Origin of the sequence: Fastidiosipila sp., assembly GCA_012511175.1 — a bacterium.
GTDB lineage: Bacteria > Bacillota > Clostridia > Saccharofermentanales > DTU023 > UBA4923.
This window is the reverse complement of sequence record JAAZGO010000033.1, coordinates 1-57,671: the sequence shown is the minus strand read 5'-3', so window position 1 is coordinate 57,671 and position 57,671 is coordinate 1. Positions and strand designations below refer to the sequence as shown.

Annotated in this window: 53 protein-coding genes and 5 tRNA genes (1 of these 58 running past the window's edge); 43 read left to right on the top strand and 15 right to left on the bottom strand. The window is 57.1% G+C overall.

Annotation, left to right across the window (positions count from 1 at the left end; translation table 11 throughout):
* The 6 genes from GX839_07305 to GX839_07280 all read right to left on the bottom strand — a co-directional run.
* Positions 1-1,399, bottom strand: partial view of a penicillin-binding protein gene (locus tag GX839_07305; GenBank protein NLB05261.1) — the 5' portion only. 1,067 nt of this gene lie to the left of the window's left edge; 1,399 of the gene's 2,466 nt are visible here — the first part of the coding sequence; its start codon is at positions 1,397-1,399; the stop codon falls past the left edge of the window.
* 59 nt (positions 1,400-1,458) lie between these two features.
* The gene (locus GX839_07300; protein NLB05260.1) at positions 1,459-2,982 is read right to left on the bottom strand and encodes an FMN-binding glutamate synthase family protein; all 1,524 of its coding nucleotides are present in this window, start codon (positions 2,980-2,982) and stop codon (positions 1,459-1,461) included.
* 89 nt (positions 2,983-3,071) lie between these two features.
* Positions 3,072-3,572: a DUF2752 domain-containing protein gene (locus GX839_07295; GenBank protein ID NLB05259.1), complete on the bottom strand. Its 501-nt coding sequence runs from the start codon at positions 3,570-3,572 to the stop codon at positions 3,072-3,074.
* On the bottom strand, positions 3,569-5,353 hold the full coding sequence (locus tag GX839_07290) for an ABC transporter ATP-binding protein (protein NLB05258.1): 1,785 nt from the start codon (positions 5,351-5,353) through the stop codon (positions 3,569-3,571). Before GX839_07290 ends, GX839_07295 begins: the two co-directional genes overlap by 4 nt.
* Positions 5,353-7,287 carry an ABC transporter ATP-binding protein gene (locus tag GX839_07285; protein NLB05257.1) on the bottom strand — a complete coding sequence of 645 codons (1,935 nt, stop codon included), beginning with the start codon at positions 7,285-7,287 and terminating at the stop codon, positions 5,353-5,355. Before GX839_07285 ends, GX839_07290 begins: the two co-directional genes overlap by 1 nt.
* A 68-nt stretch (positions 7,288-7,355) precedes the next feature.
* Positions 7,356-8,231 carry a hypothetical protein gene (locus GX839_07280; protein NLB05256.1) on the bottom strand — a complete coding sequence of 292 codons (876 nt, stop codon included), beginning with the start codon at positions 8,229-8,231 and terminating at the stop codon, positions 7,356-7,358.
* A 153-nt stretch (positions 8,232-8,384) separates the two neighbouring features.
* On the opposite strand from GX839_07280, the gene GX839_07275 reads away from it, so the two are divergent.
* From GX839_07275 to hisE, 26 genes are all read left to right on the top strand, one after another.
* Positions 8,385-9,599 carry a 1-acyl-sn-glycerol-3-phosphate acyltransferase gene (locus GX839_07275; GenBank protein NLB05255.1) on the top strand — a complete coding sequence of 405 codons (1,215 nt, stop codon included), beginning with the start codon at positions 8,385-8,387 and terminating at the stop codon, positions 9,597-9,599.
* Positions 9,600-9,752: 153 nt separating this feature from the next.
* Complete coding sequence (locus GX839_07270) at positions 9,753-10,073, top strand: hypothetical protein (protein ID NLB05254.1); 321 nt, start codon at positions 9,753-9,755, stop codon at positions 10,071-10,073.
* 1 nt (position 10,074) lies between these two features.
* Entirely contained in the window at positions 10,075-12,066 is a 1,992-nt protein-coding gene (locus GX839_07265) for a V-type ATP synthase subunit I (GenBank protein ID NLB05253.1), read from the top strand.
* A 63-nt stretch (positions 12,067-12,129) separates the two neighbouring features.
* Positions 12,130-12,606, top strand: a complete 477-nt coding sequence (locus GX839_07260) for a V-type ATP synthase subunit K (GenBank protein ID NLB05252.1) — start codon at positions 12,130-12,132, stop codon at positions 12,604-12,606.
* 37 nt (positions 12,607-12,643) lie between these two features.
* Positions 12,644-13,240: a hypothetical protein gene (locus GX839_07255; protein ID NLB05251.1), complete on the top strand. Its 597-nt coding sequence runs from the start codon at positions 12,644-12,646 to the stop codon at positions 13,238-13,240.
* Positions 13,233-14,273, top strand: a complete 1,041-nt coding sequence (locus tag GX839_07250; protein NLB05250.1) for a V-type ATPase subunit — start codon at positions 13,233-13,235, stop codon at positions 14,271-14,273. The genes GX839_07255 and GX839_07250 overlap by 8 nt, the downstream gene beginning before the upstream one ends.
* Before the next feature lie 11 nt (positions 14,274-14,284).
* The gene (locus GX839_07245; protein NLB05249.1) at positions 14,285-14,650 is read left to right on the top strand and encodes a V-type ATP synthase subunit F; all 366 of its coding nucleotides are present in this window, start codon (positions 14,285-14,287) and stop codon (positions 14,648-14,650) included.
* Positions 14,651-14,663: 13 nt separating this feature from the next.
* Positions 14,664-16,436: a V-type ATP synthase subunit A gene (locus tag GX839_07240; GenBank protein ID NLB05248.1), complete on the top strand. Its 1,773-nt coding sequence runs from the start codon at positions 14,664-14,666 to the stop codon at positions 16,434-16,436.
* Between the two features lie 15 nt (positions 16,437-16,451).
* Positions 16,452-17,840 (top strand): V-type ATP synthase subunit B, encoded by a 1,389-nt coding sequence (locus GX839_07235; protein ID NLB05247.1) that lies wholly within the window; start codon positions 16,452-16,454, stop codon positions 17,838-17,840.
* On the top strand, positions 17,840-18,532 hold the full coding sequence (locus GX839_07230) for a V-type ATP synthase subunit D (GenBank protein ID NLB05246.1): 693 nt from the start codon (positions 17,840-17,842) through the stop codon (positions 18,530-18,532). The genes GX839_07235 and GX839_07230 overlap by 1 nt, the downstream gene beginning before the upstream one ends.
* Positions 18,533-18,771: 239 nt before the next feature.
* Positions 18,772-19,992 carry an arginine deiminase gene (locus GX839_07225; GenBank protein NLB05245.1) on the top strand — a complete coding sequence of 407 codons (1,221 nt, stop codon included), beginning with the start codon at positions 18,772-18,774 and terminating at the stop codon, positions 19,990-19,992.
* A 230-nt stretch (positions 19,993-20,222) separates the two neighbouring features.
* The gene (locus tag GX839_07220; GenBank protein NLB05244.1) at positions 20,223-21,413 is read left to right on the top strand and encodes an ABC transporter substrate-binding protein; all 1,191 of its coding nucleotides are present in this window, start codon (positions 20,223-20,225) and stop codon (positions 21,411-21,413) included.
* A 117-nt stretch (positions 21,414-21,530) separates the two neighbouring features.
* On the top strand, positions 21,531-22,406 hold the full coding sequence (locus GX839_07215; protein NLB05243.1) for a branched-chain amino acid ABC transporter permease: 876 nt from the start codon (positions 21,531-21,533) through the stop codon (positions 22,404-22,406).
* 10 nt (positions 22,407-22,416) lie between these two features.
* Positions 22,417-23,310: a branched-chain amino acid ABC transporter permease gene (locus tag GX839_07210; protein ID NLB05242.1), complete on the top strand. Its 894-nt coding sequence runs from the start codon at positions 22,417-22,419 to the stop codon at positions 23,308-23,310.
* On the top strand, positions 23,307-24,095 hold the full coding sequence (locus GX839_07205; protein NLB05241.1) for an ABC transporter ATP-binding protein: 789 nt from the start codon (positions 23,307-23,309) through the stop codon (positions 24,093-24,095). Before GX839_07210 ends, GX839_07205 begins: the two co-directional genes overlap by 4 nt.
* The gene (locus GX839_07200; protein ID NLB05240.1) at positions 24,082-24,798 is read left to right on the top strand and encodes an ABC transporter ATP-binding protein; all 717 of its coding nucleotides are present in this window, start codon (positions 24,082-24,084) and stop codon (positions 24,796-24,798) included. The genes GX839_07205 and GX839_07200 overlap by 14 nt, the downstream gene beginning before the upstream one ends.
* Before the next feature lie 86 nt (positions 24,799-24,884).
* The gene (gene argF / locus GX839_07195; protein NLB05239.1) at positions 24,885-25,880 is read left to right on the top strand and encodes an ornithine carbamoyltransferase; all 996 of its coding nucleotides are present in this window, start codon (positions 24,885-24,887) and stop codon (positions 25,878-25,880) included.
* 45 nt (positions 25,881-25,925) lie between these two features.
* Positions 25,926-26,849, top strand: coding sequence for a carbamate kinase (arcC, locus tag GX839_07190; protein NLB05238.1), 924 nt, complete (start codon positions 25,926-25,928; stop codon positions 26,847-26,849).
* A gap of 50 nt (positions 26,850-26,899) precedes the next feature.
* Positions 26,900-28,267 carry an NADP-binding protein gene (locus GX839_07185; protein ID NLB05237.1) on the top strand — a complete coding sequence of 456 codons (1,368 nt, stop codon included), beginning with the start codon at positions 26,900-26,902 and terminating at the stop codon, positions 28,265-28,267.
* Positions 28,264-29,661: a PLP-dependent lyase/thiolase gene (locus GX839_07180; protein ID NLB05236.1), complete on the top strand. Its 1,398-nt coding sequence runs from the start codon at positions 28,264-28,266 to the stop codon at positions 29,659-29,661. Before GX839_07185 ends, GX839_07180 begins: the two co-directional genes overlap by 4 nt.
* A gap of 21 nt (positions 29,662-29,682) precedes the next feature.
* Positions 29,683-30,051 carry an ornithine aminomutase gene (locus tag GX839_07175; protein NLB05235.1) on the top strand — a complete coding sequence of 123 codons (369 nt, stop codon included), beginning with the start codon at positions 29,683-29,685 and terminating at the stop codon, positions 30,049-30,051.
* A gap of 47 nt (positions 30,052-30,098) precedes the next feature.
* Positions 30,099-32,303, top strand: a complete 2,205-nt coding sequence (locus GX839_07170; GenBank protein NLB05234.1) for a LuxR family transcriptional regulator — start codon at positions 30,099-30,101, stop codon at positions 32,301-32,303.
* A gap of 3 nt (positions 32,304-32,306) precedes the next feature.
* The gene (locus GX839_07165) at positions 32,307-33,659 is read left to right on the top strand and encodes a DNA mismatch repair protein MutL (GenBank protein NLB05233.1); all 1,353 of its coding nucleotides are present in this window, start codon (positions 32,307-32,309) and stop codon (positions 33,657-33,659) included.
* Positions 33,660-33,674: 15 nt separating this feature from the next.
* Entirely contained in the window at positions 33,675-34,736 is a 1,062-nt protein-coding gene (locus GX839_07160) for an alanine/ornithine racemase family PLP-dependent enzyme (protein NLB05232.1), read from the top strand.
* A gap of 18 nt (positions 34,737-34,754) precedes the next feature.
* A complete protein-coding gene (gene alr, locus GX839_07155; protein NLB05231.1) occupies positions 34,755-35,918 on the top strand; it encodes an alanine racemase in 1,164 nt (387 codons plus the stop codon).
* Positions 35,919-36,174: 256 nt separating this feature from the next.
* Positions 36,175-36,492: a phosphoribosyl-ATP diphosphatase gene (hisE, locus tag GX839_07150; GenBank protein ID NLB05230.1), complete on the top strand. Its 318-nt coding sequence runs from the start codon at positions 36,175-36,177 to the stop codon at positions 36,490-36,492.
* Here the strand turns inward: hisE and GX839_07145 are convergent.
* Positions 36,489-38,486 (bottom strand): heavy metal translocating P-type ATPase, encoded by a 1,998-nt coding sequence (locus GX839_07145; protein NLB05229.1) that lies wholly within the window; start codon positions 38,484-38,486, stop codon positions 36,489-36,491. The genes hisE and GX839_07145 overlap by 4 nt on opposite strands.
* Positions 38,486-38,872 carry a helix-turn-helix transcriptional regulator gene (locus GX839_07140; GenBank protein NLB05228.1) on the bottom strand — a complete coding sequence of 129 codons (387 nt, stop codon included), beginning with the start codon at positions 38,870-38,872 and terminating at the stop codon, positions 38,486-38,488. Before GX839_07140 ends, GX839_07145 begins: the two co-directional genes overlap by 1 nt.
* 241 nt (positions 38,873-39,113) lie before the next feature.
* Between GX839_07140 and GX839_07135 the strand changes: the two genes are divergently transcribed.
* On the top strand, positions 39,114-39,311 hold the full coding sequence (locus GX839_07135; GenBank protein NLB05227.1) for a 50S ribosomal protein L28: 198 nt from the start codon (positions 39,114-39,116) through the stop codon (positions 39,309-39,311).
* 96 nt (positions 39,312-39,407) lie between these two features.
* Here GX839_07135 and GX839_07130 read toward each other — a convergent pair whose 3' ends face one another.
* The 7 genes from GX839_07130 to rsxC all read right to left on the bottom strand — a co-directional run bounded on the left by GX839_07130 (position 39,408) and on the right by rsxC (position 45,975).
* On the bottom strand, positions 39,408-40,685 hold the full coding sequence (locus GX839_07130) for a DUF1576 domain-containing protein (GenBank protein NLB05226.1): 1,278 nt from the start codon (positions 40,683-40,685) through the stop codon (positions 39,408-39,410).
* Positions 40,686-40,773: 88 nt separating this feature from the next.
* Positions 40,774-41,616, bottom strand: coding sequence for an RnfABCDGE type electron transport complex subunit B (locus GX839_07125; GenBank protein ID NLB05225.1), 843 nt, complete (start codon positions 41,614-41,616; stop codon positions 40,774-40,776).
* Positions 41,617-41,640: 24 nt separating this feature from the next.
* Positions 41,641-42,231, bottom strand: coding sequence for an RnfABCDGE type electron transport complex subunit A (locus tag GX839_07120; GenBank protein NLB05224.1), 591 nt, complete (start codon positions 42,229-42,231; stop codon positions 41,641-41,643).
* A complete protein-coding gene (locus GX839_07115; protein NLB05223.1) occupies positions 42,228-43,058 on the bottom strand; it encodes an electron transport complex subunit E in 831 nt (276 codons plus the stop codon). Before GX839_07115 ends, GX839_07120 begins: the two co-directional genes overlap by 4 nt.
* 1 nt (position 43,059) lies before the next feature.
* The gene (locus GX839_07110; protein NLB05222.1) at positions 43,060-43,698 is read right to left on the bottom strand and encodes an FMN-binding protein; all 639 of its coding nucleotides are present in this window, start codon (positions 43,696-43,698) and stop codon (positions 43,060-43,062) included.
* Entirely contained in the window at positions 43,682-44,620 is a 939-nt protein-coding gene (locus tag GX839_07105) for an RnfABCDGE type electron transport complex subunit D (protein ID NLB05221.1), read from the bottom strand. The genes GX839_07110 and GX839_07105 overlap by 17 nt, the downstream gene beginning before the upstream one ends.
* Positions 44,620-45,975: an electron transport complex subunit RsxC gene (gene rsxC, locus GX839_07100; protein ID NLB05220.1), complete on the bottom strand. Its 1,356-nt coding sequence runs from the start codon at positions 45,973-45,975 to the stop codon at positions 44,620-44,622. The genes GX839_07105 and rsxC overlap by 1 nt, the downstream gene beginning before the upstream one ends.
* 210 nt (positions 45,976-46,185) lie before the next feature.
* Between rsxC and GX839_07095 the strand changes: the two genes are divergently transcribed.
* The 16 genes from GX839_07095 (at position 46,186) to GX839_07020 (ending at position 57,547) form a co-directional block, all read left to right on the top strand.
* Positions 46,186-47,556 (top strand): MATE family efflux transporter, encoded by a 1,371-nt coding sequence (locus GX839_07095; protein NLB05219.1) that lies wholly within the window; start codon positions 46,186-46,188, stop codon positions 47,554-47,556.
* A gap of 76 nt (positions 47,557-47,632) precedes the next feature.
* Complete coding sequence (gene secG, locus GX839_07090) at positions 47,633-47,890, top strand: preprotein translocase subunit SecG (protein ID NLB05218.1); 258 nt, start codon at positions 47,633-47,635, stop codon at positions 47,888-47,890.
* A gap of 91 nt (positions 47,891-47,981) precedes the next feature.
* Positions 47,982-49,295: a tRNA (N(6)-L-threonylcarbamoyladenosine(37)-C(2))-methylthiotransferase MtaB gene (gene mtaB / locus GX839_07085; protein NLB05217.1), complete on the top strand. Its 1,314-nt coding sequence runs from the start codon at positions 47,982-47,984 to the stop codon at positions 49,293-49,295.
* Positions 49,296-49,341: 46 nt separating this feature from the next.
* The gene (locus GX839_07080; protein NLB05216.1) at positions 49,342-49,593 is read left to right on the top strand and encodes an IreB family regulatory phosphoprotein; all 252 of its coding nucleotides are present in this window, start codon (positions 49,342-49,344) and stop codon (positions 49,591-49,593) included.
* Positions 49,594-49,597: 4 nt separating this feature from the next.
* Positions 49,598-50,053, top strand: coding sequence for a Holliday junction resolvase RuvX (gene ruvX / locus GX839_07075; GenBank protein NLB05215.1), 456 nt, complete (start codon positions 49,598-49,600; stop codon positions 50,051-50,053).
* Between the two features lie 79 nt (positions 50,054-50,132).
* On the top strand, positions 50,133-50,495 hold the full coding sequence (locus GX839_07070) for a DUF1292 domain-containing protein (GenBank protein NLB05214.1): 363 nt from the start codon (positions 50,133-50,135) through the stop codon (positions 50,493-50,495).
* Complete coding sequence (locus GX839_07065) at positions 50,470-50,820, top strand: DUF1292 domain-containing protein (GenBank protein NLB05213.1); 351 nt, start codon at positions 50,470-50,472, stop codon at positions 50,818-50,820. The genes GX839_07070 and GX839_07065 overlap by 26 nt, the downstream gene beginning before the upstream one ends.
* A gap of 47 nt (positions 50,821-50,867) precedes the next feature.
* Positions 50,868-51,815 (top strand): CPBP family intramembrane metalloprotease, encoded by a 948-nt coding sequence (locus GX839_07060; GenBank protein ID NLB05212.1) that lies wholly within the window; start codon positions 50,868-50,870, stop codon positions 51,813-51,815.
* A gap of 49 nt (positions 51,816-51,864) precedes the next feature.
* Entirely contained in the window at positions 51,865-55,008 is a 3,144-nt protein-coding gene (locus tag GX839_07055; GenBank protein ID NLB05211.1) for a hypothetical protein, read from the top strand.
* A gap of 1 nt (position 55,009) precedes the next feature.
* Positions 55,010-55,918 (top strand): undecaprenyl-diphosphate phosphatase, encoded by a 909-nt coding sequence (locus tag GX839_07050; GenBank protein NLB05210.1) that lies wholly within the window; start codon positions 55,010-55,012, stop codon positions 55,916-55,918.
* Between the two features lie 6 nt (positions 55,919-55,924).
* A complete protein-coding gene (locus tag GX839_07045; protein ID NLB05209.1) occupies positions 55,925-56,968 on the top strand; it encodes a nicotinate-nucleotide--dimethylbenzimidazole phosphoribosyltransferase in 1,044 nt (347 codons plus the stop codon).
* Positions 56,969-57,036: 68 nt separating this feature from the next.
* Positions 57,037-57,113, top strand: a tRNA-Met gene (locus tag GX839_07040).
* Positions 57,114-57,117: 4 nt separating this feature from the next.
* Positions 57,118-57,192: transfer RNA gene (locus tag GX839_07035), tRNA-Glu, on the top strand.
* Positions 57,193-57,195: 3 nt separating this feature from the next.
* A tRNA-Val gene (locus tag GX839_07030) sits at positions 57,196-57,271 on the top strand.
* Positions 57,272-57,360: 89 nt separating this feature from the next.
* Positions 57,361-57,435, top strand: a tRNA-Gly gene (locus tag GX839_07025).
* A 37-nt stretch (positions 57,436-57,472) separates the two neighbouring features.
* Positions 57,473-57,547, top strand: a tRNA-Cys gene (locus GX839_07020).
* The last annotated feature ends 124 nt before the right edge of the window (positions 57,548-57,671 follow it).

Sequence of the window (57,671 nt, the reverse complement as noted above, 5' to 3'; positions counted from 1 at the left end):
CACCAAAGCCCCCGACCATGGCGACAATCTGGCCGAAAGATTCAGGCTGGTTGGAGATGACCGTGATGGCTGCCTGGGGGATCTGGGGGCTTTCAGGGAGGGCATCGTAATTGGTTGAAAACAGCTCTTTTTTCTGGAAACTGACCTCAGCCATCCGCTGAATCTCCGGGTCCAGGGTGGTCTCGATGGTCAGGCCGTGCTGGAAAACGGCAAGGTTGGCCAGCTGACGTGAATAGCCGCGCTGAGACATCAATTGCTCGATCACTTCATTGATCACCGCATCGATAAAATAGGAGTTGACGGTGCCGGAGCCTGTCTGCTGTTCCGTTTTCTTGAAAACAAGCTCGCGGTCGAGTGCCTTCTGGTATTCCTCCTCAGTAATCTTCCCGATTTCCAGCATCTTGCCCAGGGTGATCCGCATCCGCCGCAGGGCATTTCGCTTGCCATACTCAGTCGCAGGATTGTATATGGAGGGGAGGTTGGGAATGCCTGCCAAAAAAGCGCATTCCGCAAGATCAAGCTGGGAGATATCCTTGCCGAAATAGGCTTTGGCCGCCGACTGGACTCCCACGTACTGGCCGCCCATGGGCACCATGTTGACGAAGAGTTCCATGATCCGGTCCTTGGACAGCTTCTTTTCCAGATCAATGGCCCGCTCCCATTCCTGAATTTTTCTTTGAGCGGAGCGGTCATCCGCTCCCGACATCATTTTGACCACCTGCTGCGTGATGGTGGAGGCCCCGTGGGTGTCGGTCCCGAAACTTAAAAACACATTGCCAACCGAGTTGGCGATGCGTTTGGGGTCAATCCCCTTGTGGGTTTCAAAACGTTCGTCCTCGATGGCGATGAAGGCATCATCGATGTAGGTTCGCTTGATGACGGAGATGGGGACGTATTCACGCAGGATATTCTGCGAACCGGTCAGCACAGCCGCCTGCTGGCCGTTCTTGTCGTAGATGAAGGTCGCCTCATAGGTCTCCTTGATGTCCTTGATCTCCAGGGGGCGCGCAGTTGAAATGTAGCCTGAGAGCATGCCCAGCCCGCTGCCTCCGACGAAGGCCATGATGGCCAGAAAAATCACCGTGACAAGAAGGAGGGCTTTTTTGACGCCTGACCAAACGGCTGAGGGTACCGATGCGGCCGTCATGCTTCTTGTGGGGCGGCCGGACACACGTTTTCTGAGGACACGCTTGCTCTTTTTGTATTTTCGGCTTTGACGAATTTCCAAAGGCAGGGTGTGCATCGAAGAGGACGCCGTCCCTGCTTGACGAACCGGCGGACGCGGCTGCCTGCCGTTCCTGGCAGCGATGCCGGGCGCGCGCCGCGTCGCCTCGGCCATGAGGCGTTCATCACGGGGTCCGTCCCGCCTTTGTCCTTGTTTTTGATCCCTGTCCTTCATCTGCTAAAAACCTCTCGAAGTGCCACTATTTTAGCACAGCAGGCCAAGGGAAGGCCGCGTCATGCGCTGAACCACTGCCCTCGGAGCAGTTCCCTGGCTTCCAGCGTCAGGGGGATCAGATCGCTTCGATCCAGCCTGGCGATGTCAAATTTGCGGTTGAGGGCTGCCAGATGTTTCAAGCCGAAAGCAATTTTGTTGAGATAAGAGAAGACGCCGACAGCGCCCAGGGAGAAATGGTTGGCCTGGCGACCGTAAATGGAGCGCAAATCTGCCAGGTCAGCATAGATCTCGTCCACTGTCTGGCCGAAGGAACGGAAAAGTTTTGGAACCCGGCCGGCCCGGATCTCTTCCCCGATTGTTTTCCCCGTCATGGCCGCCGCCATGGCTGCTCGGCACAGTCCCACTGCAGTGACAGCACCGTCGCCCAGGGCCAGGGACTTAAATACCTGATCTTCAGAGCTGAACCCGCCGGTCATGGTGATGGCGGGGAGGGGGAGGTTTTCCTCTTTCATTTTTTTGACGATACCGGACAGGGCTTCCTGCATCAGGATAGCGGGCAGGCCCCATTCATTCATCATTTTGTTGGGGCTGTACCCTGTGCCGCCGCCGGCGCCGTCGAAAGTGATCATGTCGACCCCGGCTTCGCTTCCCAGCCTCAAAACCCTTTCAAGATCCCGCCGGTCATAGCCTGCCATTTTCAGATAGATATTGGTGACTCCCATCTCCCTGAGTTCCCGGATCCGGGGAATCAAATAGTCCTCGTCCCAGAGGGGCAGCCGTGCGTAGGAAAAAAAGGAGGGGCAGCTGCCTTCCTCATCTTTTTGGATGATGCCGGGATCCATGGGATCCGGAAAGACCAGCATGCCGGCCCTTTGTTTCTCCAGCGCCTCCTCCCGGTCCTTCAATTTACGGGCAGGCTGGGTGCCCTTGGCGCTCTGGCCAAACTTAAACTCGATGGCGTCGGCCCGGAACTTTTCAACCGCGTATTCGGGAACCCCCAACAGATCATCTTCCACATTGCACTGGAGGACAATCTGGCCATAGCCCCGGTCATAGCGGCGGAAGGCATCCAGCATGGCCTCCAGGGCGGGGAAATGGGTTACCCGGCCCTTCTCGATTTTGAGATGGGGATCCTTGTCCCTGGCCTCCTCCCCGATGACACAGGAGACACCCGCCATGGCAGCCCCTCCGAAATAGTCCTGCCAGTTGAGCTTGATCAGGGCAGGCAGAATGAGAGGCATGGTCAGCTCAACCGGTTTGAATTTCCCATAAGTCCTTTTCAGGTTGACCCGGTAGATGTTGGCCTCCTCATAGCTTTCACCGGCTCCCAGGGCCCCGAATACCCGGCCATTGATGTTGAAATGCGAAAAATCGATGGGATAGTCCTTTTCCGAGGCGACCTGATTATTGCCGGTGTTGGTCGGGTAAACGGTCTGTTTGCCCAGAACGGCTGCCAGGGCAATTTCACAGGTTCCGGGGCATTCCTGGGTACAAAAGGAGCACATGCCCGACAGCGGGGAAACATGTTTGCTTCTCAGGGTGGTGTCGTTGAAAGCAGATGATAGATGGGGTGAATAGGTCATGGTGAATCCTCCTTCTTAACCCGGCTAACTTAATCAGCATACTCCAGATGGCGGGGCCCGATCAATCAGGGGGAAAGGGAAAACCGCTGTCAGCGCCTCGTCAGGCTCCATAACAGGGCGATCAGATGTCCCCAGACAGAGTCAGGGTTGTAGCACATGGGCTCCGTGTGCGGGAAGTACAGGATCATTCTTATCAGGTAGACCAGGAGGTAAAGACCGATCAGGGAAAAGAAGATGGCTCGGACCGTCCGGGGCGGGAGGGGCAGATGGAAGGATTGTCCTTTCCGGATCGCGAGAAGCTTCATGATCATGAAAGTCAGGATGACAAGCAGGAGGGCCAAGCTGACCAGGATGAGCGGATGCATATGAAAGGCTTCCCGGAAGCGGCCTTGAACAAGCAGGGAAAAGGCCCGGCTGCTCCCGCAGCCTGCGCAGGGGATGCCAAAGACCCGGGCAAAAAGACAGGAGGAACCGAAGAGTTCAAGGGCCAAAAAGAAAAAGAGGCCGAGAAGCAGGGCCGTCATCCAGGGGCTGCGGCGCACGGACTTGTCAGTTTTCTTCTTTTTGTCAGAGTCTTTGCCGCAAGTCATGGCCACTCTCCCCCGGTCCGGCTCTGCCGGGTCTGCATGGCTGCCATATCGGCAAAGATCCCTCCCATTGCCATCAGCTCCTGGTGGCTGCCCGACTCGACAATCTGCCCCTGGCTTAAGACGTAGATCCGGCTGGCATGGCGGATGGTCGAAAGCCTATGGGCGATGATGAGCGTGGTGCGGCCCCGCGAAAGACGTTCGATGCCTTTTTGGATGATGTCCTCCGTTTCGGAGTCGATGTGGGAAGTCGCTTCGTCCAGGATCAGGACTGTGGGATTCTGGGCCAGAGCACGGGCGAAAGAAATCAGCTGACGTTCCCCAGCGGAGAACTCACTGCCGCGCTCCCTGACCTCCGTTTTAATGCCGTCGGCCAAGCGGGCGAGAAAGGCGCCGCCCCCGACTTCGATGAGTGCCGCAGAGGCATCCCCCGCTCCAAGGCCGGGACGGTTCAAGGTAATGTTGGATTCAATGGTGCCTGTAAAGAGGAAAGGTTCCTGGGTGACGATGGCCATATGCTTCCGCACCGATCGTTTGTTCAGGGATTTCAGGTCGAAGCCGTCGACCCTGATGCAGCCCTTTTCCGGCTCATAGAAGGAAAAGAGCAGGTTCATCAGGGTGGACTTGCCTGCGCCGGTCTGGCCAACGAAGGCGGCTGTCACGCCGCGGGGGATAAAGAAACTGACATCTTGAAGAACCGTTTCATCCGGCTTATAGGCGAAAGTGACTTCTTCAAAAGCCACGTCGCCTTCCAAGTGGTCGAGGATTTGACCGCCATCAGCGAGTGCCGGGCGGTTGAGGAGCTCAAAGATATGGTCGGCAGCGCCCCTTGCCCGCTCCAGGTTGCCCAGATGCTGCATGGCCTGGTTCATCTGTGCGAAAAACCGCAGCATGTAGTCGATGAACAGGTAAAGTGAACCGATGGGCACCGGGTTGGAGCCCGTGATATTGCCCAGTCCAAAGTAGAGGAGGGCCAGGGCGAACATCAGGTAATTGAGCGCATCCGTGGCATTCCAGCCGCTGTAAGAGTGCAGCCGGGTCATGCCCAGGCCGTTTTTGAAGACCTGGTCATTGATCCGTCCGTAGCCATCGTACATGTCGCGCTCCCGGTTGAAGGCCTGAATGACTTCAATCCCGTTGATGCACTCGTTCAGGTTGGCATTGAGCCGGCTGATGCCCTTGCGGTATTTTCTGCTGTAGCTCAGCGACTTTTTTTGAAAATCCCTGAAGAGGAAAAAGAGGATGGGAAAAGATACCGAGGCGACCAGGAAGAGCCGCCAATCCAGGCTGAGCAGGCTGACCAGAATGCCCAGGGCGAAGACCCCGGCCATAAGCAGACGGGACAGGACCGTCGTGAAGAAAACGCGGACGGCCTTGGTGTCGTTGGTGATGCGCGAAACAACGGTGCCGGCTGCCAGGGTGTCAAAATAGGCGACCGGCAGCTGCTGGACATGGCTGAAAATTTCCTGCTGCATGATGGCGGAAATGTGGTTGGCTGCTTTGTGGTTAAAGACACTCCCTCCGTAGCGGGTGACCAGCGAAAACAGGAGGGTCAGGCCATAGAACAGGATCATATAAATAAAAACCTGTGGATCCCGCATGCCTTGGCCGATGACAATTTCGTTGTCCAGCACACGCGAAATCAGATAGGGTCCAACCAGATCCAGGCCGACCGTCAGTACAGTCATGATAAAACCGGCTGCCAGGCTGGGGACAGCATATCGGGCATAGCGGGTCAGGCGCCAGAGACTGGATCGGGATTTGCCGGTATTATCTGCGTCCATCACATGGCCTCCTCTCTTGTTGATTTTCGCTCCTCCAGCTGCTGCAATTCGAATTGTTCAGCATACCAGCCGCCCTCTGCCATCAGCGACTCATGCCGGCCCCGGGCGGCGATGGCGCCGTCTTCCAGAACCAGGATCAGGTCAGCGTCCCGGACGGCAGACAGGCGGTGGGATGCCACCAGGGTCGTTTTGTCCGCCCGCTCTCTGGTCAGGGCCTGGAGCACATTTTTCTCCGTGATTGCGTCCACAGCCGAGAGACAGTCATCCAGGATCAGGACTTCAGGATCGCCCAGGAGAGCCCGGGCGATGGAAAGACGTTGTTTTTGCCCGCCTGAGAGGGCAATCCCCTGCTCACCTGTCAGGGTGTCAAGGCCCTCGGGCAGGGCCTCCAGGTCTTTGGCGAAGTCGGCGATTCGCAGGACCTCTTCAAAGGCTTGATCCGATACAGAGGACGGTTTCGGCGTTGCCGCTTCCCGCTCCTCAATTTCCCTGACGATACCGCGATAGGGTTTTTTCCAAAAAGCGATTTCCCGGTCGCGGTCCTCTTGGCCGGGCGGCCAGCCGTCCGTAGCTGAGCGGGCGCCCATCAGGATATTTTCGCGGACCGAAAGAGAGAAAAGGTTGCTCTCCTGCGGCACATAGCCGATGTGCCGTCTCAGGCTCCGCCTGTCAAAGAGGCGGATGGGCAGGCCGTTAATCCGCAAGCGTTCAGCTGGCGGGGGAAGCGAGGGGTCGATGTTCACGGAAGGCAGGTCAGCTTCCTGGGGGTAGAAACGCAGGATTTGCTTCAAAAGAGCTGTTTTTCCCGATCCGACCCGGCCGACAACGCCCACGGTCATACCCCGGCGGATGGTGAAGGACAGGTCTTTCAGGATGGGTTTGGTCTGGCCGGGCCAGCAAAAAGAAAAGCGGTCGAAGGTGATGTCGCCGATCGATTCACAAGGGATGGCATCGGGGGGGTCCGCTATTTCCTCCCGCCAGTCCCAGATCTCCTGAACCCGGTCCATGGAGGCCGTTGCCTGCTGGGAGATATTGATGAACTCCCCCATGGCGATCATGGGCCAGGCCAGCATGCCCAGGTAGAAGACATGGGACATGAGCTGGCCAATGGTGATGGTTCCCGTGCCGATCAGCCTGGCTCCCACCAGGAGCGCAATCATAAAGGAACTGCCCTGGATCAGCCGTGATGCCGGCATGAAGAGGGCGTCCAGCCTGGCCACTCTCATGTTCTGCCTGAAGAGATGACCCGTCCGCTCCGCGAAAAGCGCCTTCTCCTGATCTTCCATGACAAAAGCCCGGATGACCCGGATTCCCTGAATGTTTTCAAGGACATGGTCGTTGATGTCGTCAAAAGCCTGCTGGGCCAGGTCATATTCCGAATAAATCCGGTTGCCCACCTTGCTGGAGAAGAAGATGAGAAGCGGATAGGGCAGGAAGGTCAGCAGGGTCAGCTGCCAGGAGCCGTTGATGGCCATGATAGCAAGAATCACCAGCTGGTAAAGGGTTGAATCGAAAAGCATCATCATGCCGAATCCTGCCATCTCGGCGATGGAAGAGACGTCGTTGGTCGATTTTCCCATCAGGCTCCCTGTTGACTGGGCTAGAAAAAAAGGGGCGTTCTGGTTGAGCAGTTTTGAAAAAGTCCTTTGGCGCGCCATCAATTCTGTCACGTCGTAGGCCTTGATCAGGTAGTAGGACCAGAAATAGCCGGAAATGTAGGCAAGCAAAGTCACCGTCAGCATGAGGGCGACTTGGGCCAGGAGCCCTCCCAGGGTCAGGCTGGAACTAAAGATCTGGTCGGCGGCCCGGCCCGCGAACCAGGGGGGCAGTACGGAAACCAGGTAATTGATGGAGACGCAAGCGAAGGCGATCAGGTATTCGCGCCGGTATTTTTCAAGCAGCCATCGGTATTGTCTTTTTAGTTTTTTCAGCACGGCGAATCAAGTCCCCTCCACAATCAGCGCTCCCAATTATAGCAGTTTTGCAAGGAAGGGTTGACGGCCTAACGCACCAGTTTGAGCATCTGGACCATGCTGGTCACAGAGGAGAGGATGCCGGCGAAGATGATGATGGCCAGGTAGGACAGCTGCCAGCTTCTGTTTTCGTCGAGCCGGGTCAGGGAAGCGACTTGTCTGGCATGAACCATGACAGCGAAAACGAGTCCCATCAGAACCAGGACCAGGCCGTAGACGGATGCCCTGGTAAAAAGGGAGGGCAGGGCCAGGAGCAAAAACAAGGTCAGGTATTTCCATGAGACTCTTCCAGCCGCAAGCGTGTGAAGGAAGGGCAGACCGCCCTGCCTGTAAAGGAAGCGGGCGAGGAGCCAAAGGGTCAGGGTAAAAAGAATGAGAATCAGGGCCATGAATACCGATCCTGAGATCCAGGAAAGCAGGGCCTCCCCCAGGCTCAGCTTTGGACCTTCACCACTTAAAAGCGCCGTCAGGCTGCGGTTGAGAATCATGTAATGGAAACCCGACAGGGCGATGGTTGCGGTCAGCCAGATGGAGTGGGAACGGGTCCAATAGGGTGTCAGTTCGCGGGCCATGGTATCGGCCGGGGCCGCAAAAAAACTGAGAAAGGATTGCAGGCGGCGGATCCGGTCGGCAGGGTTGGAGCCATAAGTGGCCGATGGGCCGCCGGTCCGGCTCCTGGATTTCCTTTTCAGCGGTTCCGTCTCCTGCCGGTGCTGCCAGCTGCCGGAACGGAAGGTTTGCGACCGGTCTTCCCCGGTTCCTTCTCTCGCAGCAGAAGGAGGTGCCTGTTCCCTGTTTGGGGAAGAAGTATCCGGGTTCTTGTCTGACACACGCGGCCGCGTGCGGCAGTCACATTTTTCATTGTCTTCCAGTTGGCGGCCGCAGTAGAAACAGTATTTTGCCATGGGCAGTCCCCGAACCCTCTCCTACAGACCTTTCCGGCTCAAGGCCGGATCCTGCCCCAACTCTAGCGCGAAGATGTTAAAATAATGTGGCATAAATGAAAAGGGGGCGCCATATTGGCAAGAGATGAGGAAAAGGAAAGAAATAGCCGCCGGATGATTCAATCGCCCCGGCCTATGACCTATGGTTTTTTCCTGCTCCTGGTCCGTTTCCTGTTCAAGCTGCTTTACAGGGTTCGCTACGATCGGGACCCCCGGCTTGCCGCTTCCGGCGGCCCCTATTTTATTGTAGGCAATCACGTTGCCTATTTTGATCCAGCCGTCTGCGCCGCGGCCCTTCCTGACCAGCGCATCCGTTTTGTTGCCGGCCAGGAGATCGCCAACTGGAAGGTTCTCGGCCCGCTGTTCAGGAAACTAGGCATTATTGAGATCAAGCCTTTCCGTGTCAACTTCTCAACAACCAAGGAGATCATCCTCTCAATCGCCAATCATTGTTCCGTGGCCCTCTACCCCGAAACTCAGCGGTCGGTCGCGGGCAACATGACCCCTTTCGGACTGGCGACGGCCAAGCTGATCAAGCATCTGAAGGCGCCGGTTGCCGCTGTAATTTGCCGGGGCGGCTACCTGGGCTGGCCGCGATGGGCCAAATGGCCGCGTCCCGGGAAAATGGAGGTCAAGACCCGGTTGTTGTTGACGGCTGAGGAAGCAGTATCGCTTCCGGTGGATGAGATCCAGGGCAGGCTGGTCAGTGTCCTCAACGTGGACGACTACAGCTGGCAATTGGAGCGCAAGCGCCCTGCCAGGTTTTGTTCCCGCCGGCGGGCCGAAAAGCTGTCCTACGCTTGTCACTGGTGCCCGTCATGCGATCGGCCCCTGGTCATGCGGAGCGAAAAAAGAAAGCTTTTCTGTTCAGTCTGTGAGCTGAGCCTGCGTGTTGATGCAGCCGGTTTTTTCAGCGCTTCGCCGGGATCTCCGGCTCCTTTTGATCATCCCCTCGAGTTCGCTGTCTGGCAGCGAAAGCGGATGGAAGAAAAACTGGGTGAAAATGACTGCTTTGAAAGCCGTTGCCGGCTGACCTTTCTTGAAAATATCGGTCAGGCAGACGATCCGCAGGAACATGAGCGTTTCGGGAATCTGGTCCTGTCCTCAAAGGGCCTTTCCTTTTTTGATGACCGGGGCGGCCCGCCGTTTTCTTTTGAGATCGAAACGACCCCTTCCCTCTACTGCGATCCGGGGCATTTTGTCAACCTGCCGGACGGGGAGATCATCTGGCGCGCCTACCCGCAGGAAGAGGGATTCGTTGCCCTGCTCACGGATTACAGCCGCTATGTCTGGTCAAGGGATAACCGGTTTGACCGCTTTCTTTCCTGATCCTGACCGGGCCGCAGGCCTCTTTATTTCTTTTGTTTTGAAGCTTTATATGCTACCCTTGTCTTGTTTACGGGCCGGCCGGCGCCCCTTTTTGTGTCGCTCCCGGCCGGGCAGCGGAAGAGAAGAACAGGGCCCCCCTTGAGGAGGAGAATCGTGGCGGATCGCGACTTTTTGGAGGAAATCAAGGAAACCGAAGCCAGGGCTGTTTTGCTGGTCGAAAAGGCACGTGAGGAAGCGCAATTGAAACGCCAGGCCGCCCGCCAGCAGGCAAGTGACCGGGTTGCTGGGGCCTACCAGCTGGCGGCAAGCCGCCGGCAGGAAAAGATGGAAGAAGCGCAAGCCCGCTACCGGGACCTGGTTGAGGGTAAGTCCGCTGCTCAAATTTCAGGATCTCCTGAGTTTCCCCAAAGTCTTCTGGACCAGGCAGCAGCTGCCCTTGCAGAAAGGATTATTGACCTCCTTGAGCATCGTTAAAATGAGTAAAATGACGATCTTGGGAGTGCGGGCGGATCGTGACCAAATCATCGACGCACTGATGCGCTCGGGGGTGGCGGAGATCGACGAGAGCGGGAAGCATGACGTCCGGCCCTCGCAAGGAGGGGCCTATGCTGACAATCTCGATATGCGGGCCCGGCTTTCCCGCACCATTGCGGGTTTGCAGGCGCGGTTTCCAGCTGCGAAAAAGCTGTCGCTAAACAAATTGACAGTCACCGAGGATGAGTTCGCCTTCACCGAAGAGGAGGAGTCGGAACTCCGTCAGCTTGTGTCGGATTATGAGTCACTTACTGCTGAGGAAGAATCCATGCGTCACCGGATCAGCCTGCTCGAAAAACAGATCGACCAGCTCATGCCCTGGCGCAGCGTCCCTCTCGACCTGACTGAAAAGGCAACCTCCAGGACAGCGATCATTTACGGAAGCTTCGTGGATGCTGCTTCCTTTGACGCCTTTCGATCCGATGTGCTGCGGGATTTCCCGCTGACGGCGGTCTACTCCCTGGAAGAGGCAGGTGTTTTCCCGGCCAAGACCGCCATCGTTACCATGAATGAACAGCTCCCGCGTGTGCGGGCCCGGCTTGCTTCCTGCGCTTTCCACGATATCCCCTCGCTGCCCTTTACTGGGACGGCCCGGGCGACCCTTGATGCGCTTGAGCGCCAGATCGAAGAAGCGGAAGCTGCCTGTGAAAGCCTGGATGGGGAGCTGGAGGCGATCGCCGGGCGATGCGGCCGCCTGATGACCCTGCATGACTATCTGCTGGTCCGCTACGACCGGGCCGGAGCCGGGGAAAAAACCCAGGCTACCTCTTATACCTTCTTTCTTCATGTCTGGGTTCCTTCGGACCAGGCGGAAAAAATCGGCAGCGATCTGGCCGGGCAATTTGACCTGGCCTGGACCAGCAGGCCGCCGGAAGAAGGCGAGGAAACCCCCGTCAAGCTGAAAAACAATCCCCTGGTGCGGGCTTTCGAGGTGGTTCTCGAGATGTATGGAGCGCCAAGCAGCCATGAAACGGATCCCATGCCGGTCATGGCGCCCTTTTACATGATTCTCTTCGGCATGATGCTGAGTGATGTGGGTTATGGGGCCATGTTGATGGCCGGTACCGCCTACATGCTCTTTAAGAAGAAGGTTGAAGGCGGCATGCGGCAGATGAGCATGATGCTCTTCATCTCCGGTATCTCTTCTGTGCTCTGGGGTTTTGTCTTTGGCGGGTTTTTCGGCGACATGGTCACTGCCCTGAGCGGTGGTAAAGCGTCGTTTCCCATGCTCTGGTTCAACCCCATGGATTCCCCGGTTCAGCTCCTGATTTTCAGCATGATTTTCGGGGTCATCCACCTCTTTTTCGGCTTGGGGATTCACATCCGCAACGAAAAAATCAAGGGCAACCTGATCGGGGGTCTGGCCGATTCCGTGACCTGGTACCTGATCATCCCCGGCCTGGGATTGATGCTGGGGGCGGGCAGCCTGTCAGGACAGCCCGGGACGGTCGAAACCCTGAAGAGCGTGGGTCAATGGATGGCTCTGGCGGGCGCCGCTTTCGGCCTGCTCTTTGCCGGACACGGCATCAAAAATCCCTTCAAGCGGCTGATCAAAGGACTGGGCGCCCTTTACGGCATCACCTCCTATCTGAGTGACATTCTCTCCTATGCCCGGATCCTGGCCCTGGTTCTGGCTACCAGTGTCATCGCAACGGTCATCAACATGCTGGGTATGCTGGCGGGACCTTCCCTTTTCGGTTACATCCTGTTTGCACTGGTTGGTGTCTTCGGCCATACGCTGAATCTGGCTCTTTCCGCCCTTTCCGCTTTTGTCCATTCCTGCCGTCTGCAGTACGTTGAGATGTTCGGCAAATTTTTTGTCGGCGGCGGTTCTTTCTGGAATCCCCTGCGGCGTTCGACGACTTATGTCAGGATCGAGCCGGCAAAGCCGGAAACCTGTAAAGTGAACATAGAGGCCAAGCGCGCCTCTTGAAACAGCCTGCCTTACGGCACACAGGCATAACAACCGGTAACGGTTGACATTCGGAGGAAAATTATGACATCCATCATTGGTCCGCTCCTGGTCTACCTGGCAGCCGCCCTGGCGGTCATACTGCCCGGCTATGGATCCGCAAAAGTTGTCGGAAGGCTCGGCCAGGTCGCGTCCGGCATCATGTCCGAAGATCCGTCCATGTTCGGGAAACTGCTGATTTTGCAGGCTTTACCCGGTACCCAAGGCATCTACGGCCTGCTGGGTTGGTTTATGATCATGAACCATTCCGGCATGCTGGGCGGCAGCACTTCGCTGACACCTCAGCAAGGCCTGCTTTTCCTTCTGGCTTCACTGCCTGTTGCCTTGATCGGCCTCCTGTCCGCCTTTCACCAGGGCAATGTGGCTGAAGGCGGAATGGCCCTGGTCACCAAGCATGGCGAAACCACGGGCAACGCCATCGTGCTGGCGGTCATGGTTGAAACCTACGCCATTCTCTCCCTTCTTGCGACCATCCTTGGAGTCATGAGCATTGCCGTCTAGGGCTGTTGGGGAGGAACCGGAAAGAGGGAGCCTTTAAGTGGAAGGAATCGATCGGATCAAAAGTCATATCCTGGACCAGGCAGAAGCTGAAGCGGAGGCTATCGCTGCCGAGACGGAGGTTTTCGTCGACAGGGAGCATGCAAACGCCCAAAGAAGCTGTGAGAAGATCCTTGCCGAGGCGGAAGAACAGGCGGATCAGGAGGCGGAACTGCTGATAAAAAGAGGTCAGAGCCTGGCAGATGCCCTGAGGCGCAGGCAGGAGCTGGAGCGCAAGCAGGAGCTGGCCGACCGGGTCATCCAGCGGGCCCTGGAGCTGCTCCGTGAAAAACCCGCCCCAGAACGGGTCGGGCTTTATGCCGGCCTGATCAGGGCAGGAGGACTCAAAGAAGGGGTCATTACCTTGTCGGCTGCTGACCGCGCAGAAATCGGGCAAGCACTCCTGAAGGCTTTGCCGGAGGGCCGTTTCACCCTTGACGAAGAAGACGGCGCTTTCTCAGGAGGGGTCGTGGTCACCCAGGGCCGGATCCGGGATAACCTGACCTATGACACGGTGGTGCGTGACTTCAGGCCTGAACTGGCGCGGGCAGCCCTGGAATTCCCCGGCATGGACGGGGGAGATGGAGCGGATGGCTAGGCGATTGAAGGAAGCCGCAATTCCACTGCCCCCTGTGCGCAAGGACAAGGCGGGTTCCTGGCCGCACGCCTCAGGCAGGGTATGGTGCCTCGAACAGGACCTTTTTGGCCGTTCAGGTCTGGACCGGCTTTTTGCGGCGGATTCAGAAGAAGAGGTCCGCCGTCTCCTTCTTGAGCACCGTTACCCGCAAAAAGAGACCATCGAGGGGATGGTCCTGGAAGAAAACTTAAGGCTTTACGCCTTTCTGATGGAGGTGACGCCGGACGATGGCTATTGCCAGGTGCTGCTTCTGCCCCGTGACGCGACCAACTTGAAGATTTCGCTCAAAGCCGCTTTTGCCGGTCAAGCCCCCGGCGAGGAGGCCTTCAAGGCCCGGCTCCTCCAGCCGTCCTTGATCCCGGCCGATGTCCTGTGGCGGGGAGTTATCCGGGCCGAAAAGGAAACCGCCCTGCCTCCGTGGGCCGGGGCGATCCTTGCCAGGGCCAGGGAAGCCTATCTGGCAGGCTATGATCCCGCTGCCATCGACCGTTCAATCGACCGCGACATTCATGCCCTGATCCGGCAAATCACCTTGGCCTTTGAAGATCCCTGGATGGCGGGCTATTTCGACCGGGTCAGGGACCTGGCCAACCTTGAAACCCTGCTGCGGGTCAGGATGAGGAGGGTGGGTCTGTCTGTCTACAAAGACAGCCTGCTGCCCGGTGGAACGGTTCCCCTGGAAGCCTGGTTTTCCTATTTTGACGCCGACGACCAGGCGGTCATCGATGATCTTTGTGATACACCCTGCCAACCGTTGTCCAGTCACTTTGTCACCTACAGGGAAAGAGGCGGCGCCTCTCGTTTTTCCCTGGCGCGCGACAAGCTTTTATACAGCTATCTGGAAGGAGGATTCCGGATGCTCTCCGGGCCGCCCCGGGTCATGGCCTACATCATGGCCCGGGAATGTGAATTTAAGAACATCCGGATTGTTATGCAGGCCGTAACGGGCGGGCCCAGCCGTGGAGCCATCGGTTCGCTCCGCCGCGATTTCTAGGAGACAGGATGGTGGATTACAAGACAGGGATCATGGGCGAGCACGACAGCATTGAGGCTTTTCGCGCGCTCGGACTGACGGTCTGTGAGACAAGCGATGCCGATAGGGCAATTGAAACTCTCAAGCGCTGGGCAGATGAGTCCTATGCCGTGATCTTTGTGACAGAGGAACTGGCTGGGAGAATGGGGAGTCATCTTGATGACTGGCGACTTCGCTATTTGCCCGTCATTACGATTATTCCATCTGCCCGACGGCAGGTTGGGCTGGGCAGGCAGGAACTGAGGACGGCAGTCCGGAAAGCAACCGGAATCGACATGATCGGTCAGCACCGGCCAATTTCAGAAGACGAAACAGTTGCGTCGGGCGAGAGCAGATAAAGGGAGAGATTCCATGGATCGAAGAAGTCAGGGTGAAATCGTCAAGGTGTCCGGCCCTCTTGTCGTGGCCAAAGGCATGCGGGACGCCGACATGTTTGATGTCGTTGAGGTATCGGAAAAACGGCTGATCGGCGAAATCATCGAGATGCATGGTGATGAGGCATCCATCCAGGTTTACGAGGAAACGGCGGGGCTGGGCCCCGGGGAAAAGGTTTTATCCCGGGGGACACCCCTGTCGGTTGAGCTTGGGCCCGGCCTGATCGGCGAATTCTTTGACGGAATTCAACGCCCGCTCGACATCCTGGTTGACAGGGAGGGTGACCGGATCACCCGCGGCGCTTTCGCGCCGGCCCTGAACCGGGAAAGGGTCTGGGACTTCCAACCGGTTAAAAAAGAGGGTGACCGGGTGACTGGCGGCGATATCATCGGGACCGTGCCGGAGACCGAGCTGATGGAGCACCGCATCATGGTGCCGCCCGGCCGGTCGGGCCTTATCAGGGAAATCAGGGCCGGCCGTTTTAAGGTGACTGATGTGGTGGCCGTCCTGGAGGATGACCGGGGCCAGCTTGTTGATATAACTCTGATCCAGCGCTGGCCGGTCCGCATTGGCCGGCCCTACCGGGAGAAGATCGCGCCGGGCGAGCCCCTCATCACAGGGCAGCGCTCCATTGACACCTTCTTCCCCGTTGCCCAGGGAGGTACGGCCGCGGTGCCGGGCCCCTTCGGCAGCGGCAAGACCGTCATTCAGCACCAGCTGGCCAAGTGGGCCCAGGCCGATGTGGTCGTCTACATCGGCTGCGGCGAGCGAGGCAACGAGATGACAGACGTCCTCATGGAATTTCCTGAGCTTAAAGATCCCAAAACGGGCTATCCCCTGATGAAACGGACCATCCTGATTGCCAACACCTCTGACATGCCGGTGGCCGCGCGCGAAGCATCGATTTACACGGGGATTACCATCGCGGAGTATTTTCGCGACATGGGCTATTCCGTTTCGCTCATGGCCGACTCGACGTCACGCTGGGCGGAAGCTCTGCGCGAGATGTCGGGACGGCTGGAGGAGATGCCGGGCGAAGAGGGTTACCCGGCCTATCTGGGTTCCCGGCTGGCCAGCTTTTATGAGCGGGCGGGCATGGTCCATTGCCTTTGCGGTGAGGGTGAGGAACGGGTCGGCATCCTGACGGCCATCGGGGCCGTCTCGCCGCCGGGCGGCGACCTCTCCGATCCGGTTGCCCAGTCGACTCTTCGGATTGTTCAGGTCTTCTGGAGCCTTGACTCCGATCTGGCTTACAGACGGCACTTCCCGGCCATCAACTGGCTGACCAGTTACTCCCTTTACCAGCCCAAGATTGACAGCTGGATGAACGAAAAGATTGCGCCTGACTTCAGCCGTACCAGACTTGACGCCATGACTCTGTTACAGGAAGAGTCGGAACTGGAGGAGATCGTCCGCCTGATCGGCCAGGATGCGCTTTCCAATGCGGACCGGCTCAAGCTGGAATCGGCACGGTCTTTGAGGGAGGACTTTCTGCATCAGAATTCCTATGACGAGATCGATACCTATACCTCCATTGACAAGCAGCATAAGATGTTGTCGCTGGTCATGCTCTTTTACTATGAAGCGCAAAAGGCGCTGGCCCGCTCAGCTGACTTCGAGGCCATCATGAAACTGCCCATCCGGGCTGAGATCGCGCGCTTCAAATACATTCCGGAGCAGGAAGCCGGCCGCTGGTTCGATCTGAGAAAAGAACAGCTTCTGGCCGAGATGGGCGGGCTGACAGGCTGAGAAGGGAAGAGGCTTATGGCGAGAGAATACCGGACCATCGAAGAAGTAACGGGTCCCCTGATGATGGTCAGGGGCGTTGAGAACGTCAAGTATGACGAGCTGGGGGAGATCGAACTGGAAGACGGCAGGCTCCGTCACTGCCGGGTGCTGGAAATCGAGGGCACGGACGCCCTGGTCCAGCTTTTTGAAAGTTCCATCGGGCTCAACATCGAAAGGAGCACGGTCCGGTTTTTGGGACGCGGCCTTGAGCTGGGGGTGTCACCTGACCTGCTCGGCCGCATCTTCGACGGCATGGGCCAGCCCAAGGACGGCGGGCCGGACCTGATTCCTGAGTCCATGCGGGATATTAACGGAACGCCCATCAATCCCGCTGCCCGTGATTATCCCAATGAATTCATTCAGACCGGTGTTTCGGCTATTGACGGCCTGAATACCCTGGTCAGGGGGCAGAAACTGCCAATCTTTTCGGGTGCGGGCCTGCCTCACGCCCAGCTGGCCGCCCAGATCGCCAGACAGGCGGGTGTGCTCAACAGCCAGGAGGATTTCGCCGTTGTTTTTGCCGCCATGGGCATCACTTTCGAAGAGGCAGACTTCTTTATCAATGACTTCCGCCGCACCGGGGCCATCGACCGGGCTGTCATGTTCATCAATCTGGCGGACGATCCGGCCATCGAGCGGATCGCTACCCCCCGCATGGCGCTGACAGCCGCAGAATACCTGGCCTACGACCTTGACATGCATGTGCTGGTTCTCATGACCGATATCACCTATTATGCCGAGGCGTTGCGGGAAGTGTCGGCCGCAAGGAAGGAAGTACCGGGCCGCCGGGGTTACCCGGGCTACCTTTACACCGACCTGGCCAGCATCTATGAACGGGCCGGCCGCATCAAGGACCGTAAAGGATCCATCACCTTTGTGCCCATTTTGACCATGCCTGACGACGACAAGACCCATCCCATCCCCGACCTGACCGGCTACATCACCGAGGGCCAGGTTATCCTGTCGCGGGACCTGCACCGCCGGGGCATCCAGCCGCCCATTGACGTGCTGCCCTCTCTTTCCAGGCTCAAGGACAAGGGGATCGGTGCGGGCAAGACCCGGGCCGATCACGCTGACACCATGAACCAGCTTTTCGCCGCCTATTCGCGCGGGAAAGACGCCCGTGACCTCCAGATCATCCTGGGGGAGGAGGCTTTGAGTGAACTGGATTTGGTTTACGCCGGCTTTTCTGTCGCTTTCGAAGAGGAGTACGTCTCGCAGGGTTTTGAAGCCAACCGCACCATTGAGGAAACGCTGGAGATCGGTTGGAAGCTCCTGCGCATGCTGCCGGCCGAAGAACTGAAGCGGGTTCACCAGGAATACATTGACCAATATTACAGGAACGGGCAGGAGGTTGGCAGCTGATGGCCCTGATGCGAGTCAATCCCAACCGCATGGAGCTGCTTCGCCTGAAAGCGCAGCTCCGCATCGCACGCCGCGGGCACAAACTGCTGAAAGACAAGCGTGACGAACTGATGCGGCAGTTTCTGGTCCTGGTGCTGGAAGTCGATGCCCTGAGACGCAAAACAGAAACAATCATTGAAAGAGCGCACCGGGAGATGATGCTGGCCCGGGCGGTTAACGGTCCGCAGGTCGTCGATGGGGCTCTGATGGCAGATACCGCCCCACTTTGCGTGACTGTCGGCCGGGAAAATACCATGAGCGTGCGGACCCCGCTTATCCGCTATCCTCATGATCCGGAAGGGGAAAAACGCCCAATCGAGCTTCCCTATGGCCTGGCCTCTGTGACAGGGGAGCTGGACGTGGCGATTGATTCCTACCGCCAGTCCCTGCCTCTTATGATGAAGCTTGCCGGTCTGGAACACAAAGTTCACCTCATGGCGGCGGAAATCGAGCGGACCCGGCGCCGGGTCAACTCGCTGGAATACGTCATGATTCCTTCCCTGGAGGAAACCATCCGCACCATTACCATGAAAATGGACGAGAACGAACGCGGCAACCTGACCCGCCTGATGAAAGTCAAGGACATGATCGTCGAGCAGGAGATCAAAAAACGCCAGGACCAGGCGGAAGAGCGCCGCCGTCAAAGAATCTGATCTGTCCGGCTTGAAGAGCGGCGGCCATATTGTTGTTCAGTTACAGATTGGTGACAGTTGCCGGCAAGTCCGTTAATCTCCATTATTTTTCACGTTTTTTTTCGATTTTCCTTGAGCATACCGTGACGGCAAGTGTATAATCACAACGTGTGGCGATTTTTTGTCTGAGGGGGGAAATTGACAAAAGTCGCATTGCCCATGATCCCCCTCCTGTCACGGCAAACCGACCGGAGGATATGATGGCTGATCAAAACGGAGTCAATGTTTACTCTGAAATCGGAAAGTTGCGGCGTGTAATCGTACACCGGCCCGGGCCGGAACTGGATAATCTGACGCCGCCAACCATGAGCAGGTTTCTCTTTGAGGATATACCGGACCATGTATCAGCCGGGAAAGAGCACGACCGGTTCGTCGAGATTTTGAGGCAGGCCGGCACGGAAGTGCACTATTCCCACGATATTGTTGCGGACGTACTGGCAGATCCTGAGCACCGCCGCGACGTTATTCAAGAATTCCTGAAGGAAGCTCACGTCTTTTTGCCGTCGATGCCCCGCCTCTTCGATTATCTTTTCCATATGGAAGATTTAAGAGAACTGTCTTGCATCATGGCAGCAGGCTTGAGGAGCGAGGATTATCACAATGGGAACGGGACGCTCGCCCCCATTGTCAGGCGGCGGACACTGATCTTTGAGCCCATGCCAAATCTGTATTTTACACGGGATCCCATGTCGGTGATCGGCCACGGCGTTTCAAACAACTGCATGTGGGTGGAAAACAGACGGCGGGAGTCCCTGCTGCCCTACTTCGTTGTCAAGTATCATCCCCTCTTCAAGGATGTCCCCCTATATTTCAACCGCGATGAAAACGCGACACTGGAGGGCGGCGATATCATGATCCTGTCGAGGGAAGTCCTAGCTGTCGGCGCCTCACAGCGTACGGAGATAGCCGCCATCAAAACTCTGGCGCAACGTGTCCTCACGGCAGGCGACAGTTTCCGCCGTTTGCTGATTGTCAGCATTCCCGAGCGCCGGGCCTTCATGCATCTTGACACCGTCTTCGCCATGGCGGACCGGGATATTTTCACCATTCATCCTGAGATTGAGGGAGCCGTCGAAGTCTACGGCATTACGGTCAATGCACAAGGTCAACTGATAACCGAGAATCTCGGCGGCAATTTGAAATCGATCTTGAAAACCTGCCTGGGCTTGAGTGAAGTGGAGCTGATCCGCTGCGGCGGCAGCAGCCTGATTGACGCCCAGCGTGAGCAGTGGAATGATGGGGTCAATGTGCTTGCCATCGCCCCCGGTGAGGTGATCGCCTATGACCGGAACCGGATCACCAACCGCCTCTTGCGTGAAGCGGGGGTCAAGGTTCATGAAATCCAGGCCTCTGAATTATCCCGCGGCCGCGGCGGGCCGCGCTGCATGACCCAGCCCCTCTGGCGGGACGACATCGACTGAGCCGGCAGCCTGCAGTTCTTTTCTGCCAAACCTGCATGTTCCGCTTTCTTTTGCGATCAGGGTCCTCTTGTAATGCCAATAAATTATCGGCCTGAATACTACAAACCGTCTCCGAATTTTGCTACAATCATCACAGAGGCAGCCCGCCGAATTGAGAGGATTTTTATTCTTTTCGACAAGTTGGGCTGGGATCGGAAAAGTTGCTATAACGAAATTCCAGGGAGGAAAAAATGAAAAAAGTATTATTGTTGTTGTTGGCAACCATTCTCTGCCTCAGCCTTGTGGCCGCTTGTGCCAAGGACGGCGGGGAAGAGGGAAATGTTGCAGGGTCCAAGATCAAAATTGGCTGGATCGGATCCTTGACCGGTGACCAGTCCGTTTTCGGAATCTGTGAAAGTGACACCATCAAGATGCTGGTGGATGAGGTCAACGCTGCTGGCGGCATCGCCGGCAAGCAACTTGAATTCATTCCCTATGACACCAAGGGCACTCCGGAGGAGGCGGTGAACGCGGTCAACCGCCTGGTCACCAGCGACAAGGTTCAGGTGATCCTGGGACCCAATTCGTCCGGGCTGGCCATCCCTATCGCTTCGGTGCTGGAAAAAGGCAAGGTGGCCGACATCGCGACCGTGGCAACCAACGAGAAAGTGACTTTTGACGCCGGAAAAGTCAAGCCCTATAACTTCCGTGTTTGCTTCATCGATCCCTATCAGGGCGCTGTAGCCGCAAGTTTCGCTTACCAGGAGGCGGGTTTCAAAACTGCTGCCATTCTCTCTGATATCTCCGACGAGTATTCCCAGGGCCTGGCCGAGTACTTCAAAAAGACCTTCGAGAGTCTGGGCGGCCAGGTCGTGGCGGAGGAAGCCTTCAAGACGGGCGACGTCGACTTCCGCGCCCAGCTGACCAAGATCAAGGAAAAAGCTCCTGATGTGATTTTCCTGCCCTATTTCTACAAGGAAGTGTCACTGACGGCCAAGCAGGCGGATGAGATTGGAATCAAGGCGATTTTCATGGGCGGTGACGGCTGGACCTCCGACCAGCTCATGGAGATGGGCGGCCCTTACCTGCAAGGAAGCTTCATCGTCAACCATGTTGACTTCGACGATCCGGATGTCCAGGGCTTTAAGGCGCAGTTTGCCGCGGCCTACCCGGGCAAGCCCATGCAGCTCAACGCCTACATGGGGCACGATGCCTTTGTGACAGCCAAAGCTGCCATTGAAAAAGTCGCAGAAGAGAACAAGGGGAAGATCAGCTCCGAAGCCATTGCCAAGGCACTGGAAGGTATCAAGGTGGAAGGGATCACGGGCACCATCCATATTTCTCCCGATGATCACAACCCCATCGGCAAGGAGGCGGCCATCATCACCATCGAGGGCGACCAGTACAAATTCGTCAAAAAATTCGCAGCCGATTTGGGCTAGCGGAAGAATTCGACCCGGACACACGCGCTGTGCCCTTAGCGCCCGAACTGGTGTGTTAAGACAATTCAGACTGAGGGGAGGGGCTCCAGCCCCTCCCTTTAATCAGGGGGACGTGATATGAGTCAATTTCTGCAACAGCTGATCAACGGCCTGTCGATCGGAAGCATCTACGCTTTGATGGCGGTCGGCTATTCGCTTGTATACAGCATCATGAACTTCAGCAACTTCGCGCATGGGGGCGTCATCATGTTGTCCTCCTATATCGGTTACTACGCGAATACCTTGCTCAATGTCTCTTTCGCCGGCGCCATTATCATCGCGACCCTGGCGGCGACTTTGATCGCCAGCGTCATTGAGCGGCTAGCCTACCGGCCCTTGAGAAAACGCACAGCGCCAACTCTCTACTTCATCATCTCGGCCATGGGCATGTCGATCCTGCTGGAAAACCTGGTGATCGCCACCATCGGGCCGCAGTTCAAGACCTATCCCATGATTTTCGAAAAAACCACCTTCCAGCTGGGCAGCCTGAGCATCAGCAAGATGGACGTTCTTATGCTGGCGATTTCATCTCTCGCTCTGATTGGACTGGTGCTATTCCTTAACAAAACACGCGCAGGAATGGCGGTGCGGGCCGCCACCTACAACGCCCGCGCCAGCCAGCTCATGGGCGTGAATGTTGACCGCATCATCATGACGGTCTTTGCCCTGGGCGGTGCTTTGGCCGGCATTGCAGGAGTTTTCTTCGGCATTAAGTACACGGTCTATGCCCAGGCGGGAATCATTACCAACAAGGCCTTTATCGCCGCTGTTTTCGGGGGGCTGGGCAGCCTTCCAGGCGCCATCGTTGGGTCCATCCTGCTGGGGGTTATTGAAACCTTCGTAGCAGCCGTCAGGTCTCAGCTTCGCGACCTGATCGCTTTTGTCATCCTGATCGGTGTTCTGGTCGTCAAACCCACCGGGATTATGGGCAAGCACACTGAAGACAAGGCGTAAGGAGGCGGCCATGGATTACATTTTGCAAGTATTGACCCTGGCCGGCATCAACCTGATGGTGGTACTCGGCCTTGGCCTGCTGACCGGATTCACCGGCCTGTTTTCTTTCGGGCATGCCGGGTTTATGTGTGTCGGTGCCTATACATCCGCCATTCTGACGGTCACTTATAAGATCCCCTTTCTTGTCGCCCTGCCAATCGCCGGTTTGGCGGCGGGGCTGGTCAGCCTCTTGCTTGGCCGGCTGACCCTGAAGCTGAAGGGGGATTATTTTCTGATTGCCACCCTGGGTTTTGGCGAGTCGGTCCGTTTGATCTTTGACAACATTGAACCGCTCGGAGGTGCCCGCGGTTTTTCGGCTATTGAGAAAAATTCGACTTTCCTGACTGTCTGGATCATCTGCATCATCGCCATCTTTTTCATGACCCGCCTGATCAACTCCAGATATGGCCGGAATTTCAAGGCCGTCCGCGAGGAGGAGCTGGCCTCCTCCACCATCGGAGTCGACGTCTTTCGAACCAAGCTGCTCTCGCTTTTCATCAGCGCGGTTTATGCCGGCATTGGCGGCTCGCTTTACGCCCACTACATGACCTTCATCAAGCCCATCAATTTCCAGCTTCTCAAGTCCACGGAACTGACCATCATGACCATCATCGGAGGCCTGGGTTCCATCACAGGATCGGTGATCGGCGCAATTCTGCTGACCCTGCTGCCGGAATTTCTCCGCTTCATTTTCAACTGGCGGATGGTGATTTACGGTGCGGCCGTTGTTATCCTGATTATTCTGCGCCCCAAAGGCATCGCCGGAGGCAGGGAATTGATTGAGTTTTTCTTTGTCGCACCTGTCATCCGCTTCATCAAGGGCAAGTTCAGGCGAAAAGATGCCGGGGAAGGAGGTCAAGCATGAGCAAGGTACTGGAAATCAGGAATCTTACCAAGAAATTTGGCGGCCTGACCGCGGTGGATGATCTCTCCTTTGGTATCGAAGAGAAGGAAATTTACGGCCTGATCGGGCCCAACGGCGCGGGGAAAACGACCGTCTTCAATCTGGTCACAGCCATCATTACCCCGACAGCCGGAGAAATCATTTTTTATGGCGAAAGTCTGGTCGGCAAGGGTTCCTTCCAGATTGCCAGAGCAGGAATCACACGCACTTTTCAGAATATCCGCCTTTTCAAGGAGATGACCGTCTATGAAAATGTACTGACCGCCTGCCATCTGAACACCGATTACAAGATCCATGACAGCCTGATTCACACCCCCCGTTTCAGGCGGGGGGAGAAGCAGATCAGGGAGGAGGCCAGGCTGCTCCTGGAGCGAATGGGCCTTTACAACCGCAAAGATGAGATCGCCATGAATCTTCCCTACGGCGATCAGCGGCGTCTTGAAATTGCCCGGGCGGTAGCCCTGCATCCCAGGCTGCTGCTCCTTGATGAGCCAGCTGCCGGCATGAATCCTGACGAGACCATGAGCCTGGTCGAAACCATCCGCGGCATCCGCGATGATTTCGATCTGACCGTGCTCCTGATTGAGCACCACATGGATCTGGTCATGAATATCTGCGAGCGGATCATGGTCATCAACTTTGGCAAGGAAATCGCCGAAGGGTCGGCGGAGGAAATCCAGAAAAACCCCGAAGTCATTGAGGCCTATCTGGGAAAGAAGGAGGGACGGGAAGATGCCACTGCTTGAAGTCAAGGATCTCCAGGTTTTCTACGGCGGTATCCATGCCCTGCGGGGTGTCAACATCAAGGTCAACGAAGGCGAAATTGTCACCATCATAGGATCCAACGGAGCGGGAAAGTCGACCCTGCTCAATGCCTTGAGCGGTGTCGTCCCCTACGCGGACGGCAGCATCAAATACCAGGGGGAGGATCTGCCGAGGCAGCCCGACAAAATTGTCAAATTGGGCCTGTCTCAAGTGCCGGAGGGGCGGCTGGTTTTCGCCAATCTCACGGTTCGTGAAAACCTGATGATGGGCGCCTATCAGAGGCGGGACAAGCAAAAGATCAAAGAGGATATGGAAACGGTCTTTCAGCTTTTTCCGCGTCTGGAGGAGCGGATCGGCCAGCTGGCCGGAACCCTGTCCGGGGGTGAACAACAGATGCTGGCCATGGGACGCGGTCTCATGAGTGATCCGCACCTGGTCATGCTGGATGAGCCCTCGCTTGGCCTGGCCCCTCTCCTGGTTGAGACCATTTTTAAGATCATTGACGACATTCACGATTTGGGCAAGACCATCCTCCTGGTCGAACAAAACGCTTATAAAGCCCTGGAGGTGGCAGACTACGCCTACGTTCTCGAACAAGGCGTCATCGTGCAAGAGGATGAAGCGGCCAAGATCGCCGCCGATCCGCAGATCCAGGACGCTTACCTGGGCGTTGCCAAGGCTTGAACCAGCATTGACGGGCGCCCAAATTGTGTTATCGATCGTTATGGGCTAGTCTTATGGCGGCATTTACTAAGAAAAGGAGATGACTCATGGCCATTAGTTTAAAAGGCAGACATTTTCTCACTCTCAAGGACTTTTCATCTGATGAAATCCGATGGCTTCTCGACCTGGCATCCGAGCTCAAAACAAAAAAAAGACTCGGACTTCCAGGTGATCTGCTGAAAGGAAAAAATATCGTTCTCCTCTTTGAAAAGACCTCAACACGGACCCGCTGCGCTTTTGAGGTGGCCGCCATGGATGAAGGGGCGGGGGTAACCTTTCTGGGGGCGGCCGATTCGCAGATGAACAAAAAAGAATCGGTGGAGGATACGGCCAAGGTGCTGGGGCGTTTCTACGACGGCATTGAATTCCGGGGTTTTGCTCAGGAAACAGTTGAAGAGCTGGCCGCCCACGCCGGTGTGCCGGTCTGGAACGGCCTGACAGACCTTTACCACCCGACCCAGATCCTGGCTGATATGATGACCATCCGTGAGTTCGTACCCAAACCGCTTAACCGGGTTAAACTGGTTTACGCCGGTGACGCCCGAAACAACATGGGAAACTCGCTCATGATCGGCAGCGCCAAGCTGGGCCTGGATTTTGCTGCCTTTGCGCCGCGCGAGCTGTGGCCGGAAGAAAAGCTGGTGGAAGAGATGAAAGAGGTGGCGCGGGAGACAGGCGGAAGCATCACCTGTTCGGACAAGCTTGAGATTGTCAGGGGAGCTGACGTGCTCTATACCGATGTCTGGGTATCCATGGGCGAAGAAGCCATGTTCGAGGAGCGGATCCGCCAGCTTCGGGACTACCAGGTCAACATGGAAATGGTTGAGATGACGGGCAACCCGGATGTCATCTTCCTTCACTGCCTGCCGGCTTTCCACGACCTTCACACCAGTATCGGCCGGCAAATTCATGAAGAATACGGCCTGACCGCCATGGAATGTTCGGATGAGGTTTTCCGCAGCAAGCACTCGCGGGTATTTGACCAGGCAGAGAATAGATTGCACTCGATTAAGGCGATCATGGTCGCCACGATCGGTCGCTGATAAATACACGGCAAATGCCGAATAAGTAACTACGGAGGCAATTTTGTGAAAAAACGTATCGTCGTCGCCCTGGGCGGTAACGCCCTTGGCAATACAGCACAGGAACAGCGAGCATTAGTCAGGCAGACCGCCGTCCCCATCGCGGACTTGATCGAAGAGGGACATGAACTGGTGCTGGCCCACGGCAACGGGCCTCAGGTTGGCATGATTAACCTGGCCTTTGACAGCGGTGTAGTGCCGCCCATGCCTTTCCCGGAATGTGGCGCCATGAGCCAGGGTTACATTGGCTATCATCTGCAAAACGCGCTCCGCGAGGAGCTGCTTTCGCGCGGACTGGATCTGCCGGTCGCAACCGTGGTGACCCAGGTGGTAGTGGACAAAAATGACCCTGCTTTTCAAAATCCGACCAAACCAATCGGGTCTTTCTACAGCAGGGAGGAAGCCGAAAAAATCGCGGTGGAAACCGGCTTTGTCATGAAAGAAGACGCCGGCCGCGGCTATCGCCGGGTCGTCGCCTCGCCCAAACCGGTCGCGGTCATCGAGGACCGGACGGTCAATGCCCTGATCCGTGAAGGCCAGGTAGTCATCACGGTGGGCGGCGGGGGGATTCCCGTGGTTCGTGAAGGGAATCATCTGGAAGGTGTGGCGGCTGTAATCGATAAGGACTTCGCCTCGGAAATACTGGCGGAGATTGTCGATGCCGACTACCTGATCATCCTGACAGCCGTCGAAAAGGTAGCTTTGAATTACGAAAAGTCCGATGAAAAGTGGCTGGACCGGGTCACGGTTGAAGAAATGGAAGGCTACATGAAAGAGGGCCACTTCGCGCCCGGATCCATGCTGCCAAAAGTTGAGGCCAGTATGGCTTTTGCCAAATCCGGCAAGGGCCGGACCGCCCTGATCACCTCACTGGAACGGGCCCGCGACGGCATCGCAGGTAAAACAGGAACACATATCAGTTTGCAATAGAGGACTCAGCGTCAGCAGGCATCAGATGCCAGGAGGGAGGAGGGTAGCGTATGCGGGATATCAGAGTCGCCTTATGGGGCTTCGGCGCCATGGGCAGCGGCATCGGAAAGATGATCGCCTCAAAGAAGGGGCTTGTCATCTCCGGTGTATGCGACCGGTGGGACAAGCTCATCGGCCAGGAAGTATATTCGTATCTGGGTATTGAGCGGGGGAACCGCCCGCCTGTCATCATCACGGAAGACATCACGGAGATTGTCCGCAAAGATCTTTGCGATATCGTCATCCTGGCGACAGACTCCTTTGTCGCCGCCCAGTATGACAAGATCATGTTCTGCCTGGAGCAGGGCGTCCACATTATCTCAACGGCTGAAGAGATGGCCTGGCCCTGGGCTCAGAATAAGGAAATGTCCGACAAGATCGATGCCCTGGCCAGGCAGCGCAAGGTTGCCGTGCTCGGAACAGGGATCAATCCCGGTTTTGTTCTTGACTACCTGATTCTGGCCACCAGCGGAACCTGCGAACACGTTGAATCGATCGAAGCGGCCCGGATCAATGATCTGGCCCCCTTCGGCAAGGCGGTCATGGAGGAGCAGGGAGTCGGCATCTCGGTGGAGGAGTTCGAGCGCCGCATCGCGGAAGACAGCCTGGCCGGTCACGTAGGGTTTCCTGAATCCATGGAGATGATCGCCGCCGGCATGGGGGTGGAGCTTGTCGACATCGAACAGACACGGGAGCCCATTATCACCAATGTTGACCGAAAATCGGCTTATGGGGAGGCCAAAAAGGGCCATCTGGCGGGAATCCGCCAGCAAAGCTACGGGCGGACGGCGGACGGCAAGGTTTTTATCCATCTGGATCACCCCCAGCAGATCTGTCCCGAGGACGAAGGCGTCAGCACCGGCGACTACATCACCATCCACGCGGATGGCTACGATATGAACCTGTCCATTGTTCCCGAGACGCCTGGCGGAATCGGAACCATCGCCATGGTGGTCAACATGATCCCCCATGTGCTGTCTGCCAAACCCGGTCTCCGTTCCATGCTCGACCTGCCGGTCCCCCGGGCCATCCTGGGCAGCTACGCGGAACAGGTGGACCGTGACCGCAAGACCCATTTCAAACAGGGCGACTATGCGGTGATCCAGGAGGTCGTCCTTCCTGTCGGTCAGCGGGCTCCCCAGGTACCCGAAGACACGGCCAAAACGCCCTTGATCGCCTTCACCAAAGGCTGGATCCAGGAAGACGAGGCCAGAGCAGGAGAGCGTGTCCACGTGAAAACCATGAGCGGCCGCACGGTGGAAGGCACCCTGACCAGCCGTGATCTTGCACCTTCGCATGATTACGGCGATTATGTGCCCGAATTGCTGGTGGTGCACCGGCAAGTCCGGAACATCTTGTTTGGAGGTGACGCCGAATGAAAGAGATGACTTATGAAGCCGTCATGGCCAGACAAAATGAAATTATGGGCAAGGCCCTGGGAATTGATTACAGTGTCTACGAAGGCGAGGGGATCGCCTTTGACTATGAAGCCATGATGAGGGATGTGGGAATCACCCTCGAGGAAGTGGCTGAGATTCAAAAAGACATGGGTGTCGGCAATACGCCGCTCATGGACATGAAAAACATCACGGCCCTGGCAAGGAAACTGGCCAAGCCAGGCTATGGCGCCCGGATCCTGGTCAAGGATGAAGCTGCCAACCCCTCAGGCTCCTTCAAGGCGCGGAGGGCAGCGCTCTCGGTCTGGGACGCCAAACGCAAGGGCTATGAGGGCGTCATTGCCGCGACATCCGGCAACTATGGCGCTGCGGTTGCCAGCATGGCCGCCCGTCTGGGCCTGAAATGCATTGTCATCCAGGAATGCTACGACAGCGACATCAAGGGGCAGCCGGAGATCCTGGAAAAACAGCGCAAATGCGAAGCTTTGGGAGCCGAGGTCATTCAGATGACTGTGGGGCCGGAGCTTTTCTACTACGCGCTCAGCCTGCTTGAAGAAACAGGTTTTTACAATGCCTCGCTCTATTCCCCTTCGGCGATCGCGGGAATTGAGACCCTGGGACTTGAGATTGCCCGGCAGTGCCGGGAGGACTATGACCTGATCCCCGACATTGTGATTGCGACGCATGCGGGAGGCGGCAACCTGACCGGAACGGCCCGGGGCCTGATCAAGGCGGGTTTGAAGGATACCGGGGTTTACGCAGCCAGCGTCGACCTCTCCGGCCTGTCCATGGCGTCTGTCCGCGATTTCAACCGCAAATCCTTTACAACAGGGCATACAGGCTTTGGCATCCCCTTTGCCAGCCTGCCCGACCGCTCGGATGTTCCGCGCAATGCCGCCCGGGCTCTCCGTTACATCGACCGCTACCTGCTGGTCAAACAGGGAGAGGTTTTCTATACGACGGAGATGCTGGCCTCGCTTGAGGGGATCGAACGGGGTCCCGCCGGGAACACTTCACTGGCGGCGGCTTTTGCGCTTTCGCGTGAGCTGCCTGAGTCACAGACCATTGTTGTTCAGGAGACAGAGTACACAGGGGCGGGCAAGCATCCCATGCCCCAATTGACCTTCGCAAGGCAAAATGGAATCGATATCTACTTTGGTGACCCGGAAGAGGAAGTTGCCGGAAAATCCATCGTGCTTCCGGCCCACCCCTCCATGATCCGCGTCCGTGACTATGACATGGGGCGTCTCAGGCGGTCGGCCCTCCGCCGGATGGCCGAAGGCCGTGACAGCTGGTCAGAGGAAGAATTGGCCTACATGGCTGCGGAGATCAGGCTCGGCACGGAAGAAACCCGGGCTCTGCTTCGTGAGCTTTAGGCAAAAAGAGTGATGGGAGGGATGAGAGTGACCGATCAAGGATTTGAAGAAAGGCGAAAGCATTTGGCGGACCTGTCCGATCAAGCGCTTTATGACTATTTTTGGGAACTGGCCGGCAAAATAGTCGATCCGCTGATCGAGGCGGGAAGAATCTACACAACGCCGGCCATTGAACGCAGTGTCCTTCTCCGTATGGGCTTTTCAAGCCTGGAGGCTCAAGCCATCGTCAGCGGTGTCATCGAGCACCGCTTGCTGCCGCACGGCGCCGGCCATGTGGTTTGGAAATTGTCGGAAAAACTCGGCTTGGAAATCCGGGATACCGGCCTGGCACTGGCGGAGGGCAGACACTGGAAAGAAGCGGAAGCTCTTTTCGGGGAGGTGGTGTCATGAAGGACAAGGAGAAAAAAAGCGGCCTTGTTCCGGCGCGTGAAACCAAAATTCCGCTCCAGCCGGAGGAAAGGCTGGATATCCGGAAAATCCTGGAGGGTCTGGAGGATTATCACTCACCCAGGCGGCCCTGGCATTGGCGCGAAGAGCGCGATGAACCGAGAGTGGTCGGCGATTTCACCTACTATGAAGTGTCCAAGCCGGTTGAACGGTCAGTGCCCCTGCCGGGAAGCCGGGGTTTCGGCTACATCGATCCCCAGCCTGACTGCGTCATTACCACAGAAATTGCGTCCGGCCGCTTTGAGGATGATGTCCGCCGCATGCGGATGGCTGCCTGGCACGGTGCCGATCATATCATGGTCATCCGGACCACCGGCCAGTCACACATCGATTCGCTGATCGAGGGGACCACTCAGGGAATCGGCGGCATTCCCATCACCCGCAAACAGTGCCGGGCGACCAGGCGGGCCCTCGATCTGATTGAGGATGAGGTGGGCAGGCCCATCAACTACCACTCCTATGTGTCAGGGGTGGCGGGGCCCGACATCGCCGTCATGTTCGTCGAGGAGGGCGTATCCGGGGTCCATCAGGACCCGCAGTACAATGTGCTTTACCGCAACATCAACATGATCAGGAGCTTTGTCGACGCCTGCGAGAGCAAGGCCATCATCGCCTACGGCGGCCAGCTGCAGATCGACGGTGCCCACAACGCCAACGCGACCGCCATGGAAGCCTGGAAGGTGATGCCGGAACTCATGGTCCAGCATGCCATCAACACGGCCTTTTCGGTCCGCTGCGGAATCAAGCCCGAGAACATCGCCCTGTCCAGCGTGCCGCCGACGGCGCCGCCTGCCCCCTGCATGCGCCTGGATCTGCCCTACGCCGTTGCCCTGCGCGATTTCTTTCCCGACTACAAGATCCGCGCCCAGCAAAACACCAAATACATGGAGTCGGAAACGCGCGAGGCGACCGTGACCCATACGCTCAATATGGTCATCTCCCGGCTGACTTCTGCCGATGTCCAGTCGACCATCACGCCCGACGAGGGCCGGAATGTTCCCTGGCACTACTTCAATATCAACGCGGTCAATACGGCCCGCCAGAGCTTGAATGGCCTGGACGGCATCCGGCAGATGGTGGACATCAACCGCGACGGCCCCCTGGGCGAACGGGTGAGGGAGCTGAAGGAGCGGGCCATCCTCTTCATGGAGGAGATCCTGGAGACGGGAGGCTACTACAGCGCGGTTGAAGGCGGCTTCTTTGTCGACAGCGCGGAATACCCCGACCGGAAGGGTGACGGTATCGCGCGTGAGCTGGATGGGGGCATCGGTAACGATACCCTCTACCGGCGGGCCGATGACTACTTTGCCCCCGTGTCCGTCCACTTCGGCAACAACCACATCCCGCCCCAATTCAAATCGGCCAGCCAAGCCATTGGCGGCGACACCTTTGAAGATCCGTCCAAGATTCAATTCATCGATGAGCTGGACGACTATGACAACGTCAATGTGCGAATTGCGGAAAAGCAGAAGTATTACGACAACACCAATCTGATCCGGCCGGAGGTCGAATTCATGGCGGACGGAACCCTGGTGCTGACCATGCTGCTTCCCTGTGACAAGAGACACGCGGAGGCTGCCGCCATCGCCATCGGCGAAAAGCTGGCGCTCTCGGAATGTGAGGTCATCCACAGCCAGGTCATGCACCCGGCCGAGGGCACCTACATTGAGATGAAGGGCAAGGTCGGCTTTGATATTGACCTGGCCCAGCTGGTCCTGCCGGAGGAAGTTGAAACCCTTTCCGAGGCAGAGATAAGGGAAGAGGTCCATGAGAGACCCATGACAGTGGTCGCGGCCACCGTGGGCGAGGACGAGCATTCTGTCGGCATGAAGGAAATTCTGGACATCAAGCACGGAGGCATCGAAGGGTTCGGGATCAAGTACCATTACATGGGTACCTCCTGTCCGGTCGACAAGCTGGTTGATGCGGCCATTGAAACGAAAGCCGATGCCATCCTGATCTCGACCATTATTTCTCACAATAATGTTCACTATGAGAACATGAGAAAACTGGCCGACACTTGCATTGAAAAAGGAGTCCGCGACCAGCTGATCCTGGTTGCGGGAGGCACACAGGTTGTCAACGAAACAGCCGTTGAATCCGGCATGGACGCGGGATTTGGCCGCGGAGCTCACGGCATTGATGTCGCAAGTTTCCTGGTCAAGCGGCGCCGCGAACTGCGGGAGGAAGCATGACCAATGAAAGTTGATCTGCTTGTCGCTGAGATTGGCAGTACAACGACCATTGTCAACGCTTTTACAGGCATCAAGGAAGGTCGCCCCCGTTTCCTGGGACAGGCAGCGGCGGCGACCTCCATTCCCCAGGGCGACGTAACCCGGGGACTCGAAGAAGCCAGGTTGCGTCTTGCCCGTCTCCTGAACCAGGAAAACCTTGAGGCCCGTGAGGTCTTTGCGACCAGTTCCGCCGCAGGCGGACTTTCCATGACCGTACACGGCCTGGTGCCCGAAATGACGGTTCGTGCCGCCCGGGAGGCGGCGCTTGGTTCGGGCGCCGTTCTCCGCATGGTTTCATCCGGCAAGCTCCGCCTTTACGACATTGAACGGGTCCGGGCCGCCGAGCCCCGCATCATCATGGTGGCGGGCGGAACGGATGGCGGGGAACGCGAGACTGCCCTTTTTAATTTCGAGAAACTTTCGGAGGCCATGCCGGCGACTCCTTTTTTATATGCGGGCAACAGCGACAATGATGAAGAGATCCGCTCCATGGCAAAAAGCCGCGGGCTCAAGCTTTATGTGACGGAGAATGTCTATCCCTCACTTGACAATCTCAACATCGAGCCGGCCCGTTATGTCATTCAGGAGATATTTGAGGAGCATATTATCGAGGCTCCCGGAATGTCCCGGATTCACCAGGCGGTGACCGGCCCCATCATGCCGACGCCGGGCGCCGTCATGGCCATGGCTGAGAAGATCTACCCTGTGCTGGGTGATCTGGTCGCGCTCGATGTAGGTGGTGCCACCACTGACGTTCATTCAGTGACGGAGGGGAATGAGGCCCTGCTTGACTTTCGGGTCAACCCGGAACCGTTTGCCAAACGGACGGTTGAAGGTGATCTGGGTGTTTTCGTCAACCGGGATCATGTCATCCAGGCCATGACGCCGGATGAACGCGAATCCCTGCCCGACAGCTACAGGGAGCGCTTGCGGGCTGTCCCTGAAATACCGCAAGGGCCGGAAGAAGAAGCCCTGATCTTTCCCCTGGTCCGGACCTGCTGCCGTGAGGCACTCGACCGGCACGCCGGCCGCATGATCGAGCTTTTTACCGCCCGGGGCAGGCGGACAGTCGTTCGCGGGCGTGACCTGACGGCTGTTCAGACACTGATCGCTACAGGCGGCGCGCTTACCCGGCTTTCCGGTGTAGTCCCCATGGTCAAGGAATTGCTGAAAGTGGCGGGCAGCGAACGGCTTTACCCGCCCACCCAGGTGCGTGTTATGATAGACAAAGACTATCTGATGGCGTCTTGCGGCGTCATTGCCCGAACCTACCCTGACGCTGCTGTCCAGCTCTTAATGGATTCACTCACGAAATGATGACAGGAGGTTAAGATGGCATTACCTGAACTGCTGATCGATCGTTCCAAATTGAAACACAACATAGGCACCCTGCTCAGGATGGCCGCAGCCCGGGATATTCAGATTCACTTCATTACCAAGTGTCTTTGTGCCTGGCGGCCCGTCGTCGAGGCCATGGCGGAGGCCGGGGCTGAGTACTTTGGGGACTCCCGCATCGAGAATCTGGCGGGCATCCAGGATCTGGGGCTTTCCCGCATGCTGGTCAGGATTCCCATGATCTCCCAGGCCATGGACACCGTGCGCTATGCCGATTTGAGCCTTAACTCGGACCTCAGCGTCATCGAGTCGCTGTCGGACGCAGCTCTGGCACTTGACTGCCAGCACGGCGTCATCCTCATGGTTGAACTGGGCGATCTTCGGGAAGGCTTCATGCCGGAGGAAGTGCTTGAAGTCGCATCCCGCGTCCTTAACCTGCGCGGTGTCTGGCTGGCGGGAATCGGCGCCAACTTCAACTGTTATGGCGGCGTTATCCCTGAAGAGGGGCAATTGGAAGAGCTGGTTGCCATGGCGGAGGCCATCCGCGAGCGATTTGCCATCCCTCTCCCTATCGTGTCAGGAGGAAATTCCGGCTCGCTTTATTTGCTGAAGGAAGACCGGATGCCTGAAGGCATCACACATCTTCGCATCGGGGAAGGATTCCTGACGGGTGTAGAGACCTCCTACAGGCGCCCGATCGGCGATATGTTCGAAGATGTTTTTACCCTACGCGCAGAAATCGTCGAGCTCAGGCGGAAACCCTCCGTGCCGACCGGCAAAATCGGGCCAAACGCCTTCAACGAGATCCCCGTCTTTGAAGACCGGGGCAACCTGCGGCGCGCCATTCTGGCCATCGGCGAACAGGATACACGATGTGACACCCTCGCCTCCAAAGAAGCCAATATTGGCCTGCTCGGTTCGTCAAGTGATCACATGATTCTGGACCTTTCCCTGGCTCTGCGTGACTTCAAGGTCGGTGATGTGCTGGAGTTTTCTCCCGACTACGCGGCACTGCTTCGCGCCATGACCTCACCTTATGTCACCAAGAGACTGATCTGACGGAAGCTGTGAAATGCCATGAAGTGTACGCAGGACAAAGACCCCTGGTATACGAAAAAAACCTGGGCGGAGATATCCGGCAAGGCGCTTGTCAATAACCTGGAGGTCGTCCGCCGGCATCTCTCAGGCTCCAGAGTGGATCTTGCTCCGGTTGTCAAGGGTAATGCTTACGGTCACTGTGCCGATATTGTCGTACCTCTTTTGGAAGATGCAGGTATCTGCCATCTTTTCGTAGCCACCCTGGATGAAGCCATCGCCCTGCGCCAGTCGGGAAGCCGGTCGTCCATCTTAATCTTTGGCGCAACCAAAAGTGAACACATTCCCTATCTGAAACGTTACCGTTTAACCCAGACCATTGTGACAGAGGAGGAAGTGGCTGCCTTTGCCCGCCAGTCCGAAAAAACGGGGGGGCTGCCGCTGATGGTCAATATCAAACTGGACACGGGCATGACCCGCCTCGGCCTGCCGACAGATGAGGGACAGAGGGACAACACGGTTGAAGTCATGCTGGCGGCCGCGAAACAGCCTTCACTCAGGGTGACCGGCGTTTATTCCCACCTGGCGACGGCCGATTGCGACCGGGACTACGCTGATCTTCAGCGGATCCGCTTTGCAAGAACCGTGGATCTGGCTGAAAAACGCGGTTTTCCCCGGGTGACCAGGCATCTGGCAGCCAGCTCGGCCATCGCGCTCGGTCCTGACTTTCATTTCGACCTGGTCCGCCCCGGCATTGTCCTCTATGGCGGCAGGGCAGGGCCGTCCAAAGATGCATGGCAGGGGCTCCGACCCGTCATGACCGTTAAAAGTGTGATCGAACAGATCAGGCGGGTTGATGCCGGCACGCCCGTCAGTTACGGGGGAACATGGATCGCTCCGGTTGACTCGGTCCTGGCCGTTGTCAACATGGGCTACGGTGACGGCCTGCCCCGTCTGCTTTCCAACCGGGGATCCTTCTACCATCGGGGCCGTGAGGTCCCCATCCGGGGGAGGGTTTGCATGGACCGCTGCATGGTCGATGTCACCGGGCTTGATCAGGTCAGGGCAGGTGATGAGGTGACCTGGTTTGGCGATGACGGCTGGATTCGCAAGGACGCAAGTGACATCGCCGATCTTTACGGCACCATCGATTATGAACTTTTCTGCGGCATCAATGAGCGCGTTCCGCGAATTCGTGTCGACTGACTTCATTCTCCGGGAAAAGACTTGATCAAACAACAGACGAACGACCGGGAGGGGGGCCGGTCGTTGTCCTATGCAAGAAGCAGAAACGATATTTATAATTATTGTTGGTAAGAAGAATGATATCACCCGTATCAGGCCTTGTCAAGCAAATTTATGCAATAACATGCAGTATTTCTTTGTATTCATGCATAATAACCTGCTGACAGGATTCCCGGTGTTTGTGTTATCCTTACATAACAAAAAGGAGGGGAGAGGCATGGCGGCTGAGAGGCATGAGGCAATTCTGGAGGAGCTCTACAAGGTCGTAATCGAGCGGGCCGAGAATCCTGTGTCGGGATCCTACACCAACTACCTGCTCGATAAGGGGCTGGACAAAATTTTAAACAAGTTGGGCGTCCAGGCCATCGAGGTCGCAATTGCGGCTAAAAATGGCCGGAAAAGCGACATTGTTTACGAAAGCGCTGATCTGGTCTACCACCTGATTGTTCTCCTTGCCGCGTCGGGAATTCCCCTTGAGGACCTGATCGCAGAGCTTCGGGAACGGCGGAATTATTCCGAGCAGAAGAGCGGTTAGGAGGCCCGGCTGTAGTAGGCGCGCAGCGAGTTGACCACCGTCAGAAGCATGATCCCGGTGTCGGCGAAGACAGCTCCCCACAAGGGCGTGATGCCCAAAGCTCCCAAAGCCAGGAGTACTGCTTTAACCAGAAGGATGGCGGCGACGTTCTCGTAAACCCTCCCTTTGGTTTTGCGGGCGATGGAGACGGCGTCGGGAATCCGTCCCGGCTCATCGGTCATGATGACGAGGTCGGCGGCTTCCACAGCTGCGTCAGAGCCCAGTCCTCCTATGGCAATTCCCACGTCCGCCCGGCGGAGAACCGGTGCATCATTGATGCCGTCACCGACGAAAGCGGTGTGCCCCCTGGTCAGCAACTGCAGGTTTTCGAGTTCCTTGATTTTGTCTTCAGGCAGGAGCCCGGACAAAACCAGATCGGCGCCGATGGCCCTGCCGGCCTCGGCAGCCGCGTCTTCACGGTCTCCGGAAAGGACAGCAATCGATGTCGTTCCCTGCTCCCTCAGCCGCTTGACCGCCTGAACCGTACCCTGCCTCAGGGTGTCGGAGGCAAAAAGAGTCCCTAGCCAGCGTCCTCCCCTGGCGATATGAACAGCGGAAGCGGCACGGCTCCGGCCGGCTTCAAGGCCTGTCTCCACTCCATACCTTTTCATTAAGCGGCTGTTGCCTGCAAGAACCAGTTGATCACCCAGGCGGGCGGCGATCCCGTGCCCGGCAAACTCTTCAAGGTCATGGAGCGGCTCCGGAGGAAAAACCAGGCTGCTTTCATCTTTTTGTTCCTGACAAAACCTTCTAATCGCATCGGCCACGGGATGCGTCGAGTGCTGCTCAAGCGCTGCTGCCAGAGCCATCAATTCCTGTTCTGACACGCCGGGGGCCGTCACCAGGTCTGTAACCTGAAAACTGCCGTCGGTCAAGGTTCCCGTTTTGTCGAAGACGACTGTATCCAGGGAGGTCAGGGCTTCCAGGTACTGGCTGCCGCGGATATAAATCCCCCGGCGCGAGGCGTTGCCGATCCCGGCAATGTAGGCGAGCGGGACGGAGATGACCAGGGAGCAGGGGCAGGAAATAACCAGAAAACTCAAGGCGCGGTAAAGCCAGACCTTAATGTCAAGGCCTAAGGCCAGGGGAGGGAAAAAGGCGATGCCCATGGCAAGAAAAACCACGACAGGGGTATAAATACGGGCAAACCGCTCCGTGAACAGCTCAACGCGTGTCTTCTTATGGCCGGCCTCTTCGGCCAGCTGCATGATGCGCATGACGGCAGAGTCATTTTCGTCGCGCAAAACGGTCAAAGTCAAGAGCGAGGCTCCATTAACGGCACCTGCCAGCACCTCATTCCCCGCCTCCAGTACAAGGGGCCTGGATTCCCCTGTGAGTGCAGAATAATCGACGGATCCGCCCTTTTCTTCCAGCCTTCCGTCGAGCGGTATCCGTTCGCCTGGGTAAACGAGAATCCGGTCACCCGGCCTGATATCGGAAGGGTTCCGGTCATGGATACCGTCATCCCTGACCAGGTGGGCAGTCACCGGCCGGATCCGGTTGAGGGCGTCAATGGAGCGCCGGGTCCGGTCTACAGCTCTGCGTTCAAGTTCTTCGCCAGTCAGGTAAAGCAGCATGACGGCGAAGCCTTCAGCATATTCGCCGATAAAAAAGGCACCGATGGTGGCGGCTGTCATTAGAAAATGTTCGGAAAAGACACGACCCTTCCAAATTCCTGCCAGAGCCTTGATGAAGACGCCAGTGCCAACAATCAGGTAGCCCGAGAGAAAGAGCAGGAAAGAAGGTGCCGGCCGGGCCCGCAGAAGAAGGCCGGCCAGGAAAAAACCGATTCCTGCGGCAATGCGAAAGCCGGGCGCAGCCAGCCGCCTGAGCAGGGGGTATCCTTCCAGGAAATGCTCCAGGCTGAATGCCTCATCGGCTTGGCAATGGCCGCAGGAAGGGCCGCCTCCCAAGCTGCATGCAGGTGTCGAACAGGTTGATTCTTGATCTTTCATTAATGGCTTCCTTCTTTATCTTCCTCCAGATGCTCATGGCCGACATCCAGAATTTTCTTGACATGCTGGTCGAGGAGCGAATAGTAAACCACCCTCCCTTGCCGGCGGTTTTTTACCAGGCGCGCGCTCTTCAGGATCCGCAGCTGATGGGAGACCGCCGACTGTGACATGGAGAGGATGGCCGCCAAATCACAGACGCACAGCTCCGAATGACGGAGTGCCTGCAGGATCCGGATCCGGGTAAAATCACCGAAAACCTTGAAGAGTTCAGCCAGTTCCGACAAGTTTTCTGTTTCAGGCATCAGGTCCAGAACATGCCTGACGGATTCCTCATGGATCATGGGGAAGTCGCAGCAAAAATTGTCTTGATCCGCTTTGCCGTCCATCTGAGCACCCTCCCGACCATACAATTCGATATATGAGCAATCATTCATATATATTTTAGCGCAAATTGAAAAAATAGCAAGCACAGGTGACTGCGTGACGCGGCAGTTTTTCCGGTTGCCTTTCCCCCTGTTCGGGACGGGAAAAGCATTTGCACAAGTGCTGAAATGATGTTAAGATACCAGTTGCGCCTTCGGGTATCAGAATTATTCGGGTTCCGCCCGCCAATCAAGGAGATAGACAATGGCCAGATGTGAGATTTGTGACAAACACATGTTTTTTGGCAGGAAAATCAAGATTACGCGTTCGCAGATTTCGCGCCGGGGATTGCACCGCCAGCGCGCCAACGTTAAAAAAGTTCATGTGATGGTTGACGGGGTGCCGAAAACCATGTATGTCTGCACCCGCTGTCTGCGCAGCGGAGCCGTCGAGCGGGCCTGACAAAGAAAGCCCGGCGGCTGCTTGCCGCAACAGGGGGAGGCTGCCCAGGCACTGGCAAGTGCGGAGGGCCGGCCTCTTTTTATTGGCCTGGTTTACTTAAGGTTGCGCTTTCAGTTTGCTCTTTTGAAAGGATTCAAGGAGGGGGACCAGGAGCAGGGCCAACAGACCAGCCGTGAATCCACCGTTGTAGAGATTAAAGCCGCCATGGATGACTGCTGTGTAGGACACCAGGCAGGCGTGAAGCGCTCCGGCGATCACCCCCCAATGCAAACCCCACCTGCCGCTCAAAGGCGAGAGTCCCGTTGCAAAGCAGAGTCCCACGAAGATGGCCTGATCGGACAAGGACCATGCCGAGAAAATTGACGCCAAGGCATAACCTGCCATGATCGGGAGGACATTGGCTGGATGAGAACCATTAGCCGCCCAGCAGACGATGCAAAGCAGGGCGCCGGCGGTGGGGCCAGTCAAGGGCACTTTAACCAGCAGGGCCAGCCCCAGGCTCAAAAGCCCCAATAAACCGAAATTGATGAGAACCCGTGCCGCTCCGTCTTCTGCCAGGAAGTCGCAGGCCAGTCCTGTTTTTCTGATCAGTTTCCCGTAACCTGAAACCGAACGGCCGTTCAGAAAAAAACCTGCCAGCAGTGCTCCAAAAAAAGAAAGAGACAAGAAGAGCGGAAAAAAGAGAGGAAACCCTTGAGAAAGGATGCAATTGAGGGAATAATCCCCTTCGAGGCCCAGAGGCCGGAGGAAAAAAGTCTTGTAGACGGCAAAAAGGGCAAAGGCCAGAAAACCGGCCGACAAACCCGCATTGAAGAGGTTGTATCCCTTGTGCATGCCGGCCGTATGAGCGGCAAGGGGCGGGAAGAGGATGCCGATCAGGCTGCCAAGCAGGAGGGCGATCAGGATGCCGGCAGCAAGCGGATAATGGTGATAACGTGGGAAGAGCGCCTCACTCACAACCGGCGACAGCGAGCAGGCGAAAAGGGACAGGTTGACGTATTGGCCGAAAGATTCTTTCTTGATTATTGAATAAATCCAGCTGCCAAAGATGATGGGCAGGACATTCAGGCAGTTCTTGCCGAAAAAGGCGAAACCAACCGTCAGGAAGTAGGCGCCTACCGAGGCGCCGTTGAGCCGGCTGCCCGTTAATGCGAACAGGGCCCAGGCCATAAGACCCAGCAGTCCGGCGTTTAAAAGCGCGCCATTCAACCCGCCCAGGGCGCAGGCATCGCTTGTCAGCACCTGGGGGCTGGTGAGGATTTTCCAAAGGCCGGGCAGGAGCTGCGTGACCGGTCCCGCGAAGAAGGATGTTCCAAGGAGCAGGAGGGAAAAGATCAGGAAAAGGGAAAGGATGATTTTTCGGTCCGACTTCATGAACTGATCTCCCGCCTGCAAAACAAAGGGTCTTTCAAAAAACTCACCGGGAGCTGCAGCTCCCGGCGGGTTCAGCCTCATGGAAAACTTAGGCGCTTGTTTCCTCCGGTCCGCCCAGCAGGCCCTCCCGGATCGCATTGGTCGGGCAGACTTCAATGCATTTGCCGCAATGGATGCATTTCAGCTGGTCAATGACCGCCAGGTTGTCCTCGATGACAATGGCGTCAACCGGGCAGACACGCACACAGCGCCCGCAGGCAATACAGCCGGCCGTGCAAGCCTTTCGCACGACTTTGGGGGGCCAATGATTGGAGCAGGTGACATTGGTTGCCAGCTCATGCTTGGGAATCATGTGGATGATGTGCTTGGGGCAGGCATCGACGCACTTGCCGCAGGCCGTACAGTTTTCATGGTTGACATGAGCGATGCCATTTTCCAGATAGAGCGCGTTGAATTCGCAAACCGCGACACAGTCCCCGAATCCGAGGCAGCCGAAGGTACAGGAGTTGGGGCCCGAGAAAAGCCCGGCCGCTTCGGCGCAGTGCATGGGGCCGGTATATTCGTACCGCTTATGCGTATTCCGGGTCGTACCCTGGCAAAAGACATTGGCGACCAGGGGGATGACCATTCCCGCCTCGACGCCCATGACCTCTGCAACGGCCGTGGCGGTGTCCTGGCCTCCCGCCGTGCAAAGGGTGGTCAAGGGTTCGGAGCCGTCGGACAGCGCCGCCGCATAGGCGGCACAGCCGCTGTAGCCGCAGCCTCCGCAGTTGATGCCCGGCAGGACATCCTCTACCATCTTTTGAAGGGGATTGGTCTCTACCCGAAAGAAGTGGAAGACGAGCAGGATGACGATGCCCGCCAGCAGTGAAACACCCGCGCCGATCAAGGCCGGCAACAAGATGGGGTTGGTCACAAGTGATAAGATCATCAAAATTCCTCCGATCGTGCCGGCTTACCCGAACAGATTTTCAATGACGCCCTTGAATCCCATGAAGGAGACAGAGACGATAGCGGCCGCCATCAGGGTGGAGGGGAGACCCTCCATAAAAGCGGGGATGTCAGCTTTTTCCATTTTTTCCCTGACCCCTGCGAAAAGGAACATGGCCAGCATGTAGCCGACACCAGCGCCCAGTGATGACATCATGGCAGCAAGAAAACTGTAGGTCTCCTGGATATTGATCAGCATGACCCCCAGGATGGCACAGTTGGTTGTAATAAGGGGCAGGTAGATGCCCATGGCCTTGTACAGAGGCGGAAACGCCTTTCGGATGAAAGCCTCGAGAACTTGAACGGCCGAGGCGATTACCAGGATAAAGACCACAGTCTGGAGGTAACCCAGGCCGACCGGATCGAGGATTTTCCAGTAAATGGGGTAGGTGACGGCCGTGGCGATCAGCATGACGAAAATCACGGCGATGCTCATTCCCATGGCGTTCTTGACATTCTTTGTCAGCCCCAGGAAAGAGCAGACGCCCAGGAAGCGTGAGAGAACCAGGTTATCGATCAGGATAACACTGAATAGGATCAGTAAAAATTCTTTCATTTGTTCTCCTCACTTTCAGTTTTCGTCGCGGGTTTTTCATCTTTTTTGGCAAAGGCCCCCGGCTCCTTGACTGCGGGCGGTACGGCATCCAGGGCGGGTGTCCTTGAGCGACGGGGCCCATCCAGGACCTCTGTTTCGTCGTAGACGGCATCGGTGCGCTCACTGATGCTGCCGGGGTATCGGTCCCGGGTCAGCGTCCGCTGGGGCCGCTGGGCGTAATAGTGCTTGTTCAGTTTCTCCGTGATGGCCACCATGATGCCGTAAAGGGCGAAACCGCCTGCCGGCAGCGCGAAGATCATCATGGGCTGCAGGCCGTCCTCCTGGATCCAGGGCATCTGGACTCCGAAGAAAGTGCCGGCGCCCAGGATTTCCCGAAGCGAACCGATGGCAAAGAGAGCCAGGGTAAAACCGATGCCCATGCCCAGGCCGTCCAGGGCTGAGGTAAATACATTGTGGCTGTTGGCAAAAGCCTCGGCCCTGCCCAGGATGATGCAGTTGACGGTAATCAGGGGGATGAAGATTCCCAGCTCTTTATTCAGGTCGTAAAGATAGGCCTGCATCAAGAGGTGAAGGATGGTTACCAGGCTGGCAATGATCGTGATGTAGGCGGGAATCCGGATCTTTTCGGGGATCACTTTTCTCAGGAGGGAAATGACCACGTTGGACAGGAGCAGAACGGCGGTCGAGGCAATCCCCATGCCCAGGCCGTTATAAGCCGAAGTTGTGACGGCAAGCGCCGGGCAGGTCCCCAGCATCAGGATAAGCAGGGGATTTTCCTTGATAATCCCTTTGGTCAGTTCATAACCGGCTGATCTTTTCGTGGCCATCCTAGTCGCCTCCCTTCCCCATAAAAGCGTCAAATACAGCTGACGCCAGCTTGACTGACTTGACAACGGAAACCGAGGAAATGGTGGCGGCGCTGACAAAGTCGACCGAGAATTTGTCATCGGTAGTGCGTCCGATGAATTGATCCGTGAAGGAGGCGTCGCCTACTTCCTGGCCCAGGCCGGCTGTCTCTTCCGAGGCGTCCACCAAAAGGCCTGTAATTTCTCCCGAGAGGCTGAAGCCGACCGTGACAGGAACCGGGCCATGGTAGCCCTTGGAAGCCGCGCTGATCAGGACGCCGACTACCTCGCCGTCTGCGTCGACTGCCCGCCCCACGCCGGTCACATTTTCGAAGTCCTCAGCGGTCAGGTCAATGGCAATGGCGCCGGGGATCCCGGCAATGGCCTCATCCGCACTTTCCTCCGGGAATTCGGCAGCGTCGGGGAAGAGCGCCTGTTTGCCTGAACCGTGCGCCATCTGTTCCTGTTTGGCAATGGCATCGGCTGTCATGGTGGCGGTCAAGGCCAGAAGGGCGACACAGACCGTACAGATAACGACCAGGATCAGGGCGGGCATGGGTCCGCGCTCGATAACAGGGATTTTGGCTTTTGCTTTTTCTTTATTCTTATTTGGCTTTGGCATGTTTAATACCTCCGAGGGCCCTTGGTGCTGTCCAGCGTTCAATGTGGGGCGTCAGGATATTCATGAATAAAATGGCAAATGAGACCCCTTCCGGCATGGCGCTGTAAATCCTTAATAAACCGGTGATCAGGCCGGCGCCTACGCCGAAAATGATCTTGCCCGGGATGGTTGTGGGTGTCGTGACATAGTCGGTCACCATGAAGAAGGCGGCCAGGATCAAAGCGCCCGACATGAGATGGAGGAGCGGATCGGCACCGGTAGCCCAGGAGAAGAGGACGGTGGTGCCGATAAAGGTGAGGGGTGCCCAGATGTCGATGACGCCTGTGACCAGGAGAAAAATTCCTCCGGCCAGCAAGGCGGCGATGGATGTCTCTCCAATGCAGCCCGCGTGATTGCCGAGGAAAAGATCCAGCAAGGAGGGTATTGCCTGGGAGCCTTCCTTGGCCACCATGAGCGGAGTTGCCTGCGATATCAGGTCAATGCCCGCCAGTTTGTCAGCAACAGAATAGCTGGCCACCTGGCCGGCAAAGGAGACGGACAAAACGATGCGGGCAGTGACAGCCGGGTTGGCGAAGTTGTCACCCAGGCCGCCGAACATCTGCTTAATGACCACGATGGCAACAAAGTCGCCCGTGATCAGAACCCAGAGCGGTGTGCCGGCTGGCAGGCTGGCAGCCAGGAGCAGGCCGGTGACGATGGCCGACAGGTCACCGACGGTTTGCTCCCGTTTCATGACGACACGGGAAAGTGCTTCAAAGCCGGCCGATACGGCGGCACTGAAGACAAAGAGCATGGGTCCTTTGAGTCCGAATATGAAGAAAGATGCGATGATCACAGGAATCAGCGCGATGATGACATGCAGCATGATGGAACGCGTGGTGACGCGGTCGCGGATATGCGGCGAAGCTGAGACGTGAAGCATTACGATTTCCCTCCTTTTCCCGCTGAGGCCGCTGCGGCAGCCTGCACCAGCGCCTTCCCGTTGCGGATATTCTGGACCAGGTAGCGTTTGGCGGGGCAGACATAAGAGCAGCTTCCGCACTCAATACAAGTCAGGACATGGCGGTCGTTCAGCTCCTTGACACTGAGTGCACGGGCAGCTTTGTCAAGGGCCATGGGCATCAGCTTCATAGGGCAGGCCCGGATGCAGCGCCCGCAAAGGATGCAGGCCGACTCCTCAGGCAGGGCCGCTTCTTCTTCATTAAAGATAAGGATGGCATTGTTGTGTTTGACGATGGGGCGGGTGAGTTCATCGACGGTGACACCCATCATGGGCCCGCCCATGATGATTTTTCCGGGGTTTGACTTGGTCCCGCCCGCTTTCTCGATAACCTCTTCAATCGTGGCACCGATGGGCACTTCGAAATTGCCGGGTTCCGCGACGGCGCTGCCGTCAACTGTGACCACCTTCTTGATCAGGGGCATGCCCGTTTTCAGATAGCGTGCCAGGAAATGGAGGGTGGAGACGTTGTGCACGACGACCCCTACGTCGCAGGGCAAGCCTCCTTCCGGAACAACCCTGCCGTTGAGCAGGTGGATCAGAACTTTTTCAGCTCCCGTGGGGTAAGCGGTCTTCAGCACTTTGAGGGTCATGCCGTTCCTGGGCCAGTCCGGATGATTCCGCTGTCTGTCTATGGCCTCCTGCAGGGCGCGGGCTCCGTCCGGTTTGTTGTCCTCAATGCCGAAAATAACCTGGTCAAACCCGCACCACTTGGCCGTTGCCAGGGTCCCCGCCACCACCTCATCAGGATCGTTGCAGCAGACGGCGCAATCAGCTGTGATGTATGGTTCGCACTCCGCCGCGTTGACAATCAGGGTATCGACCGGCTTGTCTGCAGGGGGGTTAAGCTTGATATGGGCGGGAAAGGCCGCACCGCCAAGGCCGACCAGGCCCGAGTTTCGCACCGCCTCGAGAAAACTCGCCTTGTCGGTAATAACCGGAGGTTTGACTTCCGGGCTGACCGTGTCCAGGCCGTCGGGAATGATGGTGACGTATTTGGCCAGGCTTCCGTCGCTCCAGATCTCGTCACTGATGGAGGCGACTTGACCCGAAACACTGGCGTGGACCGGAACACTCCAGGGCCCGGTCGGTCTGCCGAGCGGCTGGCCGACGTCGACATGATCGCCCTTGGCGACGATGGCTTCACATCCGGGGCCGATCTGCATGTTGAGCGGGATGGTGACTTTTGAAAAACCGGAAAGCGGGGTAATCGCCATTCCGGCCGTGTTCTTGTTGTCTTTCGGGTGAATGGACCGGGACAATCCAAGTAAGTTCATTCTCATTTTTCTCTGCCCTACTCCTCTTTGCCGTGCGGGCCATCGTCCGGTAATCCCGGCGTCCTGTCACGCGCACCTGGCAGTCTTAAAAAATCCTTTAACAGTGTAGGACAAGTATACCGGTATTTCAATATCGATTTAGGCAGCCGGGCGTGAAAAGCTTGCTTCTGTGCTAGAATCTATTGAAATAAATCGCGCGAAGTGAGATCCATGCAAAACAAAAAACAGCTCGACCTGCTCAAGGGCCGTATTCTGCCGACGGTAGTCAAGCTGGCCATGCCTATCATGGCCACTTCTTTTGTCGGTTTGGCTTACAACTTGACCGATATGTTCTGGGTCTCCTCCCTGGGCGAGCGTGCGGTGGCGGCTGTCGGATCAGCCGGCATTCTTTTTTGGCTGGTGGAGAGCCTGTTCGCTCTGCCCCGGATCGGAGGCCAGGTCCTGGTGGGCCAGTCGCTGGGAGCCGGCGATTTGCAGGAAGCCAGAAGCTGGGCCCGCGCTGCACTCCGGGCAGGTTATTTAATGGCGGCCTTGCTGACCCTTGCTTTTGTGTCCTTTCAAGGTCCTCTGACATCGATTTTTCATTTCAATGATCTTGAGACCATCGTTCGAACGGAAACTTACCTGTGGATTGTAGGCCTTGGCATGATCGCCCATGTCGGCGGCAGACTTTACAGCGCCATCCTTACCGCTTCCGGCAACAGTTTCACCCCCTTTGTCATTTTTGTCACAGGCCTGACCCTCAACATGATTCTTGACCCGCTTTTCATCCTTCACTTCCGGATGGATGTGGCCGGCGCCGCACTGGCAACCCTCCTGTCGGAGACTGTGGCTTTCGGCCTGATGCTGACGGCTGTCAGGCGCAATGAATATTTTGCCCGCCTGCGCCTGTTCAGCGATCCGCTGGAAATCCGCCGGCTGAAGCCAATCACCAAGCTGGGAGCTCCTGTTGCCATGCAATCCGGCGTGCACGCGGTTGTCACCATTCTGATCTCACGCATGGTAGTCCGCTTTGGCGACCTGGCCGTCGCAGCCCAGCGGCTGGGCACACAGGTTGAGAGCATTTCCTGGATGACGGCTGACGGCTTTGCCGCGGCGGTCAACGCCTTCATGGCACAAAACTTCGGTGCCGGGAAACACACCCGTGTGCGTCGCGGATACTGGTCCGGTTTTTGGCTGGTATTTGCCATCTGTACGGTCACCTCTTTGATCCTGCTGTTTTTCGGCGCCCCCATCGTAGCCATCTTCTTCAAAGATCCCCTGGCACTTGGCCACGGCGCAGACTATCTGCATATTCTGTCTGCCTCCCAGCTTCTGATGGGTATCCAGCTGTTGACCAGTTCTGCCTTTGCAGCCCTCGGCCAGTCACTTTTGCCGTCCATCCTCGTAACCGGACTCATGGTTTCACGTATCCCGCTCGGCACTTATCTTTCTGGCACAGCCTTGGGCGTGAGCGGTATCTGGTGGTCATTTTCCATTACAAGCAACCTGGCCGGCCTGGTCCTGCTCATTGCCCTGCCACTCTACATGCGAAAACTTGAAAGACGGCCGGTCACCGCCATGGCCTCCCTGAAGCCCTGAAGTCCTGATGACTTGCGGCTGATCGCTTTCATGTGCTATGATTGTCCGGCGTGTGACGCCAAAGGGAGGAACAGCAATGAAAGCTGCGCAGATCACATTCATCGTTCTCGACATTCTGACCTGCATCGGCCTGATCGTGACGGTCATGATGCAGGAGAGCAAATCGAGGGGACTTGGTGTACTTTCCGGTGATTCCGGAAGCTCGGACACCTTTTACGGCAAGACAAAGGGCCGGACCAAGGAAGGTATCCTGAAAAAACTGACCACCGGCTTTGCCATTGCCTTTGCTGTTTTTACACTGGTTCTCTACCTGCTGACCGGGCGCGGTGCCTGATCGCCGACCCAAGGCGGGGAGAATACAAGGAGAGCCTTCAGGCTCTTTTTTTATCCGAATCTTTGACCGGACTGACCAAGGATCGAATCGCATGATATTCGCAGTTGCCGCACTTGGCTGCAAAACAAATCAATATGAAATGGATGCCCTGGCGGAGAAGCTTCGCAGCATGGGCCTGACACCGGCTGCTTCCGGCTGCAAGGCAGATCTTTACGTCCTTAACACCTGCGCGGTGACAGGGGAGGCAGAAAGAAAATCCCGCCAGCTTCTGCGGCGTTATCGGAGAGAGAATCCCCGGGCCCTGATTGTCGCCTGCGGTTGCGGTGCCCAGCGCAGTGATCTGACCTCCCTGGCGGACCTTGTGATCGGCACCCGTTTAAGGGACCGGCTGCCGGATCTGATTCTTGAAGCGGCCGAAAACAAAAGCGGCCGTCCTATTAATCTCGTCCAGCCCGCGCTGACCGGGGCGTCTTATGAGGAGCTGGGTGCCACGGCGGTGCCCGGGGAAACGCGGGCCTATTTAAAAATTCAGGACGGGTGCGACAACCGATGCGCTTACTGCGCCATCTGTCTGGCGAGAGGGCCGGCCAGGAACCGGGCCGTGGACAAGATTCTCGAAGAGGCAGAGGATCTTGCCCGGCGGGGTTTTGCGGAAATTGTCCTGACTGGGACCAACATCAATGCTTTCGGTCCTGACATGGGGGAAAGGGACGGATCCTTGGACCTGGCGGGCCTTCTTGCCTTGCTCGACAAGGTGGAGGGAATCAGACGTATCAGGCTCGGTTCGCTGGAATCAGGAACCATCACGCCGCGATTCATTGAGCGCCTGTCCGCCCTGGATCATCTCTGCCCCTCCTTTCACCTTTCACTACAAAGCGGCTCGGACCGGATTCTCCGGGCTATGAAACGGCGTGACACCACAGATCAGTACCGGGAGGCCGTCAGTCTGCTGCGGACACAGTTTCCCGGGGCAGGGATCACAACGGACCTGATCGTTGGCTTTCCGGGCGAGAATGATCAGGATTTTGAGCAAACGCTCGCTTTTTGCCATGAAATCGGTTTTTTGAGGATCCATGTCTTCCGTTTTTCCCCGCGGCCGGGCACGTCGGCCTCGGCCATGGCCGGCCGGGTCTCAAAAGAGACGGCGGCACAGCGGTCCCGGATCCTGCGTGACACCGCCCGGGAGCTGGCCGTCAGCGCCATTCGGGACCGCCTGGGTCAAAGCCGGGAGGTTCTGGTTGAAAGGATGGACAGGAAGGGCAGGGCGCTGGGCTACAGTCCCGAATACATTCAGGTAATCGGAGAAGCAGCAGGTCCGCAAACAACCCCTCCCGTGCGGGGACAGGTCCGTGCCATGCGCCTTCTGGGCGTGGAGGGGGAGGCGGCCCTGGCATCGATCCTCTAGCCGGTTTTTAGTCAGCTGACATGGTAAACTTACAGGGGAGGTGCCTATGGAAGAACAGGATACGAACCGCTTTGAAATCGGCAGTGAGAAACGTCTGGCCGCCCACCAGATTATGGCTGAGGTAATGAAGGCGCTCGAGGAAAAAGGTTATGACCCGATCAATCAGCTGGTCGGCTATTTTCTTTCCGGAGATCCCACTTACATTACCAGTCACCTTGGCGCCCGCGGGGTAATTCGCCGCCTGGAACGTGATGAACTGCTGGAAGTCGTCATCAGGGATTACGTCGAACGGCTCTGAGACGATGCCGCGGCGTGTTTTGGGTGTTGACTTCGGTACGCGCCGGGTGGGTGTTGCCGTAAGCGACCCCATGCGTCTTTTTGCCCGGCGCCTGGTAACGCTGGAACGGGTCCGCGGGGACGGTGAGGGGCCTGTCAGCGAAATAGCCGCCTTGTGCGCAGAATACAATGCGGATACTGTGGTGATTGGCTTTCCCGCCCGGACTGATGGCAGGGATTCCGAGACAGGTGCGCTGGCTGCGGCTTTTGCCGACGCCCTGCGACAGGTTGCCGGATGCAGGGTTGAACTCTATGATGAGCGATACACCTCGGTACTGGCTTCCCGCATCATATCCGAAACAGTCAGGAAGAAGAAAAAGCGGGATAAAAGCCTGGTCGACCGCATTGCAGCGGAGATTCTTCTGCAGGACTGGCTCGACCGCGAGAAGGGCGGTCTGACTGCGGGCCCGGCCGGATCGTGATATAATGCCTTCGATCGCGGGGTCGGCCGGCTGTCGGACCGCGTGAGAGAACTAAATTGTCCCTTGGAGGATTCAATCAATGAAAAATTTTCAGGTACTCTACATGGCGGAAGATGAGCATGACTACTCCGGTGAAGAAGAGGTCGATGAACTTTTCGACGAAGACGCCTACGTTGTTTTAACCGATACGGAGACCGGGGAAGATTATTCTTTCATCATGGCGGATACCTTTTCCCACGATGGGGAGGAATACTGTGTGCTGGTCGACCCGTCCGAAGGTGACGAAGATGAGATGAGCCTTTTCTTTATGAAATTTGTCGCCGGAGACGATGGAGAGGAAGTATTGGTAGGCCTCGACGAGGACGAGGATGAGGCTGTTTACCAGGCCTACCAGGCCTTGCTGGAAGAATGCGACCATGACGGGGACATCCCGGAAGCGTAAGCCGCCGCGCGAACGCTCCCTTGGGAGAAATGACCGGGGAAGTGCGGGGGACGGCCTTCTTGCTATTCTCGTGGATGAACGGAACGGCCGTGAGTACTACGTGTCGATTCTGGACACATTTTCCGTGAGGGGCCAGGCCTACACCGTCATGTACAACTACGAGCCTGACGACGGATCCAGGGCCAATCCTGAGCTGGTCATCATGCGTTCGTGGAAAGATGAGAGCGGTGAACATGTTTTTTCATCTGTCACAAGCAGGAAAGAGCTCGACCGCGCCTTTGAGATTTTTTTTGAACGGTATGCCGGCTCGCTCTCCCGCCCGTGACTGATCCGCCTTGCTTTGACAGCGGATTTGAATGGAGCCTGCCAGCCATGGTGCAAAACACGGAAGAATACATCCATCGCACTCAGGAGCCTGCGGTTGGCGGGCCGCCTTCCCGCGGGAAAAGGCGGATTTCCGCCGGGACCTTTCTCATCCCTTTGGTTTTCATGCTCTTGCACCATGCCGTCTTGAACGGCATCTCTCTCGCGCGTGCCTTTTCCTACCTCTTGTCCAACCCGGCTCTTGGGGCCGAGCTCCGTGCGAACCCCAAGGACAGTTCGATCCTGCTGAAGATTCTGGTCGAAAGCAAAACCATGATCTACGCCTCACTTTTTGGCATGATCATCCTTATCCCCATTTATAGTTTCTATCTTTACCGGCGAAGAAAAAAGCAGGATCTGCCTTCTCTCTTTAAAACAGTAACCTGGGTACAGTCGCTGAGTTCTGTTGCGATCATCCTGGGAGCTCTGGGCCTGACCCAGCTCTGGATGGCAATTCTTGGCTCCTTCGATCAGGCGTCGGCCATCGGCCGGCTCTTTCAGAACTACCTGGACAAGATGGTCCTGTTTGATGCCGCCTCATCGGTGTCAGCCCTTGACTTCGCTGCGACCGTGCTGCTGGTCCCCATTGGTGAGGAGCTCCTCTTTCGCGGCATCGTCCAGGGAGCGCTTGGCAAAAGTTTTCCGGCTGCCGTGTCAGTGGCCGGAACGACAGTCCTTTTCGCCCTCTTTCATCTGGACCTGATCCAGGGTTCCTATGTCCTGATTGCCGGTTTCGCCTTGTCACTGGCCTGTTATTTGACGCGCAGCATTATCGTTCCCATTGCCATGCATATGGTCTTCAACTTCATTGGATCCGGTTGGCTGTTCCGTTTAACAGGAGCGGGGAGGCAGGCAGAGGAAATCATCGTCTGCACACTTTACGCTTTCATTTTAATCGGATTCGCCGGTGTGCTGGTTTTGCGCAGAACCGGCGGAAAGCAAGGCGGGGCGGTCTGAGGTGGCCCGGCTCTCCCTGATACCGGCAAGTTTGAGGCGGAGGACCTTCATGACTGCCTCGGTGATCTTGCTGCTGATTGCTCTTGTGGTACTTGCCCTCGTCTGGCAGGCGGTGGGGATTTTGGGCAACCGGCCGGCTTCGCTTGTCCGGGTCAGTGAAAAAGCGGTGAATCAGCTTGTTCTGGCCGGAACCGGCATCAATTTGACCGGCATGCCGTCGACCAACCTTGTTTCAGGAGGATCATTCTCACCTCTGACCCGCCATGCCCATTATTTTGCCAATGACGGAGAGCCGGCCGCCTTCCGTATTAAGATGACCGAGGCCCGATCCCGGGTCCCCCTGGCCAAGGACTACTACACCGGCGCTTCCTTTTCCCTTTTCCGCGAGTCGCTGTCGGAGATGACACTGATTAACACCGGCCGGATTACCGCCTATGAAGCGGGAATTGTGTCGGGGAAACGACAGGTTTCCCTGCCGCCGGAAATGGTGAACCCGCGCTGGAGTGATTTTGCCGAATCAGATGGAACCGTATACGCCTGCGGAGCCGCGGGGACGCTGGTCAAGCTGCCGCGTGACGGATTGCCTGAACAAATGGCCTTTCGCTTCGACGTCAATTTGACTGCCCTGGCGGCCGGACCCGGGGGACTACTGGCGGGTGACTCAGATGGAAAATTGTACGCTTCCTCGGACGGCGCCAATTGGAGCCTGATCACACAAGGCAGAGCCGGTTTTCCTGTGCGCGCGATTGAGTATATTGACCTGCCCGACGAAGCGAATGGTTTCTATCTGGCATCCGGCGGCCCGGGCGAGCTCTTTTTCGGCCATCCTTCCGGTTTGGAGAAGCTGTCCTTTCCGATGGACGACCGGATAACAGCCTTGATCAAGGCAGGTGACGGGATTGTCTATGCTCTGGGTGACAGCGGTAATGTCGCTTCTTCCTCCAATGGGGTGCAATGGCAGCTTGAGGAGTCGCTGAAAGCCCGCGAAGGATGGCTGGCCGGCAAGGCAGGCGGAGGTGTCACCTTCTTTGCCGGCCGGGGTGGCCAGATGGCTGTCAAAGCTGACAAGGGCGCGGTTGAATTTCTCGATGCGGGGGACAGCATGGACAGCCGGATGGATTTGACAGAAATTATGGTTATGTCATCCGGACGATTTGTCGTTCTGGCTACTGATGGCCGTATGCTTCATTCCAAGGATGGCGGAAAGACCTGGAAGCTTGAGAACCCCTTTGACGAAAGCAGGATTGAGCGTTTTGAGCTTTTTCCGGCCGGTGACATCTTTCTGGCTAAAACCGACGGAACCATCATCCAGGCAGAACTGACTGCCCAGATTCGTTTTGAGCCCGCCCTGGAAAGCGGCAGCGTCATTTCCGGCGACTTGATGACGGTCCGCCTCTCCGAATCGCCGGAACTTGATACACATAAGGTGGACTATGTTCTGCGGGATGAAGTTCTGCCTGCCGGTGAATGGGCCATATCGGGGGGCGCTTCCTTCTTGACTGAAGCGGATGCCCGTGAGGGGAGGGAAGGCTATGATTCCGGAGGAGCCTGTGCCCTGACTTACGAAAAACCGGAGCTGGATCTGCCTGCCGGTCAGGAAGGCCAGGCAGGAATGCCTCCCCGGGAAATTTTATTCTCTGTCCGCCGGGGGACTTCCATCATGGCGCCGGTCAGCAATCCCGACCGGCCTTATCTGAACGCCAGACTGACGCAGAAGCTTGATCTTACCCGGCTTGTGATCGATGATAGCCTGCCTTTTTACCGGCTTGAATTTGACGCCCGGGTCACGGGCCGGATCGATGGACCCATCGAGGTATGGTTTTCCGGCTCGCTCCCCGCGGTGGGGGAATCGGTCAGAATTCAGGGGGAAGCCTGGCAGCACCGCCGCTTCACCCTTCTCTTCCCGCGGGGTTTGAGACTGGACGACGAGGTCTGGATCAATTTCGGTTTTGCGGGATCCGGCACCCTTTACCTGGACAATGTCTGGTTCGGCAGAAATGACGACACGCCGGGGGCCCTGTCAGGATTCATGACCAGGGAAGCGACAGGCCTTGCCGATGTAATCCGGCTCGACGCGGTTCCCATTGGCCGGCATGGCTATGAGGAGGAAAGCTGGTGTTTGCCCGAGGGAACGGGGAGTGCAGGGGGGGATGACTGCTGCTTCCATAATCTGGGGGCAGCCTTGCAATTCGTGGAAGCTCAGGGGGCTTCGCCCTGGCTGGTAGTCGATCTTCATGCCACCTCCGCGGAGCTGGCCCATCTGGTTGAATACCTGGCGGGCCCGCCCCTGTCCGCCTATGGCAAGATCCGCTCCCGTGATGGTGCCATCGGTCGCTGGACCGACACCTTCAACCTGATCTATGTCGAGCTTGCCGATGAGGCGGGGATTCTTCCCAATGATGCCTCCCGTGCCAACTACGTCCACTGGATCATGGATCAGATCAAGTCCGCCCCGGATTTCCAGGGGATCAGGAATCAAGTCTTCTTCATTGACAGCATGCAATACGATGACGGGCGCAGCCATACCAGCGCTGACTTCCATGCCGGAGACCTGCGGCTCAGCCGGCCGCTTGAGTCGGAAGAGGCGGTCGAGGCTGCTCTCAATGATTGGATTAACAGTATGCCAAGACGGGGAATGTCCGGCGGGGTCCCGGTTCCCGAGCTGGCCCGGTCAGTTTTATTTGACTTCCAGGACCAGCCGGTCCGGCTGGTTGACGCGGCAGGGGCGGTCCTTGCAGATCTGGGGGATCATACGGCCCTGGTTCTCATGAATCTTGACTATACCGAGGGTGCTTTTTTATCCAGGAAAAATGTGAGCTGGCAGGCCCTGCAGGCGTTTCGGGGCCTGTCCGGTCTGCAGAAGCTGGAGGAACCCGCTCTGATCCGAAGCAGCGGGGCTGCGGGAGACCCGGCGGAGGATCCCGATATTGAAGCCGGGGATCAAGATGACCGTCGCGTCTTGTTTTATGCCTTTGGCTCACGGGATACGACCCTCGTTTTTGCCTTGAACCTGGACCGCTCCGCTCACGTCGTTTCAATTCAGGGAATGGACCGGCAGGGGTCAACTTTCAAATTATGTGATCACCGCGGCAAGACCATCAGCCAAGGCAGCTGGGGGCGCAAGCATGATGAATTTACCCTCCTGCCGGGTGGCGTGCTCGTGATTCAAGAGACTAAGGGGGGGGCTGGCTAGCATGGCTTGGCTGGATGTTTTAAAAAGTGTTTTATATGGAATTGTGGAGGGCATAACCGAGTGGCTGCCTATCAGCAGTACGGGTCATCTCCTGATTTTGGAGCGCCTGGTCCCTTTCAGGGCGGGCGGAGATGCCATCAGCAATCAGCGGTTTTTTTCTTTTTTCCTGGTCGTCATCCAACTGGGGGCGGTCTTGGCCGTTGTGGTGACTTTTTGGCAGCAACTTTGGCCCTTCCGGCAAAGGAGGCTTGATGGGGATTTGACCGGGAGTGGGCAGGTTTCGGGAAAAAATTCACTTTCCCTGTGGATCGATCACAAGATCCTTCGGCTCTGGATCATGATTCTGATTGCCTGCGTGCCCGCGGCCATCATTGGTGTGCTTTTTGACGAAAAGATTGAAGCCATCTTCTACAATTCCTGGACGGTGGCTGTCATGCTGATTGTCGTGGGTCTGGCCTTCCTGGTGATCGAGCTCTATATCCGTTGGAAGCGCCGCCAGCCCTCCATCCAGTCGACAGAACAGATTGACTGGAAGGCGGCTCTCTTGATCGGTCTCTTTCAGCTGATTGCGGCCATCCTGCCCGGCACATCCCGCTCCGGCGCCACCATCCTGGGAGGCCTGCTGATCGGCATGTCAAGGCCTGTGGCTGCCACTTTTACCTTTTTCCTGGCTGTCCCGGTCATGGCCGGGGCCAGTCTTTTGAAGGTCATGAGGATCGGCCTTGACTTCAACCTGGTCCAGTGGCTTTCCATATTTGCCGGCATGGGGGTGGCCTATCTGGTTTCTGTTCTCACCATCCGTTTCCTCCTGGACTTCGTCCGACGCCACGATTTCCGAATCTTTGCCTTCTACCGGATTCTCCTTGGCGGTATCCTGATCGCCGCCACCTTGACAGGATTGTTGAGGTAGAGGGCTGTGAAAGCTTATTCAAGGGCAGACTTTCTTCTGGAATTGGCCAATCGGCCTGGACTTGATGAAGAAAGGATCCAGGAAGTTTCCCGGGAATGGGCCCGGAGGCAGGGGACACCCAGCCTTCTGGCAGCCAATCACGCGCGCCTGGCAGGCTGGATCGCCTCGATTCCCTTCGATGTCAGGCAACGGGCGCTTTTTCTTTTCGCGTCTGAAAGCCGGATCATGGAAGAAGGCGGTCTCGCAGCTCATCAGGATCTGCCGCTTTCGGAAGAAGTCCGGCTGCTGGCCGGGGGTAAGCAAGCGGTCAACGGGCTGGCTGAGCTGACCCATACTCAGCTGGTCACGGTCAATTTGGGCACGGGCAAGCCAGATCGGGTCAAGGGCACCGTCCATGTGCCGGTCTCGGATGGAGGTGCAAACAACATCATGGCGGATGACGCCATGACCGAGGAGACCATGATGACGGCCATCAGGGTGGGCATGGAGCTGGTCTCACAGGCCTTCGACCAGGACTTTACACTTCTTTCGGCCGATGGCCTGTCAGAAGGCTCGGAAGTAACTGCCACGGCCATGCTGTCGGTTCTTTTTGACCGGCCGCCCGAGGCCCTCATGGAAAGAGGGGAAAACCTGCCGGATCCTGTGTTTTACAGGAGAAGCCAGATCCTGGCCGAAGCCATCAGCCGCAGAGCTCCCAACCCGCACAACACGTTTGATGTCCTGAAAAAGCTGGGCAGCCTGGAAATCGCGGCCATAACAGGCTTTTTTGCGGGAGCAGCCCTATACGGAATGCCGGTTCTCCTCGGGGGCACGGTCCCGCTGACAGCGGCCCTGACCCTGGTCAGACTGATCCCCGAAACGCGGCCGCTCTTTTTCGCGACCTTGCCGCCGGCAGACCCGGGCGGTGAACTGGCGCTTCGGGAGCTTGGCCTGACGCCCCTGGTCGATGACCGGACACCATCCGCCGGCCGGGGAAGCGCGCTTTATGTGACGCCCCTGCTGGATCTGATCTGCAGCCTGTATAATGGGTTCCAGGATCCGCTTGGGTGAGGGATTTTTTATTTGACAAAAGCGAAATGACACTGATATCATTCAGTGTGTTGCGCTGAAACGGATACGGCGGTATAGCTCAGTTGGCCAGAGCATTCGGTTCATACCCGAAGTGTCACAGGTTCAAATCCTGTTGCCGCCACCAGCAAGGCCCGATGGTCAAGAGGTCAAGACATCGCCCTTTCAAGGCGAAGACACGGGTTCAATTCCCGTTCGGGTCACCAGGGGGGACCTTAGCTCAGCAGGGAGAGCGCCTGCTTCACACGCAGGAGGTCGTCGGTTCAAGCCCGGCAGGTCCCACCACGCCGGGTTTTGGTTGACAATCGGCGATGGCCTTTGCTAAGATGGCAAAGCGCTGCAGGTTAGCCAGAACCGGCACGTACCGCTGTCTTGCGGGATTAACTCAGTGGTAGAGTGTCACCTTGCCAAGGTGAAAGTCGCGAGTTCGAATCTCGTATCCCGCTCCAGACCAGACCGGCGGTCAAACGCCGGTCTTTTTCATCGGGCACCATAGCCAAGTGGTAAGGCAGAGGTCTGCAAAACCTCTATTCTCCGGTTCAAATCCGGATGGTGCCTCCACAATGAAGATCCGCTCCGAATGGGGCGGGTCTTTTTTTAATCACTTCATGTTGTCTTCGGTGCCTGGCACGGCAATATTCTTAACCGGAAACAGTTTCTGACTTTCAGTTTTTAACTGAAATAT

What these genes read in the sequence shown, in the direction of transcription:
- GX839_07145 (NLB05229.1), bottom strand. Translation starts at nt 38,486, where the DNA reads ATGAAAGATCAAGAATCAACCTGTTCGACACCTGCATGCAGCTTGGGA.
- GX839_07180 (NLB05236.1), top strand. Translation starts at nt 28,264, where the DNA reads ATGAAAGAGATGACTTATGAAGCCGTCATGGCCAGACAAAATGAAATT.
- GX839_07160 (NLB05232.1), top strand. Translation starts at nt 33,675, where the DNA reads ATGGCATTACCTGAACTGCTGATCGATCGTTCCAAATTGAAACACAAC.
- GX839_07290 (NLB05258.1), bottom strand. Translation starts at nt 5,353, where the DNA reads ATGGACGCAGATAATACCGGCAAATCCCGATCCAGTCTCTGGCGCCTG.
- GX839_07070 (NLB05214.1), top strand. Translation starts at nt 50,133, where the DNA reads ATGAAAAATTTTCAGGTACTCTACATGGCGGAAGATGAGCATGACTAC.
- GX839_07110 (NLB05222.1), bottom strand. Translation starts at nt 43,698, where the DNA reads ATGCCAAAGCCAAATAAGAATAAAGAAAAAGCAAAAGCCAAAATCCCT.
- GX839_07065 (NLB05213.1), top strand. Translation starts at nt 50,470, where the DNA reads ATGACGGGGACATCCCGGAAGCGTAAGCCGCCGCGCGAACGCTCCCTT.
- mtaB (NLB05217.1), top strand. Translation starts at nt 47,982, where the DNA reads ATGATATTCGCAGTTGCCGCACTTGGCTGCAAAACAAATCAATATGAA.
- GX839_07105 (NLB05221.1), bottom strand. Translation starts at nt 44,620, where the DNA reads ATGCTTCACGTCTCAGCTTCGCCGCATATCCGCGACCGCGTCACCACG.
- secG (NLB05218.1), top strand. Translation starts at nt 47,633, where the DNA reads ATGAAAGCTGCGCAGATCACATTCATCGTTCTCGACATTCTGACCTGC.
- rsxC (NLB05220.1), bottom strand. Translation starts at nt 45,975, where the DNA reads ATGAACTTACTTGGATTGTCCCGGTCCATTCACCCGAAAGACAACAAG.
- GX839_07210 (NLB05242.1), top strand. Translation starts at nt 22,417, where the DNA reads ATGGATTACATTTTGCAAGTATTGACCCTGGCCGGCATCAACCTGATG.
- GX839_07230 (NLB05246.1), top strand. Translation starts at nt 17,840, where the DNA reads ATGGCCCTGATGCGAGTCAATCCCAACCGCATGGAGCTGCTTCGCCTG.
- GX839_07080 (NLB05216.1), top strand. Translation starts at nt 49,342, where the DNA reads ATGGAAGAACAGGATACGAACCGCTTTGAAATCGGCAGTGAGAAACGT.
- GX839_07185 (NLB05237.1), top strand. Translation starts at nt 26,900, where the DNA reads ATGCGGGATATCAGAGTCGCCTTATGGGGCTTCGGCGCCATGGGCAGC.
- GX839_07060 (NLB05212.1), top strand. Translation starts at nt 50,868, where the DNA reads ATGGTGCAAAACACGGAAGAATACATCCATCGCACTCAGGAGCCTGCG.
- GX839_07130 (NLB05226.1), bottom strand. Translation starts at nt 40,685, where the DNA reads ATGAAGTCGGACCGAAAAATCATCCTTTCCCTTTTCCTGATCTTTTCC.
- GX839_07050 (NLB05210.1), top strand. Translation starts at nt 55,010, where the DNA reads ATGGCTTGGCTGGATGTTTTAAAAAGTGTTTTATATGGAATTGTGGAG.
- alr (NLB05231.1), top strand. Translation starts at nt 34,755, where the DNA reads ATGAAGTGTACGCAGGACAAAGACCCCTGGTATACGAAAAAAACCTGG.
- GX839_07120 (NLB05224.1), bottom strand. Translation starts at nt 42,231, where the DNA reads ATGAAAGAATTTTTACTGATCCTATTCAGTGTTATCCTGATCGATAAC.
- GX839_07275 (NLB05255.1), top strand. Translation starts at nt 8,385, where the DNA reads ATGATTCAATCGCCCCGGCCTATGACCTATGGTTTTTTCCTGCTCCTG.
- GX839_07215 (NLB05243.1), top strand. Translation starts at nt 21,531, where the DNA reads ATGAGTCAATTTCTGCAACAGCTGATCAACGGCCTGTCGATCGGAAGC.
- GX839_07295 (NLB05259.1), bottom strand. Translation starts at nt 3,572, where the DNA reads ATGACTTGCGGCAAAGACTCTGACAAAAAGAAGAAAACTGACAAGTCC.
- GX839_07115 (NLB05223.1), bottom strand. Translation starts at nt 43,058, where the DNA reads ATGGCCACGAAAAGATCAGCCGGTTATGAACTGACCAAAGGGATTATC.
- GX839_07200 (NLB05240.1), top strand. Translation starts at nt 24,082, where the DNA reads ATGCCACTGCTTGAAGTCAAGGATCTCCAGGTTTTCTACGGCGGTATC.
- GX839_07235 (NLB05247.1), top strand. Translation starts at nt 16,452, where the DNA reads ATGGCGAGAGAATACCGGACCATCGAAGAAGTAACGGGTCCCCTGATG.
- GX839_07095 (NLB05219.1), top strand. Translation starts at nt 46,186, where the DNA reads ATGCAAAACAAAAAACAGCTCGACCTGCTCAAGGGCCGTATTCTGCCG.
- GX839_07125 (NLB05225.1), bottom strand. Translation starts at nt 41,616, where the DNA reads ATGATCTTATCACTTGTGACCAACCCCATCTTGTTGCCGGCCTTGATC.
- GX839_07140 (NLB05228.1), bottom strand. Translation starts at nt 38,872, where the DNA reads ATGGACGGCAAAGCGGATCAAGACAATTTTTGCTGCGACTTCCCCATG.
- GX839_07300 (NLB05260.1), bottom strand. Translation starts at nt 2,982, where the DNA reads ATGACCTATTCACCCCATCTATCATCTGCTTTCAACGACACCACCCTG.
- GX839_07265 (NLB05253.1), top strand. Translation starts at nt 10,075, where the DNA reads ATGAGTAAAATGACGATCTTGGGAGTGCGGGCGGATCGTGACCAAATC.
- hisE (NLB05230.1), top strand. Translation starts at nt 36,175, where the DNA reads ATGGCGGCTGAGAGGCATGAGGCAATTCTGGAGGAGCTCTACAAGGTC.
- GX839_07055 (NLB05211.1), top strand. Translation starts at nt 51,865, where the DNA reads ATGACTGCCTCGGTGATCTTGCTGCTGATTGCTCTTGTGGTACTTGCC.
- GX839_07205 (NLB05241.1), top strand. Translation starts at nt 23,307, where the DNA reads ATGAGCAAGGTACTGGAAATCAGGAATCTTACCAAGAAATTTGGCGGC.
- GX839_07165 (NLB05233.1), top strand. Translation starts at nt 32,307, where the DNA reads ATGAAAGTTGATCTGCTTGTCGCTGAGATTGGCAGTACAACGACCATT.
- GX839_07225 (NLB05245.1), top strand. Translation starts at nt 18,772, where the DNA reads ATGGCTGATCAAAACGGAGTCAATGTTTACTCTGAAATCGGAAAGTTG.
- GX839_07135 (NLB05227.1), top strand. Translation starts at nt 39,114, where the DNA reads ATGGCCAGATGTGAGATTTGTGACAAACACATGTTTTTTGGCAGGAAA.
- GX839_07280 (NLB05256.1), bottom strand. Translation starts at nt 8,231, where the DNA reads ATGGCAAAATACTGTTTCTACTGCGGCCGCCAACTGGAAGACAATGAA.
- GX839_07240 (NLB05248.1), top strand. Translation starts at nt 14,664, where the DNA reads ATGGATCGAAGAAGTCAGGGTGAAATCGTCAAGGTGTCCGGCCCTCTT.
- GX839_07250 (NLB05250.1), top strand. Translation starts at nt 13,233, where the DNA reads ATGGCTAGGCGATTGAAGGAAGCCGCAATTCCACTGCCCCCTGTGCGC.
- argF (NLB05239.1), top strand. Translation starts at nt 24,885, where the DNA reads ATGGCCATTAGTTTAAAAGGCAGACATTTTCTCACTCTCAAGGACTTT.
- GX839_07260 (NLB05252.1), top strand. Translation starts at nt 12,130, where the DNA reads ATGACATCCATCATTGGTCCGCTCCTGGTCTACCTGGCAGCCGCCCTG.
- ruvX (NLB05215.1), top strand. Translation starts at nt 49,598, where the DNA reads ATGCCGCGGCGTGTTTTGGGTGTTGACTTCGGTACGCGCCGGGTGGGT.
- GX839_07220 (NLB05244.1), top strand. Translation starts at nt 20,223, where the DNA reads ATGAAAAAAGTATTATTGTTGTTGTTGGCAACCATTCTCTGCCTCAGC.
- GX839_07175 (NLB05235.1), top strand. Translation starts at nt 29,683, where the DNA reads ATGAGAGTGACCGATCAAGGATTTGAAGAAAGGCGAAAGCATTTGGCG.